Source organism: Xanthobacter autotrophicus, from assembly GCF_030015065.1.
Taxonomy (GTDB): Bacteria; Pseudomonadota; Alphaproteobacteria; order Rhizobiales; family Xanthobacteraceae; genus Xanthobacter; species Xanthobacter autotrophicus_D.
The window spans coordinates 1-50,746 of record NZ_JAIVFN010000016.1; the positions used below are offsets into that span (position 1 = coordinate 1).

At 68.2% G+C, this 50,746-nt stretch carries 42 protein-coding genes; 32 read left to right on the top strand and 10 right to left on the bottom strand.

The window, feature by feature from the left end; translation table 11 throughout:
- Nucleotides 1–99: 99 nt before the first annotated feature.
- From K9U40_RS05575 to K9U40_RS05585, 3 genes are all read right to left on the bottom strand, one after another.
- The gene (locus K9U40_RS05575; protein WP_282889218.1) at nucleotides 100–2,469 is read right to left on the bottom strand and encodes a 3-hydroxyacyl-CoA dehydrogenase/enoyl-CoA hydratase family protein; all 2,370 of its coding nucleotides are present in this window, start codon (nucleotides 2,467–2,469) and stop codon (nucleotides 100–102) included.
- A gap of 11 nt (nucleotides 2,470–2,480) precedes the next feature.
- Complete coding sequence (locus tag K9U40_RS05580) at nucleotides 2,481–3,641, bottom strand: thiolase family protein (RefSeq protein ID WP_282889219.1); 1,161 nt, start codon at nucleotides 3,639–3,641, stop codon at nucleotides 2,481–2,483.
- A gap of 67 nt (nucleotides 3,642–3,708) precedes the next feature.
- Complete coding sequence (locus K9U40_RS05585; RefSeq protein ID WP_282889220.1) at nucleotides 3,709–4,146, bottom strand: MerR family transcriptional regulator; 438 nt, start codon at nucleotides 4,144–4,146, stop codon at nucleotides 3,709–3,711.
- A gap of 395 nt (nucleotides 4,147–4,541) precedes the next feature.
- On the opposite strand from K9U40_RS05585, the gene K9U40_RS05590 reads away from it, so the two are divergent.
- The 16 genes from K9U40_RS05590 to lpxB all read left to right on the top strand — a co-directional run bounded on the left by K9U40_RS05590 (nucleotide 4,542) and on the right by lpxB (nucleotide 23,108).
- Nucleotides 4,542–5,861 carry an OmpP1/FadL family transporter gene (locus K9U40_RS05590; protein ID WP_282889221.1) on the top strand — a complete coding sequence of 440 codons (1,320 nt, stop codon included), beginning with the start codon at nucleotides 4,542–4,544 and terminating at the stop codon, nucleotides 5,859–5,861.
- A 173-nt stretch (nucleotides 5,862–6,034) separates the two neighbouring features.
- Nucleotides 6,035–7,684, top strand: coding sequence for a long-chain-fatty-acid--CoA ligase (locus K9U40_RS05595; RefSeq protein WP_282889222.1), 1,650 nt, complete (start codon nucleotides 6,035–6,037; stop codon nucleotides 7,682–7,684).
- Between the two features lie 248 nt (nucleotides 7,685–7,932).
- Nucleotides 7,933–8,937 carry a 30S ribosomal protein S2 gene (locus tag K9U40_RS05600; RefSeq protein ID WP_282889223.1) on the top strand — a complete coding sequence of 335 codons (1,005 nt, stop codon included), beginning with the start codon at nucleotides 7,933–7,935 and terminating at the stop codon, nucleotides 8,935–8,937.
- 113 nt (nucleotides 8,938–9,050) lie between these two features.
- Entirely contained in the window at nucleotides 9,051–9,974 is a 924-nt protein-coding gene (gene tsf / locus K9U40_RS05605) for a translation elongation factor Ts (RefSeq protein ID WP_282889224.1), read from the top strand.
- Nucleotides 9,975–10,011: 37 nt separating this feature from the next.
- On the top strand, nucleotides 10,012–10,785 hold the full coding sequence (gene pyrH / locus K9U40_RS05610; protein WP_282889225.1) for a UMP kinase: 774 nt from the start codon (nucleotides 10,012–10,014) through the stop codon (nucleotides 10,783–10,785).
- 339 nt (nucleotides 10,786–11,124) lie between these two features.
- On the top strand, nucleotides 11,125–11,688 hold the full coding sequence (frr, locus tag K9U40_RS05615) for a ribosome recycling factor (RefSeq protein ID WP_282889226.1): 564 nt from the start codon (nucleotides 11,125–11,127) through the stop codon (nucleotides 11,686–11,688).
- Nucleotides 11,689–11,716: 28 nt separating this feature from the next.
- Entirely contained in the window at nucleotides 11,717–12,484 is a 768-nt protein-coding gene (locus tag K9U40_RS05620) for an isoprenyl transferase (RefSeq protein WP_282889227.1), read from the top strand.
- On the top strand, nucleotides 12,469–13,305 hold the full coding sequence (locus K9U40_RS05625) for a phosphatidate cytidylyltransferase (protein ID WP_282889228.1): 837 nt from the start codon (nucleotides 12,469–12,471) through the stop codon (nucleotides 13,303–13,305). Before K9U40_RS05620 ends, K9U40_RS05625 begins: the two co-directional genes overlap by 16 nt.
- A 10-nt stretch (nucleotides 13,306–13,315) precedes the next feature.
- Nucleotides 13,316–14,485: a 1-deoxy-D-xylulose-5-phosphate reductoisomerase gene (dxr, locus tag K9U40_RS05630; RefSeq protein WP_282889229.1), complete on the top strand. Its 1,170-nt coding sequence runs from the start codon at nucleotides 13,316–13,318 to the stop codon at nucleotides 14,483–14,485.
- A 154-nt stretch (nucleotides 14,486–14,639) separates the two neighbouring features.
- Nucleotides 14,640–15,797, top strand: coding sequence for an RIP metalloprotease RseP (gene rseP / locus K9U40_RS05635; RefSeq protein ID WP_282889230.1), 1,158 nt, complete (start codon nucleotides 14,640–14,642; stop codon nucleotides 15,795–15,797).
- Between the two features lie 195 nt (nucleotides 15,798–15,992).
- Nucleotides 15,993–18,485 carry an outer membrane protein assembly factor BamA gene (gene bamA, locus K9U40_RS05640; protein ID WP_282889231.1) on the top strand — a complete coding sequence of 831 codons (2,493 nt, stop codon included), beginning with the start codon at nucleotides 15,993–15,995 and terminating at the stop codon, nucleotides 18,483–18,485.
- A gap of 91 nt (nucleotides 18,486–18,576) precedes the next feature.
- Nucleotides 18,577–19,674 (top strand): UDP-3-O-(3-hydroxymyristoyl)glucosamine N-acyltransferase, encoded by a 1,098-nt coding sequence (lpxD, locus tag K9U40_RS05645; protein WP_282889232.1) that lies wholly within the window; start codon nucleotides 18,577–18,579, stop codon nucleotides 19,672–19,674.
- Nucleotides 19,671–20,156, top strand: a complete 486-nt coding sequence (gene fabZ, locus K9U40_RS05650) for a 3-hydroxyacyl-ACP dehydratase FabZ (protein ID WP_282889233.1) — start codon at nucleotides 19,671–19,673, stop codon at nucleotides 20,154–20,156. The genes lpxD and fabZ overlap by 4 nt, the downstream gene beginning before the upstream one ends.
- Nucleotides 20,156–20,962, top strand: coding sequence for an acyl-ACP--UDP-N-acetylglucosamine O-acyltransferase (gene lpxA, locus K9U40_RS05655; protein ID WP_282889234.1), 807 nt, complete (start codon nucleotides 20,156–20,158; stop codon nucleotides 20,960–20,962). The genes fabZ and lpxA overlap by 1 nt, the downstream gene beginning before the upstream one ends.
- A gap of 111 nt (nucleotides 20,963–21,073) precedes the next feature.
- On the top strand, nucleotides 21,074–21,907 hold the full coding sequence (locus K9U40_RS05660) for an LpxI family protein (RefSeq protein WP_282889235.1): 834 nt from the start codon (nucleotides 21,074–21,076) through the stop codon (nucleotides 21,905–21,907).
- A 10-nt stretch (nucleotides 21,908–21,917) separates the two neighbouring features.
- Nucleotides 21,918–23,108 (top strand): lipid-A-disaccharide synthase, encoded by a 1,191-nt coding sequence (gene lpxB, locus K9U40_RS05665; RefSeq protein ID WP_282889236.1) that lies wholly within the window; start codon nucleotides 21,918–21,920, stop codon nucleotides 23,106–23,108.
- Nucleotides 23,109–23,315: 207 nt separating this feature from the next.
- Here the strand turns inward: lpxB and gltA are convergent, their stop codons facing one another.
- From gltA to K9U40_RS05685, 4 genes are all read right to left on the bottom strand, one after another.
- A complete protein-coding gene (gene gltA / locus K9U40_RS05670) occupies nucleotides 23,316–24,626 on the bottom strand; it encodes a citrate synthase (protein ID WP_282889237.1) in 1,311 nt (436 codons plus the stop codon).
- A 171-nt stretch (nucleotides 24,627–24,797) separates the two neighbouring features.
- On the bottom strand, nucleotides 24,798–25,427 hold the full coding sequence (gene mobA, locus K9U40_RS05675) for a molybdenum cofactor guanylyltransferase MobA (RefSeq protein WP_282889238.1): 630 nt from the start codon (nucleotides 25,425–25,427) through the stop codon (nucleotides 24,798–24,800).
- A gap of 233 nt (nucleotides 25,428–25,660) precedes the next feature.
- Nucleotides 25,661–28,366, bottom strand: a complete 2,706-nt coding sequence (locus K9U40_RS05680; RefSeq protein WP_414114757.1) for a glycosyltransferase — start codon at nucleotides 28,364–28,366, stop codon at nucleotides 25,661–25,663.
- A gap of 235 nt (nucleotides 28,367–28,601) precedes the next feature.
- Nucleotides 28,602–29,066 carry a hypothetical protein gene (locus K9U40_RS05685; RefSeq protein ID WP_414114758.1) on the bottom strand — a complete coding sequence of 155 codons (465 nt, stop codon included), beginning with the start codon at nucleotides 29,064–29,066 and terminating at the stop codon, nucleotides 28,602–28,604.
- Nucleotides 29,067–29,259: 193 nt separating this feature from the next.
- On the opposite strand from K9U40_RS05685, the gene K9U40_RS05690 reads away from it, so the two are divergent.
- Entirely contained in the window at nucleotides 29,260–30,885 is a 1,626-nt protein-coding gene (locus K9U40_RS05690) for a glycosyl hydrolase family 17 protein (RefSeq protein ID WP_282889241.1), read from the top strand.
- On the opposite strand, the gene K9U40_RS05695 is transcribed toward K9U40_RS05690, so the two are convergent.
- A complete protein-coding gene (locus tag K9U40_RS05695) occupies nucleotides 30,845–31,243 on the bottom strand; it encodes a hypothetical protein (RefSeq protein WP_282889242.1) in 399 nt (132 codons plus the stop codon). The two genes, K9U40_RS05690 and K9U40_RS05695, sit on opposite strands and share 41 nt — an antisense overlap.
- Before the next feature lie 133 nt (nucleotides 31,244–31,376).
- Between K9U40_RS05695 and glmU the strand changes: the two genes are divergently transcribed.
- The 3 genes from glmU to K9U40_RS05710 all read left to right on the top strand — a co-directional run bounded on the left by glmU (nucleotide 31,377) and on the right by K9U40_RS05710 (nucleotide 36,262).
- Nucleotides 31,377–32,723, top strand: a complete 1,347-nt coding sequence (glmU, locus tag K9U40_RS05700) for a bifunctional UDP-N-acetylglucosamine diphosphorylase/glucosamine-1-phosphate N-acetyltransferase GlmU (RefSeq protein ID WP_282889243.1) — start codon at nucleotides 31,377–31,379, stop codon at nucleotides 32,721–32,723.
- 150 nt (nucleotides 32,724–32,873) lie between these two features.
- A complete protein-coding gene (gene glmS, locus K9U40_RS05705; RefSeq protein ID WP_282889244.1) occupies nucleotides 32,874–34,697 on the top strand; it encodes a glutamine--fructose-6-phosphate transaminase (isomerizing) in 1,824 nt (607 codons plus the stop codon).
- A 134-nt stretch (nucleotides 34,698–34,831) separates the two neighbouring features.
- Nucleotides 34,832–36,262, top strand: coding sequence for a DUF1254 domain-containing protein (locus K9U40_RS05710; protein WP_282889245.1), 1,431 nt, complete (start codon nucleotides 34,832–34,834; stop codon nucleotides 36,260–36,262).
- A gap of 68 nt (nucleotides 36,263–36,330) precedes the next feature.
- Here the strand turns inward: K9U40_RS05710 and K9U40_RS05715 are convergent, their stop codons facing one another.
- Together K9U40_RS05715 and recG are read right to left on the bottom strand one after the other, a co-directional pair.
- Entirely contained in the window at nucleotides 36,331–36,786 is a 456-nt protein-coding gene (locus K9U40_RS05715; protein ID WP_282889246.1) for a YbaN family protein, read from the bottom strand.
- A 17-nt stretch (nucleotides 36,787–36,803) separates the two neighbouring features.
- Entirely contained in the window at nucleotides 36,804–38,897 is a 2,094-nt protein-coding gene (recG, locus tag K9U40_RS05720; protein ID WP_282889247.1) for an ATP-dependent DNA helicase RecG, read from the bottom strand.
- 121 nt (nucleotides 38,898–39,018) lie between these two features.
- Between recG and K9U40_RS05725 the strand changes: the two genes are divergently transcribed.
- From K9U40_RS05725 to surE, 12 genes are all read left to right on the top strand, one after another.
- Entirely contained in the window at nucleotides 39,019–39,678 is a 660-nt protein-coding gene (locus K9U40_RS05725; RefSeq protein WP_282889248.1) for a protein-L-isoaspartate(D-aspartate) O-methyltransferase, read from the top strand.
- 113 nt (nucleotides 39,679–39,791) lie between these two features.
- Nucleotides 39,792–41,063 carry an alpha/beta hydrolase gene (locus K9U40_RS05730; protein WP_282889249.1) on the top strand — a complete coding sequence of 424 codons (1,272 nt, stop codon included), beginning with the start codon at nucleotides 39,792–39,794 and terminating at the stop codon, nucleotides 41,061–41,063.
- Between the two features lie 158 nt (nucleotides 41,064–41,221).
- Entirely contained in the window at nucleotides 41,222–42,466 is a 1,245-nt protein-coding gene (locus tag K9U40_RS05735; RefSeq protein ID WP_282889250.1) for a M23 family metallopeptidase, read from the top strand.
- A 152-nt stretch (nucleotides 42,467–42,618) separates the two neighbouring features.
- Nucleotides 42,619–43,632: a beta-N-acetylhexosaminidase gene (nagZ, locus tag K9U40_RS05740; RefSeq protein ID WP_282889251.1), complete on the top strand. Its 1,014-nt coding sequence runs from the start codon at nucleotides 42,619–42,621 to the stop codon at nucleotides 43,630–43,632.
- 2 nt (nucleotides 43,633–43,634) lie between these two features.
- A complete protein-coding gene (locus K9U40_RS05745) occupies nucleotides 43,635–44,483 on the top strand; it encodes a segregation and condensation protein A (RefSeq protein WP_282889252.1) in 849 nt (282 codons plus the stop codon).
- On the top strand, nucleotides 44,480–45,229 hold the full coding sequence (scpB, locus tag K9U40_RS05750) for an SMC-Scp complex subunit ScpB (RefSeq protein WP_282889253.1): 750 nt from the start codon (nucleotides 44,480–44,482) through the stop codon (nucleotides 45,227–45,229). Before K9U40_RS05745 ends, scpB begins: the two co-directional genes overlap by 4 nt.
- 69 nt (nucleotides 45,230–45,298) lie before the next feature.
- On the top strand, nucleotides 45,299–46,396 hold the full coding sequence (locus K9U40_RS05755) for an ABC transporter ATP-binding protein (RefSeq protein ID WP_414115000.1): 1,098 nt from the start codon (nucleotides 45,299–45,301) through the stop codon (nucleotides 46,394–46,396).
- Nucleotides 46,397–46,476: 80 nt separating this feature from the next.
- Nucleotides 46,477–46,713, top strand: a complete 237-nt coding sequence (locus K9U40_RS05760; RefSeq protein WP_282889255.1) for a twin-arginine translocase TatA/TatE family subunit — start codon at nucleotides 46,477–46,479, stop codon at nucleotides 46,711–46,713.
- A gap of 63 nt (nucleotides 46,714–46,776) precedes the next feature.
- Nucleotides 46,777–47,292 carry a Sec-independent protein translocase protein TatB gene (gene tatB / locus K9U40_RS05765; protein ID WP_282889256.1) on the top strand — a complete coding sequence of 172 codons (516 nt, stop codon included), beginning with the start codon at nucleotides 46,777–46,779 and terminating at the stop codon, nucleotides 47,290–47,292.
- Nucleotides 47,289–48,098: a twin-arginine translocase subunit TatC gene (gene tatC, locus K9U40_RS05770; RefSeq protein ID WP_282889257.1), complete on the top strand. Its 810-nt coding sequence runs from the start codon at nucleotides 47,289–47,291 to the stop codon at nucleotides 48,096–48,098. The genes tatB and tatC overlap by 4 nt, the downstream gene beginning before the upstream one ends.
- Nucleotides 48,099–48,310: 212 nt before the next feature.
- Entirely contained in the window at nucleotides 48,311–49,768 is a 1,458-nt protein-coding gene (gene serS / locus K9U40_RS05775) for a serine--tRNA ligase (protein ID WP_282889258.1), read from the top strand.
- Nucleotides 49,769–49,965: 197 nt separating this feature from the next.
- Entirely contained in the window at nucleotides 49,966–50,733 is a 768-nt protein-coding gene (gene surE / locus K9U40_RS05780) for a 5'/3'-nucleotidase SurE (protein ID WP_282889259.1), read from the top strand.
- Nucleotides 50,734–50,746: the final 13 nt, after the last annotated feature.

The following is a 50,746-nucleotide window of genomic DNA, read 5'->3' on the forward strand; positions in this document are numbered from 1 at the left end:
ACCTATTAAGTCGTCGGCAGCGTCAGATGTGTATGAGAGACAGACCCTCCCCCGCAGGCGGGAGAGGGGGCGGGCCGGCGCTTTCCCCGCCCGTCGCGCTCAGTTCCGCAGCGGCCTTCCCGTCTCCAGGATGTGCTCGATCCGGTCCAGCGTGGCGGTGGTGCGGATGAGCTTCATGAAGCCGTCGCGCTCCAGCTCCAGCACCCTGGCGGCGGGCACCGGCTCGATATGGTCGGCACTGCCGCCGGTGAGCACTTCCGCCAGCACGCCGGAGACCACGGTATCGTGCTTGGTCGCCATGCCGCGCTTGGCGAAGCCTGCCACCGCCATGTCCATGGCCACCTTGCCGGTGGGACCCGGCAGGAAGAATTCCACGGGCTTGGGCGGCGCGTAGCCCTCCACCAGCGCCAGGGCCTTCGCCTTGGCGTCGGCGAGGAGCCGGTCGCGGTTCATGGTGATGCCGTCGCTCTCGCGCAGGAATTTCAGCTCCTTGGCCTCGGCGGCGGACTTCGCCACGGTGGCGGTGGAGACCGTCTCGAACACCTTGGAGGGCGCCGGCATGGGCCCCTTGGGGAACTTGGGGTCGGTGGCCCAGCGCTCCAGCATGGCGGTGCAGCCGCCCCAGGCGGGCAGCACGCCCACGCCGCATTCCACGAGGCCGATATAGCTCTCCGCATGGGCCTGCACGGCGCTGGCGTGGAGCAGGATCTCGCACCCGCCGCCCAGCGCCAGCCCCGAGGGGGCCGCCACCACGGGGAAGGGGGCGTATTTCATGTCCTGGTAGGTCTTCTGGCCGGCGGCCACCAGCTTCTCCACCTCGCCGAAGGCGCCGATGTTGCAGGCGAACAGCGCAAGGCCGAGATTGGCGCCCACCGAGAAGTTCGAGCCCTCGTTATAGATGACGAGCGCCTTGTGCTTGTCCTTCACCAGCTTCAGCGCCTTGCCGAGCAAGGTGATGATGCCTTCATCCAGCGAATTGCTCTTGGAGGTGAATTCCAGGCACACCACCCCGTCGCCGATATCCCACAAGGCCGCCGAGCCGTTCTTGAGCAGCGGCTGGGACTTCAGCTTGATATCCGCGAGCAGCAGCACGCCTTCCGGGCGCACCACGTCGCGATAGCTGCCGTCGAGGGCGAGATACTGCCGCGTGCCGTTCTCCACCCGGTAGAAGGGGGTGTCCGCCGCCAGCGCCAGCAGGGCCGGCACCTCCTCGTCATCGGCCACGAGCAGGCCGGCAAGACGGGCGGCGCCGATCTTGTCGATCAGCTCGAACGGGCCGAATTTCCAATTGTAGCCAAGGCGCATGGCATCATCTATGGCGACGATGTCGTCCGCCGCCTCGGGCACCAGCCGCGCCGCATAGGCGAGCGTCTTCGCCATGACGGAGCGGGCATAGCGCCCCGCCGTGCCGGGCGCGGACAGGAGGGCGAAGATGTCCCGGCCAGCCCCGTCCTCCAGCTCCGGCACGCTGGCCTTTTCCTGCGGGCGGTAGGCGCCGGTGGCGAGATCAATGGCCTCCTTCGCCTTGCCGCCATTGTCACGGTTGAGCCGGTAGAAGCCGCCCTTGCCCTTGCGGCCGGTATAGCCGGTCTCGATCATCTTCGAGATCAGCGGCTCGTCGCGCAGGGTGGCATGGAACGGGTCTGAGGCGGGAAGCGCCCGCTTCAGGGAGCCCTGCACATGGGGCATCAGGTCGAGGCCCACGAGGTCGATGAGGCCGAACACGCCGGTCTTGGGGAAGCCGAAGGGCCGGCCCATCACCGCGTCCGCCTCCTCCACCTTGAGGCCGAGGCGGAAGGCCTCGCCCACGGCGAGCTGCAGCCAGTAGGTGCCGAGCCGGTTGGCGATAAAGCCGGGGGTGTCCTTGCAGGTCACCACGGTCTTGCCCAGCTTCACGTCGGCAAAGCGCGCGACCGCGGCGACGGTGGCCGGAGCGGTATCGGCGCCGGCCACGATCTCCAGCAGCCGCATGTAGCGCGGCGGGTTGAAGAAGTGGGTGATGAGGAAGTCGCGCCGGAAGCTGTCCGGCAGCCCGGCGGTGAGATCGGCGAGCGGAATGGTGGAGGTGTTGGACGACACCGCCGAGCCCGGCCGGCGGGCGCCCTCGATCTTCGCGTAGAGGGCCTGCTTGATGTCCAGCCGCTCGATCACCGCCTCCACGATCCAGTCGCAGGAGGCGAGGTCCGAGAGGTTGTCCTCGATGTTGCCGGTCTTCACCAGCCTGGCGGCGGCTTTCGACATGAAGGGGGCGGGGTCGGCCTTCAGCAGCTTCTCCACCGCCGTTTCGGCGATCACGTTGCGGTTGGCGGCGCCCTCCGGGACGATGTCGAGGAGCAGCACCTCAATACCGGCGTTGGCCACATGGGCGGCGATGCCCGCGCCCATGACGCCGGCGCCGATGACGGCCACTTTCCTGATGTCGAAGTCGCCGATGCCGGCGAAGGTCTTGATATCGGTTTCGCTGGTCATGACGCGCCCCCTCAGACGCGTTCGAGCACGGTGGCGATGCCCTGTCCGCCACCGATGCACTGGGTGGCGAGGGCGTATTTCCCGCCCTCCCGCTTCAGCAATGACGCGGCCTTGCCGACGATGCGCGCGCCCGTGGCGCCGAGGGGATGGCCGAGGGCGATGGCGCCGCCGTCGATGTTGAGGGTCTCGTCGCGGACGCCGAGTTCGCGTTGGCAGGCAAGGGCTTGGGAGGCGAAGGCCTCGTTCAGCTCCACCACGTCGATCTGCGAGATGTCGATGCCCGAGCGGGTCAGCGCCTTGCGTGTCGCCGCCACCGGGCCGATGCCCATGATCTCCGGCGCGCAGCCAGCAACCGCAACGCTTTTCAGGCGGGCGAGGGGTTCCAGGCCATGCTTTTGCGCATAGTCCTCCGAGCACACCAGCACGGCGGACGCCCCATCGGTGAGGGGGGAGGAGGTGCCGGCGGTGACGGTGCCGTTCTCGTCGAAGGCGGGCTTGAGGGCGGCCAGGGATTCGGCCGTGGCGTCGCGGCGGATGCAGCCGTCCTGGGTCGCGGTCTTGCCCGTGTCCTTGCCGTTGATGCGGATGGGCACGATCTCGCCGGCGAACTTGCCGGCCGCCTCGGCGGCGGTCGCTTTCGCGTGGCTTTTCAAAGCGAAGGCGTCCTGGTCGGCGCGGGTGATCTGCCACTTGGCGGCGACGTTCTCCGCCGTCTCGCCCATGCCCATATAGGCCTGCGGGAGCTTGGCGTAGAGTGCCGGATTGGGCATGGGATTGAAGCCGGTCATGGGCACGCGGCTCATGCTCTCGATGCCGGCGCAGATGAACGCCTCGCCGGCGCCGAGCTGGATCTGCCCCGCCGCCATGTGCACCGACTGCATGGACGAGCCGCAGAAGCGGTTCACGGTCGCGCCCGCGACACTGTCCGGCAGGCCGGCGATCATGCCGATGAGCCGGGCGATGTTAAAGCCTTGCTCTGCCTCGGGAAAAGCGCAGCCGACGATGAGGTCCTCGATGTCCTCCACCTTGACGCCGGTGCGGGCCACCAGCTCCGCCACCACCTGTGCGGCGAGGTCGTCCGGGCGCACGCGCGCCAGTTCCCCCTTTTTGGCAAGGGTAAAGGGCGAGCGGGCATAGCCCGCAATCACAACGTTTTGCGTGGGGGCGCTCATTGGGCTCTCCTGCCTGTATGTCGTGTTGGACCGCGCCGGTGGCGCGGGGGGCCGAACCGGGATCCGGTCAGCCGGCGGCCTTCTTCTGGGCCGCTTCCTGCTCAAGGGCGGACAGCGTCTGCTCCTCGATGTCCTTCAGCTCGACGATGGTTTCCTCGAGGGCGAGGCGCTGGTCTTCCAGCATCTCCAGGCGAACCTGCACCTTCTTCAGAAGCAGGCGCATCTGCTCGGTCTGGCTCGGGTCCATGTCGTAGAGATCGAGATATTCCTTGATCTCGCGCAGCGAGAAACCGAGCCGCTTGCCGCGCAGGATGAGGACCATCCGCGCCCGGTCGCGCTTGGTGTACACGCGCATGGTGCCGGCGCGACGCGGAACGATCAGTTCCTTGTCCTCGTAAAAGCGGATCGTCCGCGGAGTCACGGACAGGTCCCGCGCCAATTCGGTGACCGTGAAGAACGTGTCTGTAAGAGCGCCCCCGGCGCCGCGCTTGCCTGTGGATGCCACAGCTTCACCTATACGTCATCTATCCGCCCCGAAGATACATGCTTTGACCCTCGGCGCAAGCCCCGATTCGGCGAGATTTAATCGCGATCGCGTCATCAGCCGCGGGCATGCGCGGGCTTTGGCGAAGGCTTGTTGAAACGGGGGCTTTCGATCCTGGATTGCGGATGCCCCGATGTACCCTCGCTTTGTCCTGGTCAGGACGGCCCGGCCGGCCAACTGTTGCGCGCCTGCAACGCATCTGGCTTTCCCTTGCGATCGCGTTCCGGGTTAAAACGATCACTGTTGACGCAGATATTCGTTTAGGCATGTTAGATGACGTATAGGGCATCGAAAAAACCAATACTGCACTGCAGCGTGCCGGGCCCAGAGGAAACAGGTTCAGGAGGGGGTACCCCATGATGATGCGCGACTGGGCCGTGCGGGCGGCCGGAGTGCTTGTTCTTCCCGTGGTCGCAGGCGCCGCGGGCGAGGCGCAGGCCGGCGGCTTTGGCCTGCGCGAGCAGAGCGCCTACTACCAGGGCACGTCTTTCGCCGGAAACGCGGCGGGGGGCGAGGGGCTGGGCTCCATGTTCTGGAATCCGGCGGCCATCAGCTTCGCCCCGGGCCTGAGCGTCGAAGGCAACGTCACCTACATCGCGCCCCATGCCGCGGTGGATGTCTATTCCGCCACGGCGCCCCTCACCGGCGCCTCGCTGGGCAATCTCGGCGTCAGCGACATCGTGGACAACGGCACCCTGCCGACCACCTACATCTCCTATGCGTGGGACAAGTGGGCGGTGGGCCTGGCAGTGACCTCGCCCTTCGGCCTCGTGACCGACGCGCCGTGCAACTGGTCGGGCCGCTATTACGGCTGCTACAACAAGATCTTCGACATGAACGTCCAGGCCTCGGCGGCCTACAGGGTCAATGAGTGGCTGACCCTCGGTGGCGGGCTGAACGTCAACTATATCGACGCCAAGCTCACCAACGCGCAGTTCGCGGGCCTGGCGACGCCCGCCAACAACCTCTACGCGCAGCTGGACGGAGACGATCTCGGCATCGGCTTCAATCTCGGCGTGCTGTTCACCCTGGCGCCGGGCACGACGCTCGGCGTGGGCTACCGCTCCTATATCGACCAGAGGCTTGCCGGGACTCTCAATCTCTCGGTGGCCGGCCTCACCACCGTCAACCAGATGAACGTCAATGCGGGCCTGACCCTCCCGGACCAGGTGACCGCGTCCTTCCGCTCGCAGATCGCGCCGCAATGGACGGTGCTCGGCACGGTGGAATGGACCAACTGGTCCACGGTGCAGGAACTCGTCGTGACCACGCGCGGCATCCCGGTGAGCACGCTGGACCTCAAGTGGAACGACGGCTGGTACTTCTCCGGCGGTGTCGAATACCAGTGGGATCCCAGGCTCGCGCTCAGGGCCGGCATCGCCTACGAACTCTCCCCGGTTCCGGACGAGACGCGCTCGCCGCGCCTGCCCGACACCAACCGCCTGTGGCTGTCGGGGGGCCTCACCTACAATTTCACCCCGCAATTCGCCATGGACTTCGCCTACAGCCACATTTTCGGCGAGACGAGCCCCATGGGCCTCTATCCCACGGATCCGGCCAACGCGCTGCGCGGCTCTCTCGTGGCCGAGGTGAACGACGGCTACGTGGACATCGTCTCGGTGGGCCTGCGCTACAAGTTCAATGCCCCGACGGCCGCCGCGCTGATCACCAAGTGACGGCATTCCGGCCATCCGCTCCAGGGCGGGTGGCCGGTCTCGGCAGCCGGGCGCGCGCGAATGATCGTGACCCCGGCGCAATCGCGGATCATATTGCCTGACCTAAGGTTAGTCGCTTGTGCCGCCGGGCGCGCGAAAATCACAAGATGGCACCGGCGGAAGGAGGGACATCCATGCTCCATCGCACCGAAGGCGGGGCCGTGGCCACCGCACCCGTGCCCGAGCTGCTCGACACCAGCGTCGCCGAGTTCGGCGGGCGCGACGCACTGAGCTTTTTCGGCCGCAAATGGACCTATGCCCAGCTTGGCCGGCTGGTGGATCAGGTCGCGGCGGGCCTTCAGGCCCAGGGTGTGCACAAGGGCTGCAAGGTGGGCCTGTGCCTGCCCAACACGCCTTATTCGGTCATCTTCTTCTTCGCCGTCATGAAGGCCGGCGGCACTGTGGTGAACTTCAGCCCGCTCTATGTGGAGCGCGAGCTGAGGCACCAGATCCGCGATTCCGGTACGACCATCATGGTGGTTCCGGACCTCAGGCTCATCCATTCGCGGGTCGCGGCGGTGGCGCAGGAGGCGGGGCTTAAGACCATCATCGTCTGTCCCATGGCCGGCATCCTGCCCTTTCCCAAGGGGCTTCTGTTCAATCTGTTCAAGCGGAAGGACAAGGCCGAGTACAGCCTCGGCGACGGCCTGCACCTTGCCTATGGCGCGCTGCTGCGCCATGGCGACCGGCCGCAGCCGGTGGAGGTGGATGTGGAGAACGACGTGGCGGTGCTGCAATATACCGGCGGCACCACCGGCGTGCCCAAGGGCGCCATGCTCACCCATGCCAATGTCTCCGCCAATGCGCAGCAGGTGATGACGCATGCCGATTGCCGCCGGATCGGCGTGAAGCGGGTGCTCGGCGTGCTGCCCCTGTTCCACGTCTTCGCCATGCAGACGGTGATGCTGATTCCCATCTGCCTCGGCGCCGAGATCATCCTGGTGCCGCGCTTCCAGCTTTCCGACCTGCTGGACCGCATCGAGCGGGAAAAGCCCACCATGTTCCCCGGCGTGCCCACCATCTACGCCGCCATCAACGGCGTGGCGAACATCGACAAGCGTGACCTGAAGTCCCTCACCCTGTGCATCTCCGGCGGCGCACCGCTCCCCGCCGAGGTGCGCGAGCGCTTCGAGGACCTCACCGGCTGCAAGCTGGTGGAGGGCTACGGCCTCAGCGAGACCGCCCCGGTCGTGACCGCCAACCAGCCTCTTGGCCAGGTGAAGGACGGGTCGGTGGGCACGGCCCTGCCGCAGACGGTGATCGAGATCCGCGACCTCGAGGATGTGCGGCGCATCGTCCCCCAGGGCCAGAAGGGGGAGGTCTGCGTGCGCGGCCCGCAGGTGATGAAGGGCTACTACAATCGCCCGGAGGAGACCGCATCCGCCTTCATCGACGGCGCCCTGCGCACCGGCGACGTGGGCTATCTGGACGCGGACGGCTTCCTGTTCCTCGTGGACCGCATCAAGGACGTGATCCTGTGCGGTGGCTATAATGTTTACCCACGGGTTATCGAGGAAGCGCTCTACCTGCACCCCGCGGTGGCGGAGGCGGTGGCCATCGGCATTCCCGATGCGTATCGCGGCCAGGCGCCCAAGGCCTTCGTCACTTTGCGCGCGGGCGCCGAGGCGACCCCCGAGGAGCTGATGGACTTTCTCTCGGCGCAGATCTCCAAGATCGAGATGCCCAAGGCGGTGGAGATTCGCGACAGCCTGCCCAAGAGCGTGGTGGGCAAGCTCTCCAAGAAGGAGCTGGTGGAGGAAGAGCGCCAGCGCGCGGACGGGTAGGGCCTCCGGCGCAGCCGGTCCGGCGAAATTGCTCCCTCTTCCGCTTGCGGGGGAGGGGCCCGCGGAGCGCCCGGTCGGGGCAACAGGCCTTCGCACCGAGACACGCCCTGCTCGCACTTGCTTCGGCACGCCGGCTCGCGTATATGCCCGGCCATCCCGCACGCGGACATCAGGCCCTCATGGCCATCCGGTGCCCTTCTGCTTTGGCGAAGGGTACGTCCGCGGAGGCTCAACCGGAGAATACCAAAATGGCGCTTCCCGATTATTCGATGCGCCAGCTGCTTGAAGCTGGCGTGCACTTCGGACATCAGTCCCATCGCTGGAACCCGAAGATGGCTCCGTACATCTTCGGCGTCCGCAACAACATCCACATCATCGACCTGTCGCAGACCGTGCCCGCGCTGCATCGCGCGCTGCAGGCCGTCTCCGACACCGTGGCCCAGGGCGGCCGCGTGCTGTTCGTCGGTACCAAGCGCCAGGCCCAGGAGCAGGTGGCCGATGCCGCCCGCCGCTCGGCCCAGTACTATGTGAACTCCCGCTGGCTCGGCGGCATGCTCACCAACTGGAAGACCATCTCCAACTCCATCGCCCGGCTGAAGAAGCTGGAGGAGATGCTGTCCGGTCCCGAGCAGGGCTCCGGCTACACCAAGAAGGAGCGCCTGACGCTCTCCCGTGAAAAGGACAAGCTGGACAAGGCGCTCGGCGGCATCCGCGACATGGGCGGCCTGCCGGACCTGCTGTTCGTCATCGACACGAACAAGGAAGACATCGCCGTGAAGGAGGCCCAGCGCCTCGGTATCCCGGTGGCGGCCATCCTCGACACCAATTGTGATCCGGACGGCATCGCCTTCCCGGTGCCGGGCAATGACGACGCCGGCCGCGCCATCCAGCTCTACTGCGACCTGATCGCTCGCGCCGCCATCGACGGCATCGGCCGCGGCCATTCCGATCTCGGCTACGACACCGGCGCCGAGGAGGCCCCGCTGGTCGAGGACCTGCCGGTGGAAGCCAGCGTGTGGTCGACCTTCGAGCCCCTGTCGGGTCCGCGCGGCGTCGCCGACGACCTGAAGAAGCTCACCGGCGTGAGCCCCGAGATCGAGCAGAAGCTCAACGATCTCGGCGTGTTCCACTTCGGCCAGATTGCCGGGCTCGACGCGGTCGACGCCCACCGCATCGGCGAGGAGGTGGGACTGCCCGGCCGCGTGGACGGCTGGGTGGCCCAGGCCAAGGAGATGTCTGCCGAGGTCGAGTGACCTTGTCGCAGATCTGATAGCGAATCGAGAGTAATGGGGCGCCTGGGGCGCCCCCACGGCCGGCTCGGGCGCCTCCCTGGCCGGCCGTGGTGCGAGAAGAAGGGATTTTTGACATGGCTGCGATCACCGCCGGGCTCGTGAAGGAACTGCGCGACAAGACCGGCGCAGGCATGATGGACTGCAAGTCCGCGCTCACCGAGACGAACGGCGACGTCGAGGCCGCCATCGACTGGCTGCGCAAGAAGGGCCTTGCCAAGGCCGCCAAGAAGGCCGGCCGCGTCGCCGCCGAGGGCCTGGTGGCGGTGGAATCCTCCGGACACTACGCCGCCGCTGTGGAGGTGAACGCGGAGACCGACTTCGTCGCCCGCAACCCCGATTTCCAGGCGTTCGTGCGCGAGGTGGCGAAGGTCGCCCTCAACACCGACGGCACCATGGAAGCGGTGGCCGCCGCCAAGTTCCCCGGCGAGGAGGTGACCGTCGCCGAGCGCCTGACCACGCTCATCGCCACCATCGGCGAGAACATGACGCTGCGCCGCGCCGCCAAGCTCACCGTGCCGGCCGGCGTCATCGCCAGCTACGTGCATGGCGCGGTGGTGGAGGGCCAGGGCCGCATCGGCGTGCTGGTGGCGCTGGAGTCCACCGGCGACGTGGAGAAGCTCTCCACCCTCGGCCGCCAGATCGCCATGCACATCGCGGCGCTGAACCCGCTGGCGCTCGACGCCTCCGGCATCTCCGAGGAGACCATCGCCCGTGAAAAGGCGATCCTGCTCGAGAAGCACCAGGGCAAGCCCGCCAACGTGCAGGACAAGATCGCCGAGAGCGGCATGAAGAGCTTCTTCAAGGAGAACACCCTCCTGGATCAGGCCTTCGTGCATGACGGCTCCAAGTCCGTTTCGCAGGTGCTGAAGGAGGCCGAGGGCCAGGTCGGCGCCCCGGTCAAGCTCACGGGCTTCGTCCGCTTCGCCCTGGGCGAGGGCATTGAGAAGGAAGAGACGGATTTCGCGGCCGAGGTGGCCGCCGCCGCCGGCCAGTCCTGATCGGGCCGATTCTGACCAACGGGCAAGGGGGGCTCTCATGACCGCTTCCACGGCGGACGATTCGGACTTCCCGGAGCCTCCGGTGCCGTTCGCGGCGCGGGGCCTCCCTTATCCCCGCATCCTGGTGAAGGTCTCCGGCGAAGCCCTGATGGGCTCGGAGCCCTTCGGCCTCCATCCGCCCACCGTGGCCCGCATCGCCCGCGACCTGGTCGCGGCCCGTGCGCTGGGCTGCGAGGTGGCGGTGGTGGTGGGCGGCGGCAACATCCTGCGCGGCGCCCGCGTGGCGGGCGAGGACCTCGACCGCGCCACCGCCGACCACATGGGGATGCTCGCCACCGTCATGAACGGGCTCGCTCTCGAGGCGGCGATCGAGGCGGCCGGCGCACCGGCCCGCACCCTGTCGGCCATCCCCATGCCCACCGTCTGCGAGCCCTATGCCCGCCAGCCGGCCACCCGGCACCTGCGGCGCGGGCGCATCGTCGTGCTCACCGGCGGCACCGGCAACCCGTATTTCACCACGGATACCGGCGCGGTCCTGCGCGCGGCAGAGCTCGACTGCGACGCGGTGCTCAAGGCCACCAACGTGGACGGCGTCTACACCGCCGACCCGAAGAAGGACCCGACGGCCACCCGTTACGACCGCATCTCCCACGACGAGGCGCTTGCCCGCGACCTCAAGGTGATGGATGCCGCCGCCTTCGCCCTTGCCCGCGAGGCGGCGTTGCCGATAATCGTGTTCGATATCCGCGAGCCGGGCGCCATTGCCACGGCCGCGGAGGGTGAAGGCCGCGTGACGGTCGTCGCCCCCTGAGCGCACAGCGCGCGGGATGTGCCCGCGCGCTGTTCGGTTCAAGGGGTGGTCGGCCGTTGGCTGGGATCTTGGGCTGGGTTTTAGGCTGGGATCGTGGGCCGGGACGTGCCGGGAGGGCCGGTCGGTATTGCGCGGCGGCCTTCGCCTCGCCTCCGACTGGCGCTTCGCGTCGCACCCGCGCACCGCCATCAAGAAGCCGTACCATCCTGTCATCCGCGCCGGCGCCAGTCTTTTACCCGGAGCCCCGCATCCTGACGCGGGGCTCGTCCCTTCGCATGGAAACAGAAACCTTTCCATGCGAAGGGAGCGGGCCCTGATAACAGACGACAGAGGTTAGCCATGACCACCGGGACCTTCGACATGTCCGATCTCAAGCGCCGCATGCAGGGCGCGGTCGGCGTGCTCAGGGATGAACTGGGCGGGCTGCGCACCGGGCGCGCCTCCGCCAGCCTGCTCGATCCCATCACCATCGAGGCCTACGGCGCGCGCATGCCGCTGAACCAGGTCGCCACCGTCTCGGTGCCGGAAGCGCGCCTGCTGTCGGTGCAGGTGTGGGACCGCGGCATGGTGAGCGCGGTGGAGAAGGCCATCCGCGACAGCAATCTCGGCCTCAACCCCGCCACCGAGGGCCAGGTGCTGCGCCTGCGCATCCCCGAGCTCAACCAGGAGCGCCGCCAGGAGCTGGTTAAGGTCGCCCACAAATATGCGGAAGCGGCCAAGGTCGCGGTGCGGCATGTGCGTCGCGACGGCATGGACCACCTCAAGAAGGTGGAAAAGGACGGCGAGATGAGTTCCGATGATCTCGACCGCCTGTCCAAGGACGTGCAGAAGGCCACCGACGAGGCCATCGCCGAGATCGACCAGACGCTCGCCCAGAAGGAAAAGGAAATCCTTTCGGTCTGAGGAGCCGCGCGTGAGCCCGGAGCAAGCCATGTCCCTACGCGCCGCCGCGGGCGAGGCCGCCGTTGCCGAACGGTCGCCGGCCGTCGTCCCGGTGCATGTGGGCGTGATCATGGACGGCAACGGGCGCTGGGCCACCTCGCGCAAGCTGCCGCGGGTGGAAGGGCACCGGCGTGGCGTCGAGGCGCTGCGCCGCTGCGTGCGCGCCGCCCGCGAGGTGGGCATCCGCTTCCTCACCATCTACAGCTTCTCGTCGGAGAACTGGTCGCGCCCGCTGACCGAGGTCACCGAGCTGATGCGGCTGCTGAAGCTGTTCCTGCGGCACGACCTCGCCGACCTGCATTCCGACAATGTGCGGGTCAAGGTGATCGGCGAGCGGGCCAATCTCGCTCCCGACATCCGCCAGCTGCTGGTGGATGCCGAGGCGCTGACCCGCAACAATACCGGCCTTACTCTGGTGGTCGCGTTCAATTACGGCTCGCGGCAGGAGATTGCGGCGGCGGTGTCCCGCATCGCCGCCGATGTCGCCGCCGGCCGGGTCAGGCCCGAGGACGTGGACGTGGAGATGATCTCCCAGCGGCTCGAGACCGCAGGCATCCCCGACCCCGATTTGATCGTGCGCACCTCCGGCGAGCAGCGGCTTTCCAATTTCCTGCTGTGGCAGGCGGCCTATTCCGAATTCGTCTTCCTCCCCATCTACTGGCCCGATTTCGACAAGGCGGCCCTGCTTTCGGCCATCGACGAATATGCCCGGCGGGATCGGCGGTTCGGCGGCGCAACCAAGTGCCCCGGACCCTGATGGCCGTGAATTTCGGTGCGGATCTCAAGCATCGGACGCTCTCGGCGCTCGTCCTCGTGCCGGTCGTGCTGCTGGCCGCCTGGCTCGGCGGCATCCCCTTCGCCATTCTGTGGGTGTTGGCCGGCGGCGCGATTCTCTATGAGTGGGCGACGCTCGCGCGGCTCGACAACCAGCCGCTCTTTCTTGGCATCGGCGCGATCACGCTGATCGGCGGAGGGGGCCTCGCGCTTTCCGATGCGCCGGTCTACGCCTTCAGCGCGGCGGCGCTCGGCGCGGCGGCGGCGGCGCTGGCGGTTCCGCGCCAGAGCGGCTGGGCCATGAGCGGGCTTCTGGTGGCGGCCAGCGCGTGCCTGCCGGTGGTGGTGCTGCGCGGCACGACGCCCCTCGGCCTCATCGCCGTGCTGTTCCTGTGCGCCGTGGTGTGGGCCACCGACATCTTCGCCTATTTCACCGGCCGTGCGCTGGGCGGGCCCAAGCTGTGGCCGCGTGTGTCCCCCAACAAGACGTGGTCGGGCGCCATCGGCGGCACGCTCGCGGGCATGGCGGCGGGGCTGCTGGTCGCGGCGATCCCGGGCGGGGCCTCGTCGCTGCTGCCGGTGGCCGGGCTCGCTTTGGTGCTCAGCATCGTCAGCCAGGCGGGGGACCTTGCCGAATCTGCCATCAAGCGGCTGTTCGGGGTCAAGGATGCCAGCCGGCTTATTCCCGGCCATGGCGGGCTGCTGGACCGGCTCGACGGATTTGCGGCGGCTTCGCTCGCCGCCGTGGTGGTGGCGCTGGCGCGCAGCGCCTCTGATCCGGCGGCCGGGCTGCTCTTGTGGTAGGACCTTTTTCATGAAGCGCCTTTCCATCCTCGGGGCCACCGGCTCCATCGGCCATAGCGTCCGGACCCTCCTGGCGGATGCGCCGGGCCTCTACGAGGTGGAAGCGGTGGCCGGCGGCCGGGATGTTGCGGCGCTGGCCGAGACCGCCCGCGCGCTCGACGCGCGGTTCGCCGCCATCGCCGATCCGGCAGCGGGCAGGGCGCTCCAGGAGTCCCTGGCCGGTACCGGCATCGCCAGCGGCGCCGGACCCGCGGCGCTGATCGAGGCGGCCCGGCGCGAGGCGGACGTGGTGGTGAGCGCCATCGTCGGGGTGGCGGGGCTGGCGCCCACGGTGGCGGCCTTCGCCCCCGGCCGGCGCATTGCGCTGGCCAACAAGGAGTGCCTGGTGGCCGCCGGCGCCTTCTTCATGGCCGAGGCCGCGCGGCAGGGCACCGAGATCCTGCCCGTGGACAGCGAGCACAACGCCATCTTCCAGGCGCTGGAGGCCGGCCCCCGCACGGCGGTGGAAAAGATCACGCTCACCGCGTCCGGGGGGCCCTTCCGCCTCAGGAGCCGCGAGGAGATCGCGCGGGCGGTGCCGAAGGACGCCCTGAAGCATCCCAACTGGTCCATGGGCGCGAAGATCACCATCGATTCGGCCACCCTGATGAACAAGGGCCTCGAACTGATCGAGGCGCTGCACTTGTTCGGCCTGCCTCCCGAGCGGCTCGACGCTGTGGTGCATCCCGAGTCGGTGATCCACGGGCTGGTCTCCTTCGTGGACGGATCGGTCACCGCCGGGCTCGCGCTGCCGGACATGTGCGTGCCCATCGCCCATTGCCTGGCGTTCCCGGAGCGAATCTCCACCTCCTGCCGCCGGCTGGACCTCGTCGCCCTCGGCCGCCTCACCTTCGAGGCGCCGGACGAGGACCGCTTCCCGGCATTGGCGCTGGCCCGCGCCGCCATGGCCGCCGACGGGGTCGCAGCCACGATTCTCAATGCGGCCAACGAGGTGGCGGTTGCTGCCTACCTTGAGGGCCGGATCGGCTTCTATGGCATCACCGATACGGTCGCCGCGACCCTGGACCGCATCAATGGCGGCCCCGCCCCGGCCAGCGTCGCCGATGCGCTGGAGGCAGATGCACAGGCACGTCGTGCCGCCGCCGCGCTCTTGCCTAAGTTTTCCGCAAAGGCATCTTAGGAATGTTTTGTCGCCATGCGAGGCGACGTGATTTTGCATCGTCCGTCCGGGCGGTCATGGTCGAGATGCCGGGCGGGCCGGCAGCATCTGGCCGGCGTAGGGCGCGGGACTTCCCCCGCGCCGGGCGCCGTCCGCGGGAAAAGAGGTTCGGGTGATGGATGTGCTTTCCGGTCTCGGCGCGAACCTGGGCAGTCTTTCGTCCTCCCTTCTCGGATATGTCGTTCCTTTCCTGTTCGTTTTGACCCTCGTGGTGTTCTTCCACGAACTCGGCCACTTCTGGGTGGCGCGGCGCGCCGGGGTGCGGGTGCTGACCTTCTCCCTCGGCTTCGGGCCGGAGATTGCCGGCTTCAACGACCGCCACGGCACGCGCTGGCGGCTCGCGGCCATCCCGCTGGGCGGCTATGTGCGCTTCTTCGGCGACGATGACGCCGCCTCGACCCCCGACCAGGCGAAGCTCGCGCAGATGAGTCCGGCGGAGCGCCGCCAAAGCTTCTTTTTCCAGCCCGTGGGCTGGCGCGCCGCCATCGTGGCCGCGGGGCCGATCGCGAACTTCCTTCTCGCCATCGTCATTTTCGCCTTCGTCTTCATGGTGTTCGGCAAGCAGGTGACGGCGCCGCGCGTGGACCAGATCAATCCCGGCAGCGCCGCCGAGACCGCCGGCTTCAAGCCCGGCGACCTGGTGCTGGAGATCGACGGCGCCAAGGTGGAGAGCTTCTCCGACATGCAGCGCATCGTCGGCAGCCACGCCGGGGAGCCGCTTACCTTCACCGTCGCGCGCGGCGAACGGCAGCTCGACCTTACCGCCGTGCCGGAGCTGAAGGAGATCAAGGACCCCTTCGGCAACGTGCACCGCACCGGCCTGCTCGGCATTTCGCGTTCCCTTGCGGCAGGCGACGTGACCACCCATCGCTATGGTCCGGTAGAGGCGCTGGGTCTCGGCGTGCAGGAAACCTGGTTCGTGGTGACCCGCACCTTCGGCTATCTGGGCGGGCTGATTGCGGGCCGCGAGTCGGCCGACCAGCTGGGCGGACCCATCCGCATCGCCCAGGTTTCGGGGCAGGTGGCCACCTTCGGTATCGGCGCACTCCTGTCTCTGGCAGCAGTGCTGTCCGTTTCTATCGGACTGCTTAACCTCTTTCCCATCCCGCTGTTGGATGGCGGCCACCTTCTGTTCTACGCTTTCGAGGCGGTGCGTGGGCGCCCCCTGAGCGCGCGCACGCAGGACATCGGCTTCCGCATCGGCCTTGCGCTGGTGCTGATGCTGATGATCTTCGCCACCTGGAACGACGTGCTGCATATTGCTGCAATGTAAAGGTTTTTGATTTGCCGCACCGGGGTCGTGGCGTGAGCGCAACGGTCTTCCGGAAAAGGCAGGCTTGAGGGGCGGTTCGGTTTGCACTGCAGGTAAAAGCCTGTACAAGCGGCATCGCAGGGTGAGAATCCATCATTGCCCTTCAAGGGCCTTGGGCGGCTTCGAGAACAACGAAATTTCAAGGTTGCGCACCATATGACTGCTCCACTCCGGGTTCTGAGAAATCTGGCCGCCGCCTTTGGGCTCGCCGTGTGTGTCGCGGGCGCTTCGGTGGCCGGTTCCCTCGTCGTGGCAAGTCCTGCCGCCGCGCAGTCGAGTTCCATCGTCGTCGAGGGCAACCGCCGCGTCGACGCCGAGACGATCCGTTCCTATTTCGGTCCCGGCCCCTACACGGCGGGCAAGATCGACGAGGCCTGGAAGGCGCTCTACGCCACCGGCCTGTTCTCCGACGTTCAGGTGTCCCAGTCCGGCGGGCGCATCATCGTGCGCGTGTCCGAGAACGAGGTGATCAACCGCGTCGTCTTCGAGGGCAACCGCAAGCTCAAGGACGAGGTGCTCGAGGGCGAGGTCCAGTCCAAGCCGCGCGCCGCCCTCAACAAGTCCACGGTCCAGGCCGACACCCAGCGCATCATCGAGGTCTACCGTCGTTCCGGCCGGAGCGGCGTGCGCGTCAATCCGGTGACCATCGATCGCGGCAACGGCCGCGTGGACCTCGTGTTCGAGATCACCGAGGGCGACAAGACCGGCATCAAGGACATCAAGTTCGTCGGCAACAAGGCCTTTTCGGACTGGAAGCTGAAGGACGTGATCTCCACGACCACGACCAACTGGCTGTCCTTCCTGAAGTCCACGGACGTGTATGATCCGGACCGGGTGAACTCGGATCAGGAACTGCTGCGCCGCTTCTACCTGAAGAACGGCTATGCCGACTTCCGCATCGTCGCGGCTTCCGCCGAGATGTCGCCGGACAATGGCGGCTACATCATCACCTTCACCCTCGACGAGGGCGAGCAGTACCGCTTCGGCAAGGTGGATGTGGTCTCCAACATCCGTGACGTGACCGGTGAATCCCTGCGTCGCTCCGTGCGCGCTCAGGAGGGCCAGATCTACAACGCGGAGCTGGTCGAGAAGTCGGTGGAGAACCTGACCATCGAGGTGTCGAAGAGCGGCTACGCCTTCGCCCAGGTGCGTCCGCGCGGCGACCGGGACTTCGAGGCCAAGCGCATCAACGTGGTGTTCGTGGTCGAGGAAGGCCCGCGCGTCTACATCGAGCGCCTGGAGATCCGCGGCAACACCCGCACCCGGGACTTCGTGATCCGTCGCGAGTTCGATCTCGGCGAGGGCGATGCCTATAACCGCGTGCTTGTGGATCGTGCCGAGCGTCGGCTGCGCAATCTCGGCTACTTCAAGACCGTCAAGATCACCACCGAGCCCGGCTCCGCGCCTGACCGCGTGATCCTGGTGGTGGATGTGGAAGACCAGCCCACGGGCGAGTTCGCCATCTCCGGCGGCTACTCGACGGCTGACGGTGTCATCGCCGAGGTGTCCCTGGGCGAGAAGAACTTCCTCGGCCGTGGCCAGTACGTGAAGGTGTCCGGCTCCCTCGGCCAGAACGCCCAGGGTGCGGAATTCTCCTTCACCGAGCCTTACTTCCTCGGCTATCGCCTCGCGGCCGGCTTCGACCTGTACTGGAAGGAGACGAGCACCACGAGCTATACGCCCTATGGCACCAGCACCATCGGTGGCGGCCTGCGTTTCGGCCTGCCCATCACCGACGAGATCACGCTGGCCCTGCGCTACAACCTCTACCAGCGCGAGATCACGCTCTGCGAAGACTACCAAGCCACCTACGACTATTACACCTATTGCCTGGACAACGTGTCGTGGGCCATTCGCGATGCGGCCTTCCAGGGTCAGACCATCACCTCGGCGCTGGGCTACACCCTGTCCTTCAACGGGCTCGACAGCAATCTCAACCCGACCCAGGGCCTGTATGCCGAGCTCAAGCAGGATTTCGCGGGTCTTGGCGGTGACGTGAACTTCATCCGCACCACCGGCGATATCCGGCACTACACGCCCCTCTATGGCGACTCGGTGCTCATCCTGCGCGGCCAGGCTGGCTATGTGGCCTCATGGGGCGGGGAAGAGCTCGATGTGCTCGACAATTTCTACATGGGTCCGAACCTGGTGCGTGGCTTCGCCCCGTCCGGCATCGGCCCGCGCGACATCGCGCCCTGCGCGGCGTCCAACCTCAATTCGCCGATTGGCTACAACTGCCTGAACGAGCAGACCAACGCGCTCGGCGGCACCACCTATTGGGGCGTGTCTGCGGAAATCCAGTTCCCCTTCGCCTTCCTGCCCAAGGATATCGGCATGAAGGGTGCGATCTTCGCGGATGCCGGCTCGCTGTTCGACTATGGCGGACCGACCTACTTTCCGGCGGTGCCGAACTGGAGTGGCACCAATTTCTACGGCAACCCGAATATCGTGACCTGCCCTGCCGGGTCGAAGAACCAGGCTGGCAATGTCTGCGTGTATGACGACGACACGGTCCGCTCGTCCATCGGCGCCAGCCTGATCTGGCAGTCGCCCTTCGGTCCGCTGCGCTTCGACTATGCGTGGGTGCTCTCGCAGGCGCAGTACGACCGGACCCAGGCGTTCCGCTTCTCCGGCGGCACCCGCTTCTGATCCCGATCCTGCAAGGCGGGCGCCGGGAGGCGGTGGCTTCGGCCTCCGTCCTCCGGCGCCCGCCGCGTTCTTAGCGCCGGGCGTGTTTTCCATGAGCCATGACGTCTTCTTCCCGCTCCCGGCGCCCCTGACCCTTGCGGAGGTGGCGTCCCTCAGCGGAGCGCGGCTGGCCGCGGCCGATGATACGCAACTCGCCGAATACGGTTCCCGCCGCATCACGGGAGTCGGGACCCTGGAAACCGCCGGGCCTGACGAGCTCGTCTTTTGCGACACGATCCAGTTCGCCGAGAAGCTGGGCACTGTCCGCGCGGGCGCGGTCATCACGTCCGATCGGTTCTCTGCCAAGGCGCCGCCTGGCCTGCCGCTGCTGATCGCCGCCCGGCCTGCCGCCGCCTTCCTCGCCGTGACGCGGACCATGTTCCCGGCAGCGCTCAAGCCCCTGTCCATCTTCGGGCAGGACGGGGTCGCGCCCGGTGCGCAGGTGCATCCCAAGGCGAGGCTGGAGGACGGCGTGACCGTGGACCCGGGCGCTGTGATCGGGCCGGGTGCCGAGATCGGCGCGGGGACGGTGGTGTGCGCGGGGGCCGTCATCGGTCCGAATGTCCGCATTGGCCGCAACTGCGCCATCGGTCCCGGCGCCAGCCTCATCCACGCTTTCGTGGGCAACGGCGTCATCATCCATGGCGGCGCGCGCATCGGCTCGGACGGCTTCGGCTACCAGCCGAGCACCAGGGGCCACGCGAAGGTGCCGCAACTCGGCCGGGTGGTGCTTCAGGACGAGGTGGAGATCGGGGCCAATACCACCATCGACCGGGGCGCGCTCACCGATACGGTGATCGGCGAAGGCACCAAGATCGACAATCTCGTGCAGATCGCCCACAACGTGGTGACCGGCCGGCACTGCATCATCGTGTCCCAGACCGGTATTTCGGGATCCACCACCCTCGGGGATTTCGTAATGCTCGGCGGTCAGGTGGGCGTGGTGGGGCACTGCACCATCGGCACCGGTGCGCAGATCGCCGCCTCCAGCAATGTGAAGGGCGACGTGCCGCCCGGCGTGCGCTGGGGCGGATCGCCCGCCAAGCCGGTGCGCGAGTGGTTCCGTGAAGTGACGACCCTCAAGCGCCTCGCCGCCGCCAGTGCGAAGCGGGGCGGCAACGACGGGGAAGGGGAAGGATCGGGGGAATGAACGATACGACGCAAACCGCGGATGTCGCGACGCCCAAGGTGCTGGCCAGCGCCGACATTCTCAAGGTGCTGACCTGCCTGCCCCATCGCTATCCGTTCCTGATGGTGGATCGGGTGGAGCAGATCGACGGCGACCTCTCCTGCATCGGCATCAAGAATGTCACCGCCAACGAGCCCCATTTCCAGGGCCATTTTCCCGGCAACCCGGTTATGCCGGGCGTGCTCATCATCGAGGGCATGGCGCAGACGGCGGGCGTGGTCTGCGTGCTCGGCAAGGACAGCGAGAAGCCCTCTCTGGTCTATTTCATGACCATTGACGAGGCGAAGTTCCGCCGACCCGTGGTGCCGGGGGACGTGCTCGAATATCACATGACGCGCATCTCGCGCCGCCGCAATATGTGGTGGTATCGCGGTGAGGCCAAGGTGCGTGGCGAGCTCGTCGCGGAGGCCAAGGTCGGCGCCATGATCATGGAGAACAGCTAGTGGCGAAGATCGACCCCACCGCCCGGGTGGAGAACCCGGCGGGCCTCGCGGATGATGTGGAGATCGGCCCCTACTCAGTTCTCGGTCCGGACGTGGTGCTTGAGGCAGGCGTCAAGCTGCTCGCCCATGTGAATATCCAGGGCGCCACCACCATCGGCGCGCGCACCACGGTCTATCCTTTCGCCGCCCTCGGCACGGCACCCCAGTCGGTCCACTACAAGGGCGAGCGCAGCGAACTGTTCATCGGTTCGGACTGCGTCATCCGCGAGCATGCCACCGCCAGCATCGGCACGGCGGGCGGCGGCGGCGTCACCCGCATCGGCAACGGCGTCATGATGATGACGGGCTCCCATGTGGGCCACGACTGCACGGTGGGCAACAGCGTCATCTTCGCCAACAATGCGGTTCTCGGCGGCCATGTGAGCGTGGGCGAGTTCACCTTCCTGGGCGGGCAGTGCGCGGTGCACCAGTTCACCCGCATCGGCGCCCAGTGCATGATTTCAGGCCTCACCGGCGTGCGGGAGGATGTGATCCCCTTCGGCAACGTGCTCGGCCAGGCGGGCAAGCTCGTGGGGCTCAACGTCATCGGCATGAAGCGCCGCGGATTCTCGAAGTCCGACCTGCACGCGGCGCGGGTGGTCTATCGTGACCTGTTCTTCGGCGAGGGCACGTTCGAGGCCCGGCTCGAGGCGGTACGCGAAAAGGCCGCGACCTCGGCCTTCGCCGCGGCCGTGGTGAGCTTCATCGACGCCGACCGCAAGCGGCCGATCTGCCAGCCGTCCCGGGGCGTCATCAAGGAGGAGTGAGGCGTGGGCCTTGCGGGGCAGAACGGGCAGGGCCCGACGCCCGGCCCGTGCGCTCCCGATGCGGGTGCGCCTGAGGTCGGAGCGGGGCAAAAACCTCCCGGCGGCGGCCCCGTGGGCATCGTCGCGGGGGGAGGCGCGTTTCCCGCCGCCGTGGCGGAGGCGGTCATCGCCCAGGGGCGCGAGGTGCTGCTGCTGCTGATCCGCGGCTTCGCCGATCCGGCGCTGGAGCGCTATCCTCACCAGTGGTTTCGCCTTGGCTCGCTCGGCAGCGTCACCGCCCTGGCCAAGGCGCGGGGCGTGCGCGATGTGGTGATGGTGGGCGCGCTGACCCGTCCGCGCGTGTCCGATCTCGGTTTCGACTGGACCATGCTGCGCCTGTTGCCGCGTATCGCGCGGCTGTTCCGCGGCGGCGACAATCATCTCCTTTCGGGCGTGCTCGGGCTAGTGGCGGAGCAGGGCTTCAACCTTGTCGGCGCGCACGAGGTGGCCCCGGGGCTGCTCCTGCCGCAGGGTGTCCTCGGCGCGCGCGCCCCATCGGCGCAGGACCGGCAGGACATGGCCCGCGGGCTCGATGTCATCCGCACCCTCGGGCCGTTCGACGTCGGGCAGGGAGTGATCGTGGTGGATGGCTTCGTCGCGGCGGTGGAGGCGGCGGAGGGAACCGACCAGATGCTCGCGCGCTATGGCGATATGCGCCGCACCGGACGCCTGCGCTTTCACGCGGGGCGCGGCGTGCTGGTGAAGGCACCGAAACCCGGGCAGGACCGGCGCGTGGACCTGCCGTCCCTCGGTCCCGCCACCGTGGCGCGCGCCGCCGAGGCAGGGCTCGCCGGCATCGCCTTCGAGGCCGGCGGCGCCATCGTGCCCGACGTTCAGGCGCTGATCGCCGCCGCCGATGCCGCCGGGCTGTTCATTTTCGGCATGGACCGGAGTGGCCAGAAGTGAGCAGGCCATTATGAGCGGGCAGGCGGGGAAGGTGCTCCGCATCTTCATGGTCGCTGGCGAGGAGTCCGGTGACCAGCTCGGCGGCGCGCTCATGGAGACGCTGAATACCGCTGCGCCGGGCATCGCCTTCACGGGTGTGGGTGGCCGGCGCATGGAAGCGGCCGGGCTCGCGAGCCTTTTTCCCATGGAGGACCTCACCGCCATCGGCATCGCCGCGGTCCTCGGCAAACTGCCCACCATCCTGAGGCGCCTCAGGCAGACCGTGGATGCGGTGCTTGCCGATCCGCCCGACGTGCTGGTGCTGGTGGATGCGCCGGATTTCACCCACCGCGTCGCGGCGCGGGTGCGGGCGCGGAACCCGAACATCCCCATCGTGAAATATGTCTCGCCCACCGTTTGGGTCTGGCGGCCGGGGCGGGCGGCGGCCATGCGTCCGCACGTGGATGCGCTGCTTGCGCTTCTGCCCTTCGAGCCGGAGGTGCACCGTCGGCTCGGCGGGCCGCCCACCTATTATGTGGGCCATCCCCTGCTGGAGCGGCTCTCCGAACTGCGCCCCTCGGAGGCGGAGGCCCGGCGCCGCAGCGAGGAGCCGCCGCTGGTCCTGGTGCTTCCCGGCAGCCGCCGGCGAGAGATCGTCCGGCTCGGGGCGGATTTCGGTGCCGCGCTGGCGCGCGTGGGGCAGGGCCGGCCCATGGATCTGGTGCTGCCCACCCTGCCGCGTCTCGAGCCGCTGGTGCGCGAGACCATCGCGTCCTGGCCGCTCAAGCCGCGCATCGTCACCACGGAAGCGGAGAAATACGCAGCCTTCCGCAGCGCCCGCGCCGCGCTTGCGGCATCGGGAACCGTGACGCTGGAACTGGCGCTGGCCGGAATTCCTCACGTGGCGGCCTATCGCGTGGGATGGGTCGAGGCCCAGATCGCGCGGCGCGTGCTCCAGGGCACCACGGTCATCCTCGCCAATCTGGTGGCGGGCGAAAACGTGGTGCCGGAATTCCTGCAGGAATATCTCACGGTGCCGGTGCTGGCCGATGCCCTCGACCGGGTCATCGGCGCGACGCCCGAGCGGGCACGCCAGGAAGCGACATTTGCCCGGTTCGACGCCATTTTCGGCATTACCGGGCCGAGCCCCAGCGCCCGGGCGGCCGAAGTGGTCCTGCGCCTCGCCCGCCATGGGCGCCCCGGCGCGTTGCCGCCGGCCTGAGCCTGTCGCGAACCGCCTCGCGTCCTGATCAATGCCGGGCTCGCCCTACCGCCTCGCCATGGGCACGGGAGCGGCGCCCGAACGAAAAACGCGGCCCGGAGGCCGCGCTTTCCTTGCTTCATCCAATTCCGATCGTCCGCACGGTGATGACACGCGCGTCGATCACTTGCGCGTCGATCACTTGCGCGTCGATCATTTGCGCTTCGATCACTTGCGCTTCGACATGGCGATATAGTCGCGCTGGGCGGCGCCGGTATAGAGCTGGCGGGGACGGCCGATGCGCTGGCCCGGATCCTCGATCATCTCCTTCCACTGGCCGATCCAGCCCACGGTGCGCGCGAGGGCGAACAGCACGGTGAACATGGTGGTGGGGAAGCCCATCGCCTTCAGGGTGATGCCCGAATAGAAGTCGATGTTCGGATAGAGCTTCTTCTCGATGAAATAGTCATCGGAGAGCGCGATGCGCTCCAGCTCCACCGCCACGTCGAGCAGCGGGTCATCCTTGATGCCCAGTTCGTTCAGCACTTCGTGGCAGGTCTGCTGCATGATCTTGGCGCGCGGGTCGTAGTTCTTGTAGACCCGGTGGCCGAAGCCCATGAGGCGGAAGGGATCGTTCTTGTCCTTCGACCGCTTGATGTATTCCGGGATGCGGTCCACATGGCCGATCTCGGTGAGCATCTTGAGGGCCGCCTCGTTGGCGCCGCCATGGGCGGGGCCCCACAGGCAGGCGATGCCGGCGGCGATACAGGCGAAGGGGTTGGCGCCGGAGGAGCCGGCGAGGCGCACCGTGGAGGTGGACGCATTCTGCTCGTGGTCGGCATGGAGGATAAAGATCTTATCCATGGCCTTCGAGAGAATCGGGTTGACCTTGTATTCCTCGCACGGCACCGCAAAACACATGCGCAGGAAGTTCGACGTATAGTCGATGTCGTTCTTGGGGTAAACGAACGGCTGGCCGATGGAATACTTGTAGGCCATGGCCGCCAGCGTCGGCATCTTCGCAATCATGCGGATGGATGCGATCAGGCGCTGGGTGGGGTCTGAAATATCGGTCGAGTCGTGGTAGAAGGCCGAGAGCGCGCCGACGGAAGCCACCATGATCGCCATGGGGTGGGCATCGCGGCGGAAGCCCTGGAAGAAGCGGCTCATCTGCTCGTGGACCATCGTGTGACGGGTCACGGAAGCGTCGAACTCGGCCTTCTGGGCAGCGGTCGGCAGCTCACCGTAGAGCAGGAGATAGCAGGTTTCGAGGAAGTCGCCATTCTCGGCGAGCTGCTCGATGGGGTAGCCGCGATAGAGCAGCACGCCCTCGTCACCGTCGATATAGGTGATCTTGCTTTCGCAGGAAGCGGTGGAGGTAAAGCCGGGGTCATAGGTGAACAGCCCGGTCTGGCCGTACAGCTTGGAGATGTCGACCACGTCGGGGCCAATGGTCCCTTCGTGGATCGGAAGGTCCCAGCTCTTTTCCCCCAAGCTCAGCTTGGCCGCTTTTGCCCCGGTATTGGTGGTGGCGTCCATGGATCCCTCATCCTTTGGGCGGACAAGAACCGGATCTCCACGCGGAGCCGGACGTGGCCATCCGGATCCCCGAGCGGCAAGTCCGTCCCCGCTCTGGCGTCTTCGCGAATGCGAAGCTGCCGTGAAGCAGTCCTAAACCCTCCCCAATCCTGCCGCAAGCGTGACCATGCTTCATTGCCGGGCAGTCCGGCGAATCTCTGCAATGGCAAGGTCTTCCGGTGTGTTCACATTGAAGAAGGGATCTTCCGGTTCACTGTCCCACGCTTCTGTTACGGCTTTAAGGCCATCGAGGAGAAGCCCGACTTTCAGCCGTCCCGCCTCCAGGCTTTGCCGCAGCGCGGTGCGAGAGGACGCGGGCCAGAGCGCGATCACCGGGTGGCGTTGCCCCAGGGAGCCCGCGCAGACCACGCCGCCGGTCAGCGCCTGCCGGCTCTGGAGGCGGGCGGCGAGGTCGTGGGGCAGAAAGGGCGTGTCGGCCGGGACGCTGAGGAGGCTGGCGCCAGGATCCTCGCGCGCCAGGCGCTCAAGGCCCGCAAGCACGCCCGCCAGGGGGCCCGGATGGCCGGGGATGGTATCCGGCACCAGTTCGCAGCCAAATCCGGCATAGTTCTGCGCGCCGGCATTGGCGTTGATCCAGAGTGCGCCCACCTGGGGCCGCAGGCGCGCGATCACGTGGGCGATGAGGGGCTCGCCGCCGAGCCGGACCAGCGGCTTTGCCGGCGCGCCCCGGGCCGGCGCATCCATGCGCTGGCCAAGGCCGCCGGCGAGGATGATGGCGTGGGGCGGGGATGGGCGCGTCATGCGCTTTCATAGAGCGTTTTTGAGCGAAGTGGAAACCGGTTCGCGCGAAGAAAACACGTCAACACAAAGACATAGAGCACCAGCGGCCAAACGGAAATGGCGCGACCGCCTTGGCAGGAGGTATTTAGATACTCCTGAGTGAATCGGATCTGCCTTCCACCAGCGGGCCTGAAACGAAAACGCCCGGCACAAGGCCGGGCGTTCGGTGTCGGTTTCAGCCGGGGCCGGGCGCCTCAGTCGGCGACGGCGGGCGGAGGGGTGAGGCCGAGGCGGCGCGGCACCACGGCGAGCTTGGCGCCCACGGCACGCCAGAAGGCGAACTGGTTGAAGCGCGAGGGCTCGAAGGCGCCGATCAGGGCGGCGGCGACGAAGGGCAGGCTCTGCACCATCAGCGCGATGCCATAGAGGTTGATCTCGCGGATATGGCGCCAGTCATTCTTGGTCAGCGCCACGCCCGGCCAGTTGTTCAGCACCAGCAGCGCGATGCCTGCCAGCAGCAGCAGGCCGCCCAGCGTGGCCTCGGGCAAGGCCGGGAAGGAGCGGGCCGCGCCGGCGAGCCAGTTGTTGCCCTTGGCCGTGCGGGCGAAGGCGAGGTCCTTGTAGCGGAAGCCGTCCAGCACCGCCTTTGCCACCGTGAACTGCACCGCGCTCGCCGCCACCGCCGCGCCCACCATGCGCAGGGGGGTAGTGTCCACCCGCAGCCGGTAGAGGCTGACGAAGTGCATCAGGTAGACGAGGAAGGTCACCAGGATCGGCAGCGTCAGCACATGGGCCGGCACCGACACGCCGAGCAGCAGCACGAAGGGCACGAAGGCGAGGGAGGCGATGGCCATGAAGGCGCCCACCGATTCCGAGCCGAGCCAGGAGACCCAGCCGAGGATGAAGTGGCGACGCTGGGCCGTGGTCAGGCGCGAGCGGTTCGGCAGGAACTTCCGCCAGTGCTTCTTGATGATCTGGAAGCCGCCATAGGCCCAGCGGTGACGCTGCTTCTTGAAGGCCTCGAACGAGTCGGGCAGCAGACCGTAGCCGTAGCGCTTGCGGGTATAGTGGGTCTTCCAGCCGTTCTCGGCGATGGTCAGGCCGAGATCGGTGTCCTCGCAGATGGTGTCGGACGACCAGTTTCCGGCCTCCATCATCGCCGCGCGGCGGATGAGACACATGGTGCCGTGCACCACGATGGCGTCGTCCTCGTTGCGCTGGACCATGCCGATGTCGAAGAAGCCGGCATATTCGGCGTTCATGGCCTCGTGCAGCAGGCTGCGGTCGGCGTCGCGATGGTCCTGCGGCGCCTGGACCAGCCCCACGGTGGGGTCGTCGAACACCGGCACGAGGTCCTTCAGCCAGTCGGGCGTCACCACATAGTCCGCATCAATCACGCCGATGATCTCGGCATCCGGCGCGGTCTGCTCCAGGGCGATGCGCAGGGCGCCGGCCTTGAAGCCCGCCACCTTCTCCGCATTGATGAACTTGAAGCGGTCGCCCAGCGCCGCGCAATGGGCGCGCACCGGCTCGACCATCGCCGGGTCGGGCGTGTTGTTGACGATGATGATGGCCTCGAAATTCGGATATTCGAGCGCCGCCAGGGCATCGATGGTCTGCTTCAGCATCTCCGGCGGCTCGCGATAGGCGGGCACGTGGATGGAGACCTTGGGGAAGCGCGTAGGTACGCCGGACTTGTGCGCGTCGATGAGCCGGCGCGGGCCGCTGCCGAAGGCGATCGCCGCCATCTCCTCGATCCGGTAAAGCAACACGAAGACGAGGGGCACCAGCATCACCACGCTCAGGGCGAGGGTGATGTAGTCGCCGCCGGTCACATAATGGTTGAGCCAATAGTCCACCACCATGGCGAGCCAGGCCGCGACGCCGTTGGCGGCGCCGGCGAGCACGAGGCCCTGTGACATGGTCAGTTCGCGCATGCGCAGCAGCGGCAGCGTGAACAGCACGCCGAGCAGCAGAGCGAGGATGGCGGTCTGGCTGAAGGTATTGTCGTAGATCGGGCCGGTGAGGGGGAATTTCAGGTCGCGGTCCGCGTCGAACACGCCCCAGTACTGGCCGACCGAGCCCTCGTTCTGCTTCTTCGGCAGGTCGAAGGCCTCGATGATGTTGTACTCGATGCCGAGCGCATCCGCCCGCGCTGCGAAATCGCGGATGATCATGGCCTGGGCCAGCGGATCGGGCACCGAGGCGCCACGATTGTAGCCGTGGGAGGGCCAGCCGAACTCGCCGATCACGATGCGCTTGCCGGGATAGGCGGCGCGCAGGCGGTTGTAGGCGTTGATGGTGTAATCGACGACCTTGTCCGCCGGCACGTCTTCCCAGTAGGGCAGGATGTGGGCGAGGATGAAGTCCACCGACGAGGCGACCTCCGGGTGGTCGAGCCAGGTGTTCCAGATTTCGCCGGTGGTCACCGGCACGTTCACCTGCCGCTTCACGCTGCGGATCAGCTCGGCCAGCTGGCGGTCGTCCATGTCGGCGCGCAGCAGGGTCTCGTTGCCGACCACCACGGCCTGCACGTTGCGGTTCTGGCGCGCCACCTCGATCACGCCCGCGATCTCGCGGTCGTTCGCGGCCTTCGCCTTGGGAATGACCTCGCCGGTGTCCTTGTCGTGGTCGCGGTTGAGCCACGCGCCCGCCGTCACCCGGATGCCCTGCTCGCCGGCGATGGGGGCGATCAGTTCCTTGCCGTTGGTGGAGGAATAGGTTCTCACGCCGCGCGTGTAGGGCGCCACCACCTGCATGTCGGAGCGGATCTGCGCGGCATTGGTGGGAGCCTCGCCCTCGGGGCTCATGTCCCGGCTGAAGGGGGCGAAGGACAGGCTCTGGAAGCGGTCCGTGATGTTCGGAGCGCTTACCTCGGGACGCGTGGAAAGCCACATCGCGGCGTGGATCGAGGTCACAACCGCAATGACCGCTGCCGCAGCAGCAAGACCGGGACGCATGGCAAAGCCCACCCTGGAGGGGAGATCGAACCCTGAACGCTGGCTTAGGGCGGAGGGTTCCGGGAAACGGCTTCGGGGCACCCTTTCGACCTGCCCCCGCGGTCGGCAATGCAGCATTAACGATCAATTTACGCTGCATTGCGTCGAGACACTAACATGCTCACCGTTGGAGATAAATCCCGATCATGGCGCTGCTGGGACGCCGTTGCGTCAGCCCCATGATCGGCCGGTGATCTTATTGTTGCGCCGGAGCAGGGGCCGGCTGCGGGGCCGCCGCCACATAGTCCGGATTGACCCAGCACTGCTGCACCCGGCCGCCGAGGCGCTCCTGGGCCTTGGGGTCGATGTTGCCCTGCCGCACCAGGCAGCGGAAGGCGAGCTTCAGGTGCTCGGTCGGGCAGCCGAACTGCTGGTACATTTCGAGGTGCCGGCGGGCGGTGTCGATATCGTCACGCCACAGCAGTGCGGCGATCCGCCGCCCGGTCCAGACGCATTCCGGCAAGCCGGCCGTTCCGGGCAGCTTCGCCGCCTCATTGAACTCCTCCACAGAGCGCCGCTGGGCTTCGGCGGCGGCCTTCTGCTCCGGTGTCAGCTGCTCCGTGGCGGGCTTCTGCTCGCTCGGCTGATTCTGTGCGGCGGCCGGCGAAACGCAGGCGAAGGCGATGGCGGCCGCGAGGAGCGGAAGTCGAAAGCGTTGCATGAGTGCCATTTTCTCAGAAGGAACGCGGAGAGAGCCGCGGCGACACGTTAGGAGAAGGGATTGAATTTGTCAGCATGACGGCGCCCTCCCCATGGGCGTGACCTTGCGACGCCCGCACCTGCGGGAAGGCTTCACACCGCCTTTGTGAGGCTCTATGTGGCGGCGGGGTCCCCTCGTCTCGTCTGGAGTTTCGATGCCTTCCTCCGTGCGGCTGCCCGTGGTGCTCGCGCTCGTGGTGGCCGGCCTCATCGCCGGCCTCTGGACCCTGCTCGGGCGGCCCGTGGCCATGCCACCGTCGCCGCTGGCGCAGGGCGAGAAGCTACCCTGCGTGTCCTACGCCCCGTTCCGCGACGGCCAGTCGCCGTTCCACAAGGGCCTGGTGATCCCGGAAGCGCAGATCGACGAGGATTTCGCCCGCCTCGCCAGGATCTCGGCCTGTGTGCGCACCTATTCCATCGAGATGGGGCTCGACAAGGCGCCCGCCATCGCCCGCAGGCACGGCCTCACCATGCTGCTCGGCATCTGGCTGGGGCCGGAGGTCGACCGCAACCGCATCGAGCTCGATACCGGCATCCGCCTCGCCCAGGAAAATCCCGACGTGGTCAAGGGCGTGGTGGTGGGCAACGAGGTGCTGCTGCGCGGCGAAATGTCCGCCACCGAGCTGGCGGGCGTGCTCGCCGGCGTGAGGCGCCAGGTCGCGCCCGTCCCGGTCACCTACGCCGACGTGTGGGAGTTCTGGGAGCGCAACAAGGGCCTGACGGAGAACGTGGATTTCGTCACCATCCACATCCTGCCCTATTGGGAGGACCTGCCGGTTTCCGCCGCCGAGGCGGGCCCCCATGTGGACGAGATCCGCCAGCGCATGGCCGAGGCATTTCCCGGCAAGGAGATCCTTATCGGCGAGACCGGATGGCCCAGCGCCGGCCGCATGCGCGAGGAGGCGCTGCCGTCCCCCTCCAACCAGGCGCGGGTGATGCACGACGTGGTGGCGCTGGCCAAGCGTCAGGGCTATCGCGTCAACGTCATCGAAGCCTTCGACCAGCCCTGGAAGCGGCGCAGCGAGGGCACAGTCGGCGGCCACTGGGGGCTCATCGACGCCGATACACGCATGCCGAAATTCGCCTGGGGGCAGCCGGTGGAGGATCATCCCGGCTGGCGCATGCACATCGCCGTGGGCCTCGTGGTGGTGGCGGGGGTGTTCGCCAGTGCCTTTGCCGGCGGGCGGGCGCGCGAGGGCGGTCCGGACACGCGGGACTGGCTGGCGGTCGCCGGCATCGCCCTGTTCGGCGGCGCCACCCTGGGGGCGGCGATTTCCGCATTGCCGCTGGAAAGCCTCGGCTTTGTCGGCTGGCTGCGCAACGGCTTCCTGTTCGCCGTCGCGGCCGCGAGCCTTGTGGTGATGCCGGCGGTGATCGGGCAAGGCCAGGGTCTCGCGCCGTTCTCCGTGGCCCTCGACGCGCGCCGCTGGGCGGTCTCGTCCGGCGCCGCCATCGCCGCCGCGCTGATGCTGGCGCTGGCCGTGGTCGCGGCGGGCTCGGTGGCCTTCGAGCTGGTGTTCGACCCGCGCTACAAGGATTTCCCGGTGTTTCCGCTCACCGCCATCGTGGCGGCGGTGACGGCGCCCATGCTGGTGCGCCGCGCCGACCGGGACGGGGCGGGCCTCGGCGAGGTCGTCGCCATGTGGGGCCTTCTGGTGGCAGGCATTTATGTGCCGCTCAACGAGACCCTGTCCAACTGGCAGGCGGCCTGGTTCGGCGCGCTGTGCCTCGTCCTCGCCTTCACGCTGTGGCGGGTCCAGGCCGTGCAAAGGAAAGGATGAGCATCATCGCCGCCAGCGCGCCGGCGATCTCGTTGTGGAACACCAGCGCGAAGGCGGAGAACACCATGCCCACCGCGAAGGTGGCGAGGCCCGGCGCCACAAGCTGGATCAGTGCCACAACCAGCGCCACGGCGCCGAACACGTTCCACAGGGACAGGGCCAGCACGGCGGCCCGGCCATAGCACGCGGCGCTTTCGAGCCCGGCCTCGCAGGCGAGCCCGACCAGGGCGGGCTCCACCACCAGGTAGCGCATGTACAGCGCCCATCCCACCGCGCCCATGCCCAGCGGGATCAGCCAGTTGAGGGTGCGCGGGCCGGGCAGGAAGAGCGGGCGCTCGGAATAGGGAATGTTCGGCATTCAAGGTCTCTTCGGCCGGCGGAACGGAGCATGCTCCTTATGAAATGACGCCGGACGGGTCCAGTGGCAAGGCGGGATGGCGCACGGGGCGGCGGCAGGGTAAGGGACAGCGCTTCGCCGAGGAGGGGTGAGAATGAGTGACCGGAGCCTGCTCGTTGTGGTTCTCGCGGCCGGGGAGGGCACCCGCATGGCCTCGCGGCTGCCGAAGGTGCTGCACAAGGTTGCCGGCAGAACCATGCTGCACCACGTGCTGGCCGCCACCCGCGCCGCCGGCGCCACCCGCACCGCCGTGGTGGTCGGTCCCGGCCGCGAGGATGTCGCTGCCGAGGTCCGCAGGATCGTGCCCGATGCGGAGGTGTTCGAGCAGACCGAGCGCCTCGGCACCGCCCATGCCGTCCTCGCCGCCCGCGCCGCGCTCGAGAAGGGCGCCGACGACGTGCTGGTGCTCTATGCCGACACGCCCTTGGTGCGGCCGGAAACCCTCGGCCTGCTGCGGGCGCCGCTGGCGGCCGGCGCGGCGGTGGCGGCCCTCGGCTTCGAGCCGGCCGACCCCACCGGCTACGGCCGCCTCGTGACGGCTGGCGACGACCTCGTCGCCATCCGCGAGGAGAAGGATGCGAGCGCGGCGGAAAAGGCCATTGGCTTCTGCAATGCCGGCCTCATGGCTCTGGCCGGCACCCACGCGCTCGGCATTCTGGAGCGCATCGGCAACGCCAATGCCAAGGGTGAATATTATCTCACCGACGCGGTGGAGATCGCCCGCGCCGACGGGCTTCCTGCCGTGGCCGCCCGCGCCGATGCGGACGAAGTGGCCGGCGTCAACAGCCGGGTGCAGCTGGCCGAGGCGGAGGCCATCCTGCAACGCCGCCTGCGCCTTGCCGCCATGGCCGGCGGCGCCACGCTGGTGGCCCCCGAAACCGTGTTCCTGTGTGCCGACACCGTGCTGGGCCGCGACGTGATCGTGGAGCCTCACGTGGTGTTCGGCCCCGGGGTGAGCGTCGGCGACGACGTGGTCATCCACGCCTTCTGCCACCTGGAGGGCGCGCGGCTGGAATCGGGGGTCAGCATCGGTCCCTATGCGCGGCTGCGGCCGGGCACCCAGCTCGATTCGGGGGTGCGCATCGGCAATTTCGTGGAGACCAAGGCCGCCCATATCGAAAGCGGGGCCAAGGTGAACCACCTGTCCTATGTGGGCGACGCCCATGTGGGCGCGGACGCCAATCTCGGTGCCGGCACCATTACCTGCAACTATGACGGCTTCGGCAAGTACCGCACGGAGATCGGGGCAGGGGCCTTCATCGGCGTGAATTCCGCCCTGGTCGCTCCCGTGACCGTCGGCAAGGGCGCCTTCGTCGGCACCGGTGCCGTCATCACCTCGGACGTGCCGGACGATGCCCTCGCCATCGCCCGCAGCCGGCAGGTGGTGAAGGAGGGCTGGGCGCGGGAGTTCCGCGCCGCCCGCGCCAAACCGAAGGGCTGAGGCGTTCCCCGCTGTCAGAAAGCGAAAGCGGAAGTGATGCCGTCCGGGCTTGAGCGAACGGGCGGGAACGGTCCATTCAGCTTTGGAGTGGACCTTGGGCTTTAAGCGGGCGCCGACCTCTGGCGACCGGAACCAGCGGAGCTTTTGTGCATGTGCGGCATCGTCGGCATTCTCGGGAAGGGCGCTGTCGCGGACAAGGTGGTGGAGGCGCTCCGCCGCCTCGAATATCGCGGCTATGATTCCACCGGCATCGCGACCCTCGAGAACGGCCACCTGGAGGTGTGCCGGGCCGAAGGCAAGCTGCGGCACCTGGAAACCAAGCTCGACAAGCATCCGCTCAACGGCCATTCGGGCATCGGCCACACCCGCTGGGCCACCCACGGCAAGCCCTCCGAGCGCAATGCCCATCCCCATGCCACCAGGCGCGTGGCGGTGGTGCACAACGGCATCATCGAGAATTTCCGCGAGTTGAAGCAGGATCTTGAAGCCCAGGGCGTCGGTTTCAAGAGCGATACCGACACCGAGATCGTCGCCCAGATGGTGGACCGCGAACTGCTCGCCGGCCGCGAGCCGGTGGCGGCGGTGGCCGCCGTGCTGCCGCGCCTGAAGGGCGCCTTCGCCCTCGCTTTCCTGTTCGACGGCAAGACCGACCTTCTGATCGGCGCCCGGCGCGGCTCGCCGCTGGCCATCGGCTATGGCAAGGGGGAGAACTTCCTCGGCTCGGACGCCATCGCGCTCGGTCCGTTCACCGACCGCATCGCCTATCTCGAAGAGGGCGACTGGGCGGTGCTGACCCGCGAGAGCGTCGAGATCCGCGACGAGACCGGGCGCCTGGTGGAGCGCACCATCCAGAAGGTGCCGGCCGGCGCCATGCTGGTGGACAAGGGCAACCACCGCCATTTCATGGCGAAGGAGATCTACGAGCAGCCGGAGGTCATCTCCCACACCTTCGGCCATTATCTCGACCTCGCCGCCGAGACCGTGACCCTGCCGGAACTGCCGTTCGACCCCAAGGCGGTGTCAAGCATCTCCATCACCGCCTGCGGCACCGCGCTCTATGCGGGCGAGGTGGCGGAATACTGGTTCGAGCGGTTCGGGCGGGTGCCGGTCTCCACCGACATCGCCTCCGAGTTCCGCTACCGCGAGACGCCGTTGACGCCGGACGGCATCACCATCGTCATCTCCCAGTCGGGCGAGACGGCGGATACGCTGGCCTCCCTGCGCTACGCCAAGGAGTGCGGGCAGAAGGTGGTGGCGGTGGTGAACGTGCCCACCTCCACCATCGCCCGCGAGGCGGACGTGGTGCTGCCCATCCTGGCCGGGCCGGAGATCGGCGTCGCCTCCACCAAGGCCTTCACCTGCCAGCTGGCGACGCTGGCCTGCCTCGCCGTGGCGTTCGGCCGGGCCAAGGGCGTGCTGGGCGAGGAGGATGAGCACAGGCTGGTCCGCGCCTTCATGGAAGTGCCGCGCCTGATGACCGAGGCGCTGAAGCTCTCGCCCGAGATCGAGGTGCTGGCCCGCACCCTCGCCAAGGCGCGGGACGTGCTCTATCTCGGCCGCGGCACCAACTACCCGCTTGCCCTTGAAGGCGCGCTCAAGCTCAAGGAAATCTCCTACATCCACGCCGAGGGCTATGCCGGCGGCGAGCTGAAGCATGGCCCCATCGCCCTCATCGACGAGAAGATGCCGGTGGTGGTCATCGCTCCCCACGACCGCATCTTCGACAAGACCGTCTCCAACATGGAGGAGGTGGCGGCGCGCGGCGGCCGGATCATCCTCGTCACCGATCCGAAGGGTGCCGAGGCGGCGGCGGTGGACGCGGTGCAGAAGCTGATCCTGCCGGAGATGCCGTCCACCGTGTGCCCCATGGTCTATTCCATTCCGGTGCAGCTGATCGCCTATCACACGGCGGTCATCATGGGCACGGACGTGGATCAGCCGCGCAACCTCGCGAAATCCGTTACGGTGGAGTAGTCTGGGTAATCATTCCACCCGTCTTGGCCTTCCGCGCCATGGCGCGCACGACCGGTTTGGCGGTCATTGCGGAGCCATGGTCGCCCCGTTAGAACGGCGCCGGCTCAGCTGTCGCAACCCTGAGGAGGACAGGAATGACCATTTCCCGCCGGAACATGATGCTCGCTGGCGCTGCCGCGTCCGCAGCGATGATGGCCAGGGGCGCCCTCGCCTGGGATGGTCCCCTCGCCGATCTGGTCGAGGGTGCCGAGGACTTCAAGACCGCCTCCGACGCCTACGTCTTCGGCTATCCCCTCGTCACCATGGAGATGACGCGGCGGGTATTGACCAACGTCGCCAAGGCCGAGGGCACCCGCGGGCCGATGGGCACCATCATCAAGTTGCGTTCCTATCCCGACGCCACGTTCCGCGACGTGACGGCGCCGAACGCGGATACCCTCTACACCACGGCCTTCTTCGACGTGGGCGACGAGCCGTGGGTCGTCGGCGTGCCGGACATGAAGGGCCGCTATTTCCTCCTGCCCTTCCTCTCCGGCTGGACCGACGTGTTCGAGGTGCCCGGCTCGCGCACCACCGGCACCGGCGCCCAGACTTATCTCATCACCGGGCCCGGCTGGACCGGCACGGTGCCCGCGGGCATGACGCAGCTGAAGTCGCCCACCAGCATGGTCTGGATGCTGGGCCGCATCTATTGCACCGGCACACCGGAGGACTATGCGGCGGTCCATGCCCTGCAGGACCAGTTCAAGCTGCAGCCGCTCTCCACCTGGGGCAAGGACTACACCCCGCCGGCCGGCAAGGTCGATCCCTCCATCGACATGAAGACCCCGGTGCGCGACCAGGTGAACGACCTCAGCGCGGTCGAGTTCTTCACCCTGCTCGCCGAGCTCATGAAGAAGAATCCGCCCGCCGCGCAGGATGCCCCGGCTCTGGAGCGCTTCAAGGCCATCGGCCTCGTGCCGGGGCAGAGCTTCGACGCGAAGGCGATCGACGCCCGCTGGTCGAAGCGCCTGCCCACCTTGTCCTATGACCGCATCATGCTGCACTTCAAGTTCAGCGATGGCGACGTCAAGGAGGCCGGTGGCTGGGGCTACACCACCAAGACCGGCCTTTATGGCACCGACTATCTCCAGCGGGCCCTGGTTACCGCCATCGGCCTCGGCGCCAACCGGCCGCAGGACGCGGTCTATCCCACCTCGCTCAAGGCCGCGAACGGCGAGGCCTATAGCGGCGCGAACAAATACACCCTGAAGTTCCCCGCCGGCCAGCTGCCGCCGGTGAAGGGCTTCTGGTCGCTCACCATGTACGACGACCAGATGTTCTTCGTGGCCAACCCGATCAACCGCTATTCCATGAGCATGCGGACGAATCCGAAGATCGAGGCGGACGGTTCGCTGGTCATCTATATCCAGAACGAGAATCCCGGTCCCGGCAAGGAGGCCAACTGGCTGCCGGCGCCCAAGGACAAGTTCAAGCTGATGATGCGCCTCTATTGGCCGAACGAGACCGCGCCTTCCATCCTCGACGGCTCGTGGGCCATCCCGCCGGTCACCAAGGCGGGTTGAAGCAGCCTCCAGCCGGATGCAGGACAGCGACGGGGCTCCCGGCGGGAGCCCCGTTCGCACGCCGCCCGTCAGTGATTGGGGCGGCTCGCCACGAACACCGTCAGGGCGATGAACACCACGCCCAGCACCGCCAGAAGAATCGTCGGCGCGCCGAAATACCAGCTCCCCGTCCAGGTGCCGACGAAGCTCGACAGGGCGAACAGCTTCACCAGCGGTGGAATGGCTCCGGTCTCGCGCCAGCGCACCACGCCGGGGCCGAGCCAGCGGTGGTTCAAGAGCCACGCCTCGAAGCGCGGCGAGGAGCGGGTGAAGCACCATGCGGCCAGGATCAGGAACACCGTTCCCGGCAGCATGGGCACCACCATGCCGATGGCGCCGATGACGAGAAAGACGATGCCGGCCGCGAACAGGAGCTTCCGGTAGATGGCCGCGCGGGACCAGCGGCCGGCCAGCTGCTCGCCTTCCGACCGATGCGGGCGGCCGGTGGGTGGCAGGGCGCCGGAGGTGTCTGAATCGGCCGTCATGGCCGGAACATGGCCCCTCATCCGGCCGAGAGCAAGCGCATGGCGGCGTCGCGCTCGGCCAGGTGCAGCAGGGTGTGGAGCGGGCCGGCCTCAGGTTCCGCAAGGTCCGGATCGGACCTGACGCGCTCAGCCGCGGCGGCCCGGGCGGCCTCCACCTCGCCGGAATGGAATTCGAGGCGCGCCGTACGGAAGCCCGGCATGCCACTTTGCCGTGTGCCGAGCACGTCGCCCTCGCCGCGCAGGCGCAGATCCTCCTCGGCGAGGCGGAAGCCGTCCTGGCTCTCGCGCAGGATGGCGAGGCGGGCCTTCGCCGTCTCGCCCAAAGGCGCGCGGTAGAGCAGGAGGCAGACGGAGGGCTTGTCGCCGCGCCCCACCCGCCCGCGCAGCTGGTGGAGCTGGGCGAGGCCGAAGCGCTCCGCATGCTCGATGACCATTACCGTGGCCTCCGGCACGTTCACCCCCACCTCGATGACGGTGGTGGCCACCAGTAGCCGGGTCTCGCCCGCGGCGAAGCGGGCCATGGCCTCGTCCTTGGCCGCCCCGGACATGCGGCCGTGCACCAGCCCCACCTTGTCGCCGAAGATGGATTTCAGCACCTCGAACCGCTCGGTGGCGGCGGCAAGGTCCGAGGTGTCGGTCTCCTCCACCAGCGGGCAGATCCAGTAGGCCCGGGCGCCGGAGGACAGGGCGCGGCCGACCGCCGCCACCACCTCGTCAAGCCGGTCGAGGGGGATGGCGCGGGTGTCGATGGCCTGCCGGCCCGGCGGCTTCTCGCGCAGCTCGCTGGACTCCATGTCGCCGAACAGGGTGAGGACGAGGGTGCGCGGGATGGGGGTGGCGGTCATCACCAGCATGTCCACCGCCTCCCCCTTGCGGGCGAGGGTCAGGCGCTGCTCCACGCCGAAGCGGTGCTGCTCATCCACCACCACGAGGGCGAGGTCGCGGAAGGCCACGTCGTCCTGGATCAGCGCATGGGTGCCCACCACAATGTCGGTGCGGCCGTGCTGCAATTCCGTGAGCACCGCGGTGCGCGCTCGGCCCTTCTCCCGCCCGGTGAGGAGGCCGACGGAGAGGCCGGCGGCCGCGGCGAGGGGGGCGATGGTCTCGTGATGCTGGCGGGCGAGGATTTCCGTGGGCGCCATGATGGCGGTCTGGCGGCCGGCCTCGGCCACGGTGGCGGCCGCCATCAGCGCCACCACCGTCTTGCCGGAGCCCACGTCGCCCTGGAGCAGGCGCAGCATGCGGGTTTCGGCGGCGAGGTCCGCGCGGATCGCCTCCACCGCCTGCTCCTGCCCGCCGGTGAGGCGGAAGGGCAGGGCGGCGCGGAGCTGTGCGGAAATGTGCCCGTCGCCCACGGTCGGGCGACCGCCGGCCTTCTCCTCCTGCGCGCGCAGCAAGGCGAGGGTGATCTGGTGGGCGAACAATTCGTCGAACGCGAGCCGCCGCCATGGCCCGCCGGCCGGGGTCGCCTCGTGGGGCGTGGCGGGCCGGTGCACGCGGGCAAGGGCCTCCCTGAAGGAGGGCCAGCCGCGTTCGGCGAGGAGTTCGGCCGGAATCCATTCGGCAAGCTCGGGCACGCGCTGGAGCGCGGCCTCCATGGCCCGGCGCACATGGCCGGCGGCCAGCCCCTCCACCAGCGGATAGACCTGTTCCACCGCCGGCAATCTGGCGAGGCCCGCGGCATCGAGGACGCGGTCGGGATGGGTCATCTGCCGCATGCCGTCATAGAGCGAGATGCGCCCGCACAGCCACCGCGTCTGCCCCACGGGCAGCATGTGTTCCAGCCGCGCCGGGTCCATCTTGAAATGCACCACCACCATGTCGCCGGACGCGTCCGACACATAGGTGCGGTGGGGCGCGCGGCTGCCGGAGGGTGGGGACTGGTGGGAGTCCACCCGCACCTCCAGCGTCACGTCGGTTTCCGGGATGGCCTCGGCGATGGCGGGGCGGGCGCGCCGGTCCACGAAGCCGGAGGGCATGTGGAACAAGAGGTCGATGACGCGCGGCATCTCCCGTCCCAGCAGCCGGCCATAGGGCCGCGCCAGCTTGGGGCCGATGCCCGGCAGGCTGGTGAGCGGCGCGAACAGGGGGAGGAGGGCATCCGGGCGCATGGCGGCGGAAGGTGTCCTCTTCGCCTGCGCCGCGCAAGCGGCCCATCCTCGTCTTCAACTGGAGGTCACATGCGATCTACTATATCAATCAATGGCTAACCCGCACCAATGGGGGTCCCGCATGAGCACCGGCGAGAGCGAAGGCGAACAGGCCGAACGCATGGCCTTCATCCTCGGCCTGCGCCAGAAGGGGATTCGCGACGTGGGCGTGCTGCGCGCCATGGAGTTGGTGCCGCGCCCGCTGTTCGTGGACCCCGCATTGCGCCGGCATGCCTATGACGACGTGGCCCTGCCCATCGCCTGCGGCCAGACCATGTCACAGCCCAGCCTCGTCGCGGCCATGACGGAGGCCCTGTCGCTCACAGCAGAGCATACGGTGCTGGAGGTGGGGACCGGCTCGGGCTACCAGGCCGCCGTGCTCTCCCACCTTGCCGCGCGGGTGGTGACGATAGACCGTTACCGGTCCCTGGTGGAGGAGGCGCAGGCGCGCTTCGAGGTGCTGGGCCTGCGCAATATCACCGCCTATGTGGGCGACGGCACCCAGGGCATGCCCGCCCGCGCCCCCTTCGATCGCATCATGGTGACTGCGGCGGCCCCCGACATTCCCCTCCCGCTGATCGACCAGCTCAAGTTCGGCGGTGTCATCGTGATGCCGCTGGGGGCTCCGGAGGAGATCCAGACCCTCGTGCGCTACGTGAAGGAGCAGTCCGGGCGCACGCGCACCGAGCTGATGAAGGTGCGTTTCGTGCCGCTCGTGCCGGGCGCTGCGGCCACACTTTGATTTAAAGCGCCATGGCGCGGCCCCATTGGCCTGCTCTTACGCTGCGCTGCGGTTGCCGCAGGCAGACGTGTCCGTTATCGAAGGTTTACGTACCGTTTCGGGGGATGAATAACGTGGCGGTTGTCGTGTCGCGCCGCAGGTGGCGGGTTCTGGCGTGCGCAGTGCTCCTCGGCACCCTTGCGGGCTGCGGGGGGCGGCCGTCCGGCGTGCTCATCCCGGTCCCCGACGATGTTCCCGGAACCTCCCGGGTCAATATGGTGGTCGCCACCGTGCGAGCGCGCGACGACGGGCCGGACATCTTCAGCGGCGAGCGCGCGCGCAAGCCGAGCTATGCCGAAATCACCGTCTCCATCCCGCCGGACAGCGCCCGCAAGCCCGGCGATGTGCAGTGGCCGAAGTCCGTTCCCGGCAATCCGGCCACCGACTTCGTCACCACCAAGCTTGACGAACTGACCCAGGACCAGGCCATTGCGTGGTTCCGCGAGCGCATCCGCCGCACGCCGAACCGGCAGGCGCTGGTGTTCGTGCACGGCTACAACCAGCGCTTCGACGACGCGGTGTTCCGTTTTGCCCAGATCATCCACGATTCCAACGCCCCGGTGACGCCGGTGCTGTTCACCTGGCCGTCGCGCGGCAGCCTGCTCGCCTATGGCTACGACCGGGAAAGCACATCGGTCTCGCGGGACTCCCTCGAGCGGCTCCTGACCTTCATGGCGAAGGACCCGAACGTGGGCGAAATTTCCATCCTCGCCCATTCCATGGGCAATGTGGTGACGCTTGAAGCGCTGCGGCAGATGGCCATCCGCAACGGTCGCATCCTGCCCAAGATCAAGTACGTGATGCTCGCCGCGCCCGACGTGGACGTGGACGTCTTCGCCACCTTCTTCAATGAGTTCGGGCCGGATCGCCCGGCTTTCACCATGTTCGTTTCCCAGGACGACAAGGCGCTCGCCGTCTCCAAGCGGGTTTGGGGCGACGTGCCGCGCGTGGGTGCGGTCAATCCCGAGCTGGAGCCCTACCGCTCCGAGTTCGAGCGCAACAACATCAACGTCATCGACCTCACCAAACTGAAGACCAACGATGCCCTTGCCCACGGCAAGTTCGCCGAGAACCCGCAGGTGGTGCAGGCCATCGGCGCCCGCCTCGCCGAGGGCCAGACCATGACGGATTCCCGCGTGGGCATGGGCGAGCACATCATCAAGCTCACCTCGGACGCGGCTTCCACCGTGGGCACGGCCGCGGGCCTCGTCATCGCCGCGCCGGTGGCGGTGGTGGACGAGAACACCCGCGCCCAGTACGGCCATCACGTGAAGCATCTGGGCCATTCCGTGACGGACACCACCACGAGCGGCACCAACGTGGTGACCGCCCCGGTCGGGCGCTGATCCGGCATCGCGCCGGCCGCGTGGGGCAGTGTTGCTCCTGCGCAACGGGTCAGGTGAAACTTGGGCGGCAGTCCGCCGGGACCCGGTCACTTAAGCCGCCGTTTACGCATGGACCCCTTAACTGCCGCATGTATTTCGTTGCGTGCGAGTTCGGTCACATGCGTATTTCCAGCGAGACTCACGGGCGTAATGTCTTCGCGCGACTGGCGTTGATCGGGCTTGTGTCCGGCACGGTCGCCGGATGCAGTTCGGACGCGACCCGGTTCCTGTCGGACGGCTTCGCGCCGCAGCCCCAGCAGCAGGCAAATGCCGGCTACGGCGGCGGCTACCAGGGCCAGCCCGGAGGCGGGCAAGGAGGCGGGGATGTCACCGGCTCGCTCGGCGCCGCGCCGTCCGGCCGGGTCGATTCCATGGCCCTTCCCCCGCCCGGTCCCCAGCCTTCATCCTATGCCGCCTCCGGCGGCGGGCAGCCGCTCTATGGTGCGCCGGGCTACGGAGCCACCGCTCCGGCCCCGGTGGCGGCCGCCGCGCGTCCTGCCGCTCCCGGCACCCATGTGGTGGTCGGCGGCGAGACCCTGGCATCGGTGGCCCGCATGTACGGGGTTTCCCCGGCGGCGCTGGGCGCGGCCAACAACATCCCGGCGGGCCATACGGTGCGTACCGGCCAGACCCTCGTCATCCCCCCCGGCGGCAACGGCGCGTCCCAGGCGCATGCCGTCCAGGCGGCGGCCCAGCCGGTCGCCGCCGCGAAGCCGCCGCAGGTGGCTACCGCCTCCAATACCCTGACCGTTCCCGGCAAGCCGGCCAGCCAGCCGGCGACCGTCGCCGCCAAGCCCCTGGCTGCCGCCCCCGTGGTGTCGCAGACCCTGACCCCGCCTCCGGCCGCCAGCGCGTCCGCCAAGGGCACGGCCGCGCCGACCCAGGCGGTGGCCAGGTCGGCCGCGCCCGAGCCGAAGGTGGAGACCGCCGCCAAGGTGACCCCCGCAGACGATGCGGACGACGCCCCCCGCGCCTCCGGCTCCGGTCCCCAGTTCCGCGCCCCGGTGCGGGGCCGCGTCATCGCCTCCTTCGGCCCCAAGCCGGGCGGCGCCCACAATGACGGCGTGAACTTTGCCGTGCCGGAAGGCACCGGCGTGCGCGCCGCCGAAGACGGCACCGTGGCCTATGCCGGCAACGAACTGAAAGGCTACGGCAATCTCGTGCTGGTGAAGCATGCGGACGGCTATGTCACCGCCTATGCCCACAACAGCGAGCTGAACGTGAAGCGCGGCGACACCGTGCGGCGCGGCCAGATCATCGCCAAGGCGGGCCAGAGCGGCAACGTCAACTCGCCGCAGCTGCACTTCGAGATCCGCAAGGGCTCCACCGCGGTGGACCCGAGCCGCTACGTGGCCGGCCTCTGAGCCGACCCGAAATTCTCCTGACGACGGCCGGGCTTGCCCGGCCGTTTTCATGTCCGGGATCCTGTTTCCGGCATGGAGGGACGGGGAGGGGCGCGGTGCCGGCGCGTCTTCCCGAACTTGACGGCGCTTTCCCCCGCTTATAGGCCCAGCACATGACCTCCCGCGCCTTCATCGCCGGCTGCGCCGGTCCGCACCTGACCCCAGACGAGCGCGCCTTCTTCGCGGATGCCGCGCCGTGGGGCTTCATCCTGTTCGCGCGCAACGTGGAGACGCCGGACCAGGTCCGCGCCCTCGTTGCGGATTTGCGCGCGGCGGTGGGCTGGCAGGCGCCGGTGCTGATCGACCAGGAAGGCGGGCGCGTGCAGCGCCTCAGGCCACCCCACTGGCCGGAATACCCGCCGGCGGAGCCGTTCGGCGCGCTCTATCTCGACGACCCCGTGGCGGCGCTGGAGGTGGTGCGGCTCAATTCCCGCGCCATCGCCGCCGACCTCTACGCCCTCGGCATCGACGTGGACTGCCTGCCCTGCGCCGACCTGCGCCACCCGGACGGCCACGGCATCATCGGCAACCGCGCCTACGGCACCGCGCCGGAGCCGGTGGCGGCGCTCGCCCGCGCGGCGGCGGTGGGGCTGCTCGAAGGCGGCGTGCTTCCAGTGCTCAAGCACATTCCCGGCCACGGCCGCGCCCCGGCCGACAGCCACGAGCGGCTGCCCGTGGTCACCGCCCCCCGCGCCGAGCTGGAGAGCGCGGACTTTGCCGCTTTCAGGGCGCTGGCCGACCTGCCCCTCGGCATGACCGCCCACGTGGTCTATGCGGACATCGACCCGGAGCGGCCCGCCACCACCTCGCCGAAGGTGATGGACGAGGTGATCCGGGGCAGCATCGGATTTACCGGCCTGCTCATGAGCGACGACCTCTCCATGGGGGCGCTGGCCGGCGACATGGCCACCCGCGGCCGCGATGCGCTCGGCGCCGGCTGCGACCTGCTGCTCCACTGCAATGGCCGTCTCGACGAGATGGCCGTCGTGGCCGAGGTGTCGCCCGTTCTCTCGGGCGTCGCGCAGGAGCGGGCGGAGCGCGCCCTGGCCCTGCGCCAGATTCCGACGGAGGTGGACGCGGCGGCACTGCGGGCGGCGGTGGCGGCCCACATCCGGCAGGTCGCCTGACCATGACGGGCGAGGTCGCACCGGACCCCTTCGAGGCTGGCGCGGACCGCGTCGAGGCCGGGTCCGGCGAGGCCTTCATGGTGGATGTGGACGGCTTCGAGGGGCCCCTCGACCTGCTGCTCGCCCTGGCCCGCACCCAGAAGGTGGACCTCACCCGCATTTCCATCCTGGCGCTGGCGGACCAGTATCTCACCTTCATCGAGGAAGCCCGGCGCGGCCGGCTGGAGCTGGCCGCCGACTATCTGGTGATGGCGGCCTGGCTGGCTTATCTCAAATCCCGCCTGCTCCTGCCGGCCCCGCCGCAGGAGGACGGGCCGAGCGCCGAGGAACTGGCCGCGGCCTTCACCCGGCGCCTGCGGCACCTGGAGCGCATCCGCAAGGCGGCGGAAGAGCTGATGGCGCGTCCCCAGCTCGGCCGCGACATGTTCGCCCGCGCCGTGCCGCCCGCTACCGGCGAGCCGCTCTATACCGTGTGGACCGCCACCCTCTATGATCTCCTGTCGGCCTATGCCCGCCAGCGGCAGACCCAGGTGCTGTCCCACGTCACGCTCAAGACGCGGGCGGTCTGGTCGCTGGCCGAGGCGCGGGGGCGGCTGGAACGGCTGCTGGGGGCGGATGCCGTGGGCCAGTGGATGCGGCTCGACCAATTCCTGCTAGATTACATGGCTCAACCCGAGCAGCGGGCAACCGCGCTCGCATCGAGCTTTTCGGCCAGCCTCGAGATGGTGCGCGAAGGCATGCTGGACATCCGGCAGGATGCCCCCTTCGCCCCCCTGTGGCTGCGGCCCCGCCCGGCGGAGCCCATCCTGCCGCTTGAGACGCCGCGTCCGGCGTCCGGAGAGGAGACATGAACCGGCCCGCACCGCGCATCGACCTGTTCGACGTGCGTCCGGAGGACGAGCGCGCCTATGCCTTCGCACGCGACCTGCGCGTGATCGAGGCGCTGCTCTTCACCTCATCGGGGCCGGTGGACGCGCGGGCGCTCAAGCCGCATCTGTCCAAGGAAGCGGACCTGGACGTGCTGATGGATGCGCTGACGGCGGACTATGCCCGGCGTGGCGTCAACATCATGAAGGCTGCCGGCGGCTGGATGCTGCGCACCGCGCCGGACCTCGCGCGCGTGGTGGCGGGTCCCGTGCCCGAGGCCCGCAAGCTGTCGCGTGCCGCCATCGAGGTCCTGGCCATCGTCGCCTACCACCAGCCGGTGACGCGGGCGGAGATCGAGGAGATCCGCGGCGTCTCCACCTCCAAGGGCACGCTGGACGTGCTGCTGGAAACCGGTTGGGTGCGCCTGCGGGGCCGCCGCAAGGCGCCCGGCCGCCCCGTGACCTATGGCACCACTCCTGCCTTCCTGGTCCAGTTCGGGCTTGATGCGGTGCAGGACCTGCCGGGCCTCGACGAGATGAAGGGCGCCGGCCTCATCGACGGGCGACTGGCGGCGGGCTTCGCCATGCCGCTGCCCTCCGACGACCCCACCCTGAGGGAGGACGAGGAGGCGCTGGAGCTCGAAGCCCTCGATTTCACCCTTTCGCCGCCCCCCTCGGAGGACGACACCGACGCGGAGGCGGTCGAGGATGGGGCGGACAAACCGGCCTAGAGTGTGACCCGATCAGGTCTGATCGGATCACGCGTGCTCTAGCGCCTCAAAGGAAGAGTTGCGGTGCTGATCGACGACATCGTGGAGACCAATCCAGTGCGCAGCCGCACGCCCGCCGCCATCGCCAAGGGCCTCGCCTTCGATGCTGTTGAACTTTCCTATGGCGGCGTGCCGGCGGTGAAGGGCGTGAGCCTCGCCGTGAAGCCGGGGGAGGTGCTGTGCCTGCTCGGCCAGTCGGGGTGCGGCAAGACCTCGCTGCTGCGCCTTGCCGCCGGCATCGAGCGGCCGGACCGGGGCCGCATCCTCATCGACGGCGAGCCCGTGGCCGGGCAGGGGCCTTTCGTGCCGCCGGAGCGGCGGGGCGTGGGACTGGTGTTCCAGGACTATGCTCTGTTTCCCCACCTGACCAATCTGGAGAACGTGCTGTTCGGCCTCGGCGCCCTGAAGCGGGCGGATGCGGAGCACGAAGCGCGCCTCGCGCTCGCCCGCGTGGACCTCGCCGACCTCGCCGACGCCTATCCCCACGAATTGTCCGGCGGCCAGCAGCAGCGCATCGCGCTGGCCCGCGCCATGGCGCCGCGTCCGGGCATCCTGTTGCTCGACGAGCCGTTCTCCGGCCTCGACAAGCGCCTGCGCGACCAGGTCCGCGCCGACACGCTGGCGGTGCTGCGCGACGCGAAGGCCACCGCCATCATCGTCACCCACGATCCGGAAGAGGCCATGCGGCTCGCCGACCGCATCGCGCTGCTGCGCAAGGGCGAGATGGTGCAGCTCGGCGCGCCGGCGGAGCTTTACCGCCGGCCGGCGGATCTCGGCGTCGCGCGCTTCTTCTGCGAGCTGAACGAGATCGAGGCAATGGCGCAGGACGGGCAGGTGGAGACGCCGCTGGGCCGTTTCCCGGCGCCGCCGGACATGAAGGACGGCACCGTCGTGGTCGCCATACGCCCGCAGGGCATCGCGCTCGCGCCCGCGGGCCGCGGCATTCCGGGCCGGATGGTGGAGCGGCGCTTCCTGGGCGAGCTCGATCTCGTGGAAGTGATCGTGGACGGCCTGGAGCGTCCGCTCGTGATCCGCCTGAGGGATGCTGGCCCGGCGCAGAAGGGCGACGAGGTGGGGCTTGTGGTCGATCCCGGCGACGTCCTTGTTTTCGCCGCGGGCGGGGCCTAGTGTCGCCGTCCGAGAAAATCCGTGCGTGGTCTTCGTCGTAAGGGCGCCGGGGCGAGAAGAGCTTCCTTGGAGGACGTTAAATGGGTTCGTTGAGCATCTGGCACTGGATCGTGGTGCTGGCCGTGGTGCTCCTCCTGTTCGGTCGCGGCAAGATCTCCGACCTCATGGGCGACGTCGCGAAGGGCATCAAGTCCTTCAAGAAGGGCCTGGCAGAGGACGAAGAGCCCGCGAAGGCTCCTGCCGCTCCGCCGGAGGCGCCGCGCCCCCTTCCGAGCCAGACCACCAGCGCCGCCGAGGCCGAGAAGAAGCCCGTCTGACGGCGGGCTTCCCCTTAAACCCTGGAGGAGGGCGGTGGCTCCGGCCGCCGGGTGCAGGCGCTCATGTTCGAGATCGGCTGGTCCGAGCTGATGCTGATCGGCATAGTTGCGCTGATCGTCATCGGCCCAAAAGAGTTGCCTTCGGTGCTGCGCACCGTTGGCCGCACGGTCACGAAGCTGCGCCGCATGGCCGGCGAGTTCCAGGGCCAGTTCCAGGAGGCCCTGCGCGAGGCCGACCTTGCCGACATGCGCAAGGAAATCTCGGATGTGACCGAGAGCGCGCGCTCCACCCTCGCCACCTCCGAGATGTTCGACCCGCTGCGCTCCATCCGCGAGGAGATCCGCAACACGGTGGAAGGCGGCAATCCGCCGCCGGCCGCGCCTCAGGCCCCCGCGCCCGAGGCTGCGCCCCTGCCGGAGGTTGCCGCCCCGCCCGAGGCCCTGCCGGAACCCGACCCCATGGCGGCGATCCGGGAGGAGATCCGCCGGTCGCTTGAAAAGACCACACCCGTGCCGGTCACGCTGCCGGCCGATTCCGTTTCCGCCCCCGCCGCCGGTGAGACCAAGAGCGCGTCATGAGCGACGAGGACGACATCGACGCCTCCAAGGCCCCGCTGATAGAGCACCTGATCGAACTGCGGTCGCGGCTGATCAAGTCGCTGATCGCCTTTCTCGTGGCCTTCTTCATCTGCTTCATGTTCGCCAAGCAGATCTACAACATCCTGCTTTGGCCCTATGAGTTTGCATCCGGCTTCGCGCCGGGCGTGAAGCTCATCTACACGGCGCCGCAGGAATTCCTGTTCACCCAGATCAAGCTCGGCATGTTCGGGGCGGCGTTCATCTCGTTCCCGGTGGTGGCGACGCAGGTCTACATGTTCGTGGCGCCGGGGCTCTACAAGCACGAGAAGAACGCCTTCCGGCCCTATCTCATCGCCACGCCCATCTGCTTCCTCATCGGCGCGGCCTTCGTCTATTTCGTCGCCATGCCGCTGGCCATGACCTACTTCCTGGGCATGCAGCAGGCCGGCGGGGACGGCAAGGCGGAGATCTCGCTGCTGCCGCGCGTGTCGGAATATCTGTCCCTCATCACCACGCTCATCCTGGCCTTCGGCATCTGCTTCCAGCTTCCGGTGATCCTGACCCTGCTCGGGCAGATCGGGGTGGTGACGCAGGACATGCTGAAGAAGACCCGCCGCTACGCCATCGTGGGCGTGTTCATCGCGGCGGCGGTGCTCACCCCGCCGGACGTGATCAGCCAGCTCTCCCTTGCCCTGCCGACGCTGCTTCTCTACGAGGTGTCGGTCTATCTGGTGGGCATCGTCGAGAAGCGGCGGCTGGCGGCAGAGGCGGCGCGGAACGCGGCCGACGCCGCGACAGCCGACTGACGGCGGGGCTTCCGGATCGTTGGAATTTTCTGGGCGCGCGGTGGTTCTCCCCCATGCGTCATGGCCGGGCTTGACCCGGCCATCCACGCGGATGGGCCGGGACGCGCACCCTCAATCTGGTGCAGTCGGCCCGGCGTGGATGCCCGGCACAAGGCCGGGCATGACGGTGGTGCGGATGGTCCGGCGCTGCCCCCATGCGGCGGAGCCTTGCCATGCACGACATCAAATGGATCCGGGACGAGCCGGAAGGGCTCATCAACGCGCTGGTGCGGCGCGGCGGCGGGTCCGACGAGTCGAAGTCGGCGGCCGAGGCACTGGTGGGCAAGCTGCGCGGCCTCGACGAGGCGCGCCGCGCCACCCTGACCCAGCTGGAAACCCTGCTCGCCCGCCGCAATGCCGCCTCCAAGGAGATCGGCCAGGCCAAGGCCAGGAAGGACGAGGCCACCGCCGCCGCCCTCATGGCCGAGGTGGCCGAGCTGAAGGAGAAGGTTCCGGCGCTGGAGGCCGAGGCCAAGCGCCTTGAGGCGGAACTGAACGGCGAGCTTGCCGCCATTCCGAACGCCCCGCTCGCCGAGGTGCCGCCGGGTGCGGACGAGCACGACAATGTGGAGAAGAGCCGCTTCGGCGCGGCGCGCTCCTATGCCTTCACCCCGAAGCAGCATTTCGAGGTGGGCGAAGCCCTCGGCCAGATGGATTTCGAGACTGCCGCCAAGCTCTCCGGCGCCCGCTTCGTGGTGAACAAGGGCCCGCTGGCCCGGCTGGAGCGTGCGCTGGGGCAGTTCTTCCTGGATACGCATACGGCGCCAGAGCAGGACGGCATCGGTGGCTACATGGAAGTGAATCCGCCGTTGCTGGTGCGGGATGACGCGATGTTCGGCACGGCGCAGCTGCCGAAGTTTGAGGAAGACCAATTCGGCGTAATTGATGGGCTCACATTTCACCAAATCAAATCGCAGTTTTCTGACATTTCAGCCCCTGACGCTTCTGAATATCCTGAGGCAGCGTTGAGTTTAGTGGGTGATGGGACGAAGAGGCTCGACCGTTGGATTGACATTTCTCGGCGCTGGCTCATCCCCACCGCCGAAGTCCCCCTCACCAACCTCGTCCGCGAAAGCATCCTCTCCGAGGAAGAGCTGCCCCTGCGCCTCACCGCCTGCACGCCCTGTTTCCGGGCCGAGGCGGGTGCGGCGGGGCGGGATACGCGGGGCATGATCCGCCAGCACCAGTTCACCAAGGTGGAGCTGGTCTCCATCACCACGCCGGAGAAGTCCGCCGAGGAGCACGAGCGCATGCTCGCCTGTGCCGAGGCGGTGCTGAAGAAGCTGGACCTGCATTATCGCGTGGTCACGCTCTGCACCGGCGACATGGGCTTCGCCTCGCAGAAGACCTACGACATCGAGGTGTGGCTGCCGGGGCAGGGGGCGTTCCGCGAAATCTCCTCCTGCTCGGTGTGCGGCGATTTCCAGGCCCGGCGCATGAATGCCCGCTACCGCCCCGCTGAAGGGAAGGGACCGCGCTTCGTCCACACGCTGAACGGCTCCGGCGTGGCGGTGGGCCGCGCGCTGGTGGCGGTGCTGGAGACCTACCAGCAGGAGAACGGCGCCGTCACAGTTCCGGATGCACTGCTGCCCTATATGGGCGGGCTGAAGACCGTCGAGAAGCTGAAATAGGGGTGACAGGGGCCGCCGCAGCGCGGCCCCCTCCCCAGCCCTCCCCCGCAAGCGGGAGAGGGAGCAACACGGCTGCCATGGAAAGCGCGGCCCCCAATGCCGGAGCGATGTAAGCCCTCTCCCGCTTGCGGGGGAGGGTTGGGAGGGGGCGGGAGCGCACGGAAAACGGCCTGCTGGGCCGCGAAGAGGAATGGAAGATGCGCATTCTGGTCACCAATGACGACGGCATCCACGCGGCGGGCCTCGAAGCCTGCGTCCGCATCGCCCAGAGCTTCACCGACGACGTGTGGGTGGTGGCGCCGGAGTTCGACCAGTCCGGCGTCGCCCACTCACTCTCCTTATCCGATCCGCTGCGCCTCAGGCAGATCGAGGAGCGCCGCTTTGCGGTGAAGGGCACGCCCACGGACTGCGTCATCATGGCGGTGCGCCACATCCTGGCCGATACCCCGCCCGACCTCGTGCTCTCCGGCGTCAACCGGGGCCAGAACATCGCCGAGGACGTGAGCTATTCCGGCACGGTGGCGGGGGCCATCGAGGGCACCATCCTCGGCATTTCCTCCATCGCTTTGTCGCAGGCCTTCGGCATCAAGACCCGCGAAAACCCCAACTACATCACCGCCGAGACCCACGCGCCGAAGATCATCCGCACCCTGCTGGGCGAGGGCATCCCGCCCGGCATCGTGATGAATGTGAACTTCCCGGACCGCGCGCCGGACGAGATCGCCGGCATCGCCGCCACTTTCCAGGGCAAGCGCGACCAGCGCCTCATGCGCATCGACGAGCGGCGCGACGGACGGGGCAATCCTTATTACTGGATCGCCTTCGAGCGCCGCATCTTCGAGACCTCCCCCGGCTCCGACCTGCGCGCGCTGGACGAAGGCCGCATCTCCGTCACCCCCCTGCGCCTCGACATGACCGACGAGCCGCAGATGACGCGCCTCGCCCTGCTGTTCGACAGCAAGTAGGGGCGGGCAGGGC

Bases quoted from the DNA above. Each gene is read 5' to 3' on its own strand.
- K9U40_RS05575 (WP_282889218.1), bottom strand. From the start codon at position 2,469: ATGACCAGCGAAACCGATATCAAGACCTTCGCCGGCATCGGCGACTTC.
- K9U40_RS05580 (WP_282889219.1), bottom strand. From the start codon at position 3,641: ATGAGCGCCCCCACGCAAAACGTTGTGATTGCGGGCTATGCCCGCTCG.
- K9U40_RS05590 (WP_282889221.1), top strand. From the start codon at position 4,542: ATGATGATGCGCGACTGGGCCGTGCGGGCGGCCGGAGTGCTTGTTCTT.
- K9U40_RS05595 (WP_282889222.1), top strand. From the start codon at position 6,035: ATGCTCCATCGCACCGAAGGCGGGGCCGTGGCCACCGCACCCGTGCCC.
- K9U40_RS05600 (WP_282889223.1), top strand. From the start codon at position 7,933: ATGGCGCTTCCCGATTATTCGATGCGCCAGCTGCTTGAAGCTGGCGTG.
- tsf (WP_282889224.1), top strand. From the start codon at position 9,051: ATGGCTGCGATCACCGCCGGGCTCGTGAAGGAACTGCGCGACAAGACC.
- pyrH (WP_282889225.1), top strand. From the start codon at position 10,012: ATGACCGCTTCCACGGCGGACGATTCGGACTTCCCGGAGCCTCCGGTG.
- frr (WP_282889226.1), top strand. From the start codon at position 11,125: ATGACCACCGGGACCTTCGACATGTCCGATCTCAAGCGCCGCATGCAG.
- K9U40_RS05620 (WP_282889227.1), top strand. From the start codon at position 11,717: ATGTCCCTACGCGCCGCCGCGGGCGAGGCCGCCGTTGCCGAACGGTCG.
- dxr (WP_282889229.1), top strand. From the start codon at position 13,316: ATGAAGCGCCTTTCCATCCTCGGGGCCACCGGCTCCATCGGCCATAGC.
- rseP (WP_282889230.1), top strand. From the start codon at position 14,640: ATGGATGTGCTTTCCGGTCTCGGCGCGAACCTGGGCAGTCTTTCGTCC.
- bamA (WP_282889231.1), top strand. From the start codon at position 15,993: ATGACTGCTCCACTCCGGGTTCTGAGAAATCTGGCCGCCGCCTTTGGG.
- lpxD (WP_282889232.1), top strand. From the start codon at position 18,577: ATGAGCCATGACGTCTTCTTCCCGCTCCCGGCGCCCCTGACCCTTGCG.
- fabZ (WP_282889233.1), top strand. From the start codon at position 19,671: ATGAACGATACGACGCAAACCGCGGATGTCGCGACGCCCAAGGTGCTG.
- lpxB (WP_282889236.1), top strand. From the start codon at position 21,918: ATGAGCGGGCAGGCGGGGAAGGTGCTCCGCATCTTCATGGTCGCTGGC.
- gltA (WP_282889237.1), bottom strand. From the start codon at position 24,626: ATGGACGCCACCACCAATACCGGGGCAAAAGCGGCCAAGCTGAGCTTG.
- mobA (WP_282889238.1), bottom strand. From the start codon at position 25,427: ATGACGCGCCCATCCCCGCCCCACGCCATCATCCTCGCCGGCGGCCTT.
- K9U40_RS05680 (WP_414114757.1), bottom strand. From the start codon at position 28,366: ATGCGTCCCGGTCTTGCTGCTGCGGCAGCGGTCATTGCGGTTGTGACC.
- K9U40_RS05685 (WP_414114758.1), bottom strand. From the start codon at position 29,066: ATGCAACGCTTTCGACTTCCGCTCCTCGCGGCCGCCATCGCCTTCGCC.
- K9U40_RS05690 (WP_282889241.1), top strand. From the start codon at position 29,260: ATGCCTTCCTCCGTGCGGCTGCCCGTGGTGCTCGCGCTCGTGGTGGCC.
- K9U40_RS05695 (WP_282889242.1), bottom strand. From the start codon at position 31,243: ATGCCGAACATTCCCTATTCCGAGCGCCCGCTCTTCCTGCCCGGCCCG.
- glmU (WP_282889243.1), top strand. From the start codon at position 31,377: ATGAGTGACCGGAGCCTGCTCGTTGTGGTTCTCGCGGCCGGGGAGGGC.
- glmS (WP_282889244.1), top strand. From the start codon at position 32,874: ATGTGCGGCATCGTCGGCATTCTCGGGAAGGGCGCTGTCGCGGACAAG.
- K9U40_RS05710 (WP_282889245.1), top strand. From the start codon at position 34,832: ATGACCATTTCCCGCCGGAACATGATGCTCGCTGGCGCTGCCGCGTCC.
- K9U40_RS05715 (WP_282889246.1), bottom strand. From the start codon at position 36,786: ATGACGGCCGATTCAGACACCTCCGGCGCCCTGCCACCCACCGGCCGC.
- recG (WP_282889247.1), bottom strand. From the start codon at position 38,897: ATGCGCCCGGATGCCCTCCTCCCCCTGTTCGCGCCGCTCACCAGCCTG.
- K9U40_RS05725 (WP_282889248.1), top strand. From the start codon at position 39,019: ATGAGCACCGGCGAGAGCGAAGGCGAACAGGCCGAACGCATGGCCTTC.
- K9U40_RS05735 (WP_282889250.1), top strand. From the start codon at position 41,222: ATGCGTATTTCCAGCGAGACTCACGGGCGTAATGTCTTCGCGCGACTG.
- nagZ (WP_282889251.1), top strand. From the start codon at position 42,619: ATGACCTCCCGCGCCTTCATCGCCGGCTGCGCCGGTCCGCACCTGACC.
- K9U40_RS05745 (WP_282889252.1), top strand. From the start codon at position 43,635: ATGACGGGCGAGGTCGCACCGGACCCCTTCGAGGCTGGCGCGGACCGC.
- scpB (WP_282889253.1), top strand. From the start codon at position 44,480: ATGAACCGGCCCGCACCGCGCATCGACCTGTTCGACGTGCGTCCGGAG.
- K9U40_RS05760 (WP_282889255.1), top strand. From the start codon at position 46,477: ATGGGTTCGTTGAGCATCTGGCACTGGATCGTGGTGCTGGCCGTGGTG.
- tatB (WP_282889256.1), top strand. From the start codon at position 46,777: ATGTTCGAGATCGGCTGGTCCGAGCTGATGCTGATCGGCATAGTTGCG.
- tatC (WP_282889257.1), top strand. From the start codon at position 47,289: ATGAGCGACGAGGACGACATCGACGCCTCCAAGGCCCCGCTGATAGAG.
- serS (WP_282889258.1), top strand. From the start codon at position 48,311: ATGCACGACATCAAATGGATCCGGGACGAGCCGGAAGGGCTCATCAAC.
- surE (WP_282889259.1), top strand. From the start codon at position 49,966: ATGCGCATTCTGGTCACCAATGACGACGGCATCCACGCGGCGGGCCTC.